Annotated in this window: 37 protein-coding genes and 1 tRNA gene; 16 read left to right on the top strand and 22 right to left on the bottom strand. The window is 62.1% G+C overall.

Going from position 1 to position 42,728, the window contains the following annotated elements; all coding sequences use genetic code 11:
* Nucleotides 1–27: 27 nt before the first annotated feature.
* Nucleotides 28–3,327, top strand: a complete 3,300-nt coding sequence (locus AC1DWF_RS10025; protein WP_476841644.1) for an Ig-like domain-containing protein — start codon at nucleotides 28–30, stop codon at nucleotides 3,325–3,327.
* A gap of 12 nt (nucleotides 3,328–3,339) precedes the next feature.
* On the opposite strand, the gene AC1DWF_RS10020 is transcribed toward AC1DWF_RS10025, so the two are convergent.
* Both AC1DWF_RS10020 and AC1DWF_RS10015 read right to left on the bottom strand, forming a co-directional pair.
* Nucleotides 3,340–3,909, bottom strand: coding sequence for an NADPH-dependent FMN reductase (locus AC1DWF_RS10020; protein WP_476787982.1), 570 nt, complete (start codon nucleotides 3,907–3,909; stop codon nucleotides 3,340–3,342).
* 55 nt (nucleotides 3,910–3,964) lie between these two features.
* Nucleotides 3,965–4,918 (bottom strand): ring-cleaving dioxygenase, encoded by a 954-nt coding sequence (locus tag AC1DWF_RS10015; protein WP_476782196.1) that lies wholly within the window; start codon nucleotides 4,916–4,918, stop codon nucleotides 3,965–3,967.
* A gap of 394 nt (nucleotides 4,919–5,312) precedes the next feature.
* On the opposite strand from AC1DWF_RS10015, the gene AC1DWF_RS10010 reads away from it, so the two are divergent.
* Nucleotides 5,313–6,644, top strand: coding sequence for a sensor histidine kinase (locus tag AC1DWF_RS10010; protein WP_476782197.1), 1,332 nt, complete (start codon nucleotides 5,313–5,315; stop codon nucleotides 6,642–6,644).
* 116 nt (nucleotides 6,645–6,760) lie between these two features.
* Here AC1DWF_RS10010 and AC1DWF_RS10005 read toward each other — a convergent pair.
* Nucleotides 6,761–6,836 (bottom strand) — tRNA-Ile (locus AC1DWF_RS10005).
* A gap of 134 nt (nucleotides 6,837–6,970) precedes the next feature.
* On the opposite strand from AC1DWF_RS10005, the gene AC1DWF_RS10000 reads away from it, so the two are divergent.
* Nucleotides 6,971–7,684 (top strand): SIMPL domain-containing protein, encoded by a 714-nt coding sequence (locus AC1DWF_RS10000; RefSeq protein WP_476782198.1) that lies wholly within the window; start codon nucleotides 6,971–6,973, stop codon nucleotides 7,682–7,684.
* Nucleotides 7,685–7,820: 136 nt separating this feature from the next.
* On the opposite strand, the gene AC1DWF_RS09995 is transcribed toward AC1DWF_RS10000, so the two are convergent.
* The gene (locus AC1DWF_RS09995) at nucleotides 7,821–8,237 is read right to left on the bottom strand and encodes a hypothetical protein (protein WP_476782199.1); all 417 of its coding nucleotides are present in this window, start codon (nucleotides 8,235–8,237) and stop codon (nucleotides 7,821–7,823) included.
* Nucleotides 8,238–8,470: 233 nt separating this feature from the next.
* Nucleotides 8,471–8,917 (bottom strand): YcgN family cysteine cluster protein, encoded by a 447-nt coding sequence (locus AC1DWF_RS09990; protein ID WP_476782211.1) that lies wholly within the window; start codon nucleotides 8,915–8,917, stop codon nucleotides 8,471–8,473.
* 203 nt (nucleotides 8,918–9,120) lie between these two features.
* Between AC1DWF_RS09990 and AC1DWF_RS09985 the strand changes: the two genes are divergently transcribed.
* The 5 genes from AC1DWF_RS09985 (at nucleotide 9,121) to AC1DWF_RS09965 (ending at nucleotide 13,765) form a co-directional block, all read left to right on the top strand.
* The gene (locus AC1DWF_RS09985) at nucleotides 9,121–11,304 is read left to right on the top strand and encodes an OmpA family protein (protein WP_476782200.1); all 2,184 of its coding nucleotides are present in this window, start codon (nucleotides 9,121–9,123) and stop codon (nucleotides 11,302–11,304) included.
* Nucleotides 11,305–11,629: 325 nt separating this feature from the next.
* On the top strand, nucleotides 11,630–12,166 hold the full coding sequence (locus tag AC1DWF_RS09980; RefSeq protein ID WP_476782201.1) for a TIGR00645 family protein: 537 nt from the start codon (nucleotides 11,630–11,632) through the stop codon (nucleotides 12,164–12,166).
* Nucleotides 12,167–12,298: 132 nt separating this feature from the next.
* The gene (locus AC1DWF_RS09975) at nucleotides 12,299–12,910 is read left to right on the top strand and encodes a LysE family translocator (RefSeq protein WP_476782202.1); all 612 of its coding nucleotides are present in this window, start codon (nucleotides 12,299–12,301) and stop codon (nucleotides 12,908–12,910) included.
* Between the two features lie 148 nt (nucleotides 12,911–13,058).
* Nucleotides 13,059–13,352: a GYD domain-containing protein gene (locus AC1DWF_RS09970; protein WP_476782203.1), complete on the top strand. Its 294-nt coding sequence runs from the start codon at nucleotides 13,059–13,061 to the stop codon at nucleotides 13,350–13,352.
* 122 nt (nucleotides 13,353–13,474) lie between these two features.
* Nucleotides 13,475–13,765: an HlyU family transcriptional regulator gene (locus AC1DWF_RS09965; protein ID WP_476789039.1), complete on the top strand. Its 291-nt coding sequence runs from the start codon at nucleotides 13,475–13,477 to the stop codon at nucleotides 13,763–13,765.
* A gap of 49 nt (nucleotides 13,766–13,814) precedes the next feature.
* Here the strand turns inward: AC1DWF_RS09965 and AC1DWF_RS09960 are convergent, their stop codons facing one another.
* The 5 genes from AC1DWF_RS09960 to AC1DWF_RS09940 form a co-directional block, all read right to left on the bottom strand.
* On the bottom strand, nucleotides 13,815–14,507 hold the full coding sequence (locus AC1DWF_RS09960) for a glutathione S-transferase family protein (RefSeq protein WP_476782205.1): 693 nt from the start codon (nucleotides 14,505–14,507) through the stop codon (nucleotides 13,815–13,817).
* A 17-nt stretch (nucleotides 14,508–14,524) separates the two neighbouring features.
* A complete protein-coding gene (locus AC1DWF_RS09955) occupies nucleotides 14,525–15,115 on the bottom strand; it encodes a VOC family protein (RefSeq protein ID WP_476782206.1) in 591 nt (196 codons plus the stop codon).
* 382 nt (nucleotides 15,116–15,497) lie between these two features.
* On the bottom strand, nucleotides 15,498–17,120 hold the full coding sequence (locus tag AC1DWF_RS09950) for an ABC-F family ATP-binding cassette domain-containing protein (protein ID WP_476841643.1): 1,623 nt from the start codon (nucleotides 17,118–17,120) through the stop codon (nucleotides 15,498–15,500).
* Nucleotides 17,121–17,292: 172 nt separating this feature from the next.
* On the bottom strand, nucleotides 17,293–19,779 hold the full coding sequence (locus AC1DWF_RS09945) for a PIG-L family deacetylase (protein WP_476782208.1): 2,487 nt from the start codon (nucleotides 19,777–19,779) through the stop codon (nucleotides 17,293–17,295).
* 325 nt (nucleotides 19,780–20,104) lie between these two features.
* Entirely contained in the window at nucleotides 20,105–20,713 is a 609-nt protein-coding gene (locus tag AC1DWF_RS09940) for a TetR/AcrR family transcriptional regulator (RefSeq protein ID WP_476782209.1), read from the bottom strand.
* A gap of 69 nt (nucleotides 20,714–20,782) precedes the next feature.
* Between AC1DWF_RS09940 and AC1DWF_RS09935 the strand changes: the two genes are divergently transcribed.
* Entirely contained in the window at nucleotides 20,783–21,208 is a 426-nt protein-coding gene (locus tag AC1DWF_RS09935; protein WP_476782210.1) for a VOC family protein, read from the top strand.
* Nucleotides 21,209–21,284: 76 nt separating this feature from the next.
* Here the strand turns inward: AC1DWF_RS09935 and AC1DWF_RS09930 are convergent, their stop codons facing one another.
* Nucleotides 21,285–21,740 carry a hypothetical protein gene (locus AC1DWF_RS09930; protein WP_476841642.1) on the bottom strand — a complete coding sequence of 152 codons (456 nt, stop codon included), beginning with the start codon at nucleotides 21,738–21,740 and terminating at the stop codon, nucleotides 21,285–21,287.
* A gap of 449 nt (nucleotides 21,741–22,189) precedes the next feature.
* On the opposite strand from AC1DWF_RS09930, the gene AC1DWF_RS09925 reads away from it, so the two are divergent.
* Both AC1DWF_RS09925 and AC1DWF_RS09920 read left to right on the top strand, forming a co-directional pair.
* Entirely contained in the window at nucleotides 22,190–24,352 is a 2,163-nt protein-coding gene (locus AC1DWF_RS09925; RefSeq protein ID WP_476784869.1) for a right-handed parallel beta-helix repeat-containing protein, read from the top strand.
* A 107-nt stretch (nucleotides 24,353–24,459) separates the two neighbouring features.
* Nucleotides 24,460–25,119, top strand: coding sequence for a methyltransferase family protein (locus AC1DWF_RS09920; RefSeq protein ID WP_476784868.1), 660 nt, complete (start codon nucleotides 24,460–24,462; stop codon nucleotides 25,117–25,119).
* A gap of 7 nt (nucleotides 25,120–25,126) precedes the next feature.
* Here AC1DWF_RS09920 and AC1DWF_RS09915 read toward each other — a convergent pair whose 3' ends face one another.
* The 3 genes from AC1DWF_RS09915 to dnaG all read right to left on the bottom strand — a co-directional run bounded on the left by AC1DWF_RS09915 (nucleotide 25,127) and on the right by dnaG (nucleotide 29,736).
* Nucleotides 25,127–25,384 carry a putative hemolysin gene (locus tag AC1DWF_RS09915; RefSeq protein ID WP_476784867.1) on the bottom strand — a complete coding sequence of 86 codons (258 nt, stop codon included), beginning with the start codon at nucleotides 25,382–25,384 and terminating at the stop codon, nucleotides 25,127–25,129.
* Nucleotides 25,385–25,440: 56 nt separating this feature from the next.
* Entirely contained in the window at nucleotides 25,441–27,468 is a 2,028-nt protein-coding gene (gene rpoD / locus AC1DWF_RS09910) for an RNA polymerase sigma factor RpoD (protein ID WP_476841641.1), read from the bottom strand.
* A gap of 324 nt (nucleotides 27,469–27,792) precedes the next feature.
* Entirely contained in the window at nucleotides 27,793–29,736 is a 1,944-nt protein-coding gene (dnaG, locus tag AC1DWF_RS09905) for a DNA primase (protein ID WP_476789037.1), read from the bottom strand.
* A gap of 333 nt (nucleotides 29,737–30,069) precedes the next feature.
* On the opposite strand from dnaG, the gene AC1DWF_RS09900 reads away from it, so the two are divergent.
* The 3 genes from AC1DWF_RS09900 to AC1DWF_RS09890 all read left to right on the top strand — a co-directional run bounded on the left by AC1DWF_RS09900 (nucleotide 30,070) and on the right by AC1DWF_RS09890 (nucleotide 33,978).
* Complete coding sequence (locus AC1DWF_RS09900; protein WP_476784147.1) at nucleotides 30,070–31,734, top strand: Na/Pi cotransporter family protein; 1,665 nt, start codon at nucleotides 30,070–30,072, stop codon at nucleotides 31,732–31,734.
* Between the two features lie 315 nt (nucleotides 31,735–32,049).
* Entirely contained in the window at nucleotides 32,050–33,213 is a 1,164-nt protein-coding gene (locus AC1DWF_RS09895) for a M20 aminoacylase family protein (protein WP_476784148.1), read from the top strand.
* 180 nt (nucleotides 33,214–33,393) lie between these two features.
* Nucleotides 33,394–33,978: a glyoxalase superfamily protein gene (locus AC1DWF_RS09890; RefSeq protein WP_476784149.1), complete on the top strand. Its 585-nt coding sequence runs from the start codon at nucleotides 33,394–33,396 to the stop codon at nucleotides 33,976–33,978.
* 71 nt (nucleotides 33,979–34,049) lie between these two features.
* On the opposite strand, the gene AC1DWF_RS09885 is transcribed toward AC1DWF_RS09890, so the two are convergent.
* On the bottom strand, nucleotides 34,050–34,499 hold the full coding sequence (locus tag AC1DWF_RS09885; RefSeq protein WP_476784150.1) for a GatB/YqeY domain-containing protein: 450 nt from the start codon (nucleotides 34,497–34,499) through the stop codon (nucleotides 34,050–34,052).
* Between the two features lie 289 nt (nucleotides 34,500–34,788).
* Here AC1DWF_RS09885 and carA point away from each other — a divergent pair, with 289 nt between their 5' ends.
* A complete protein-coding gene (carA, locus tag AC1DWF_RS09880) occupies nucleotides 34,789–35,991 on the top strand; it encodes a glutamine-hydrolyzing carbamoyl-phosphate synthase small subunit (protein ID WP_476784151.1) in 1,203 nt (400 codons plus the stop codon).
* 146 nt (nucleotides 35,992–36,137) lie between these two features.
* Here carA and AC1DWF_RS09875 read toward each other — a convergent pair whose 3' ends face one another.
* Nucleotides 36,138–36,737 carry a YdeI/OmpD-associated family protein gene (locus tag AC1DWF_RS09875; protein WP_476784152.1) on the bottom strand — a complete coding sequence of 200 codons (600 nt, stop codon included), beginning with the start codon at nucleotides 36,735–36,737 and terminating at the stop codon, nucleotides 36,138–36,140.
* A gap of 377 nt (nucleotides 36,738–37,114) precedes the next feature.
* On the opposite strand from AC1DWF_RS09875, the gene AC1DWF_RS09870 reads away from it, so the two are divergent.
* Nucleotides 37,115–37,399, top strand: a complete 285-nt coding sequence (locus tag AC1DWF_RS09870) for a hypothetical protein (RefSeq protein ID WP_476789036.1) — start codon at nucleotides 37,115–37,117, stop codon at nucleotides 37,397–37,399.
* A gap of 214 nt (nucleotides 37,400–37,613) precedes the next feature.
* On the opposite strand, the gene AC1DWF_RS09865 is transcribed toward AC1DWF_RS09870, so the two are convergent.
* The 6 genes from AC1DWF_RS09865 to AC1DWF_RS09840 form a co-directional block, all read right to left on the bottom strand.
* The gene (locus tag AC1DWF_RS09865) at nucleotides 37,614–38,036 is read right to left on the bottom strand and encodes a DUF1801 domain-containing protein (protein WP_476789035.1); all 423 of its coding nucleotides are present in this window, start codon (nucleotides 38,034–38,036) and stop codon (nucleotides 37,614–37,616) included.
* Nucleotides 38,033–38,884 carry an AraC family transcriptional regulator gene (locus tag AC1DWF_RS09860; protein WP_476784137.1) on the bottom strand — a complete coding sequence of 284 codons (852 nt, stop codon included), beginning with the start codon at nucleotides 38,882–38,884 and terminating at the stop codon, nucleotides 38,033–38,035. The genes AC1DWF_RS09865 and AC1DWF_RS09860 overlap by 4 nt, the downstream gene beginning before the upstream one ends.
* Before the next feature lie 305 nt (nucleotides 38,885–39,189).
* Nucleotides 39,190–40,107, bottom strand: a complete 918-nt coding sequence (locus AC1DWF_RS09855; RefSeq protein WP_476784136.1) for an aldo/keto reductase — start codon at nucleotides 40,105–40,107, stop codon at nucleotides 39,190–39,192.
* 11 nt (nucleotides 40,108–40,118) lie between these two features.
* On the bottom strand, nucleotides 40,119–41,027 hold the full coding sequence (ypfJ, locus tag AC1DWF_RS09850) for a KPN_02809 family neutral zinc metallopeptidase (RefSeq protein WP_476789034.1): 909 nt from the start codon (nucleotides 41,025–41,027) through the stop codon (nucleotides 40,119–40,121).
* Nucleotides 41,028–41,147: 120 nt separating this feature from the next.
* Nucleotides 41,148–41,336 (bottom strand): hypothetical protein, encoded by a 189-nt coding sequence (locus AC1DWF_RS09845; RefSeq protein ID WP_476784134.1) that lies wholly within the window; start codon nucleotides 41,334–41,336, stop codon nucleotides 41,148–41,150.
* Nucleotides 41,337–41,377: 41 nt separating this feature from the next.
* Nucleotides 41,378–42,592: a DUF418 domain-containing protein gene (locus AC1DWF_RS09840; RefSeq protein WP_476784133.1), complete on the bottom strand. Its 1,215-nt coding sequence runs from the start codon at nucleotides 42,590–42,592 to the stop codon at nucleotides 41,378–41,380.
* Between the last annotated feature and the right edge of the window lie 136 nt (nucleotides 42,593–42,728).

The raw sequence follows: 42,728 nt of genomic DNA, 5'->3' as shown, positions 1-42,728 counted from the left end.
TTGGAATGCGATTGGCGGGGGCCAAAAATGCAGCATCAGGCAAAGCAACGTGCGATTGCGACAACGGCGCTTGCACGATTCCGGACGTGGCTCGGCCTGGTATTGCTGCTTTGTATCGGCGCGCTTTGGCCGTCGGCGGCGTTAAGCGACCCCCTTACGGCGACCGTCGAAGTCCAAAAAGCTGTGATTGGCATTGGTCAGACATCTGATGTGACGATCAAATTCTCAGAGCCCGTAACCGGCATGAGCCTGGGCAAATTGGCCGTCACAGGTGGCACTGTGTCGAATCTGGACACTTCGAACAACGGCACCTTCACGGTCATGCTGACGCCCGCTGCAGGCACAACCGGCCCGTCCAATGCGGTTTACCTCGACATGGTGGGCATAAATGGCAACTCGCCCGGCAGCGCCGGCGCCGGAACCGTCACCTCCAACAAATTCGCTCTCGATGACCAGCGGCCGACCGCGACGATCGTCATGTCCGACCACAGCCTCGCAGATGGCGAAACATCGCTGGTGACGTTCACCTTTTCGGAGGCGGTGACGGGCTTCGACAACGGCGACGTGAGCGTGCAGAACGGCACCTTGTCGGCGGTGTCCAGTTCCGATGGCGGCATCACCTGGACGGGAACGTTTATCCCCACGGCCGACGAAAGCAAACTATCCAATGTGATCATCCTGAACAACGCCGGCGTGACCGACCTCGTTGGCAATGCTGGAACAGGCACGACCAGTTCGGCCAATTACGAGATCGATACCAGGCGTCCAACTGCGACAGTCGTCGTCACCCACTCAAGGATTGGCATTGGTCAAACAGCTGACGTGACCATCACTTTTTCTGAACCCGTTGTCGACTTTAACAACGCCAACGTGACCATCACCAACGGAACCCTGTGGGCGGTGTCCTCGTCAGGCGGCAACATAACATGGACGGCAAAATTTACGCCCACCAACAACATAACCGCCACGTCCGCGATCACCGTGGACATGACCGGAGTGCACGACGAGGCCGGAAATTCCGGCATCGGAACTGCCCGGGCAGTTTTCGAGATCGACACCATTCGGCCGACTGCAACGGTCGTTGTTACGAAAACGTCGCTCAGCGCCGGTGACACATCGCTGGTGACGATTACCTTCTCGGAGGCTGTAACCGACTTTACGAACGCCGACCTGACGACCGACAACGGCACCTTGTCGGCGGTGTCGTCCGCGGATGGCGGCATAACATGGACTACCACCCTGACGCCGGTATCCGGTATATCGCAAGCAAACAACCTGATCATTTTGGATATGACCGGCGTGTTGGACTTGGCCGGCAACGCAGGCCGCGGGATCGTCAGTTCGAACTATTATGCTGTCGGCGCCCCAACCATAACCCTGCCGGCCTCGCTTCCCGATGGCGCAGCTGGACAAGCCTATTCACAGACGCTGACCGTAACGGGTGGCACAGCTCCCTACACGTTCAGCGTCACCACTGGTTCCCTGCCCACTTGGCTGACCTTGGACGGGTCGACCGGCGCCCTATCGGGCACGCCGACAAGTACAGGCACTTTCGGTTTCACCGTAACGGTGAAAGACGGGCAGCAATTCACCGCGTCGCAAGCCTACTCCGTAACCGTGACGGCATCGACTGTTGTCGTTGATCCGGTCGCTCCCAATGCCGGCGGCACGGTCGGCTCGGCCTACAGCCAGACCTTCACATTCGCCGGCGGCACCGCACCCTACACCGGCTATTCGGCAACCGGATTGCCTTCGGGCTTGTCGATCACGGCCACCACGGCAGACTCCATGACGGTGAGCGGCACGCCAAGCACGGCCGGTAGTTTCTCCATCGCCGTTTCGGCCACCGACAGCACGGCTGGCAGCCCCACTACCGCAATCAAGACATATAGCTTGACCGTGGCCGCGCTGACCCCCGTTGCGGTTTCGCGGCGCATCAGCGTCGATGCCGGCAAGCAGGTCGTCGTCGATCTGACCGAAGGTGCGACCGGCGGTCCGTTCACAGCGGCAGCACTGGTCTCGGCTTCGCCTGTGACCGCTGGCCCGGCCTCGATCTCCGGCACCGAGCTCACTTTCGCCTCCGATGTCACGTTCGAAGGCACGGCAACGGTCGTCTTCACGTTGAGCAATGCCTTTGCCAGTTCCGCCCAGACCTCGATCTATTTCGATGTCAAAGGCCGTCCCGATCCATCCAAGGACAGCGAAGTCACCGGCCTACTGACCGCGCAAGCCGACAGCGCCAGGCGCTTTGCCGACACCCAGACGCAGAACTTCAATTCGCGGCTCGAACAATTGCACGATGAAGGCGACCGCCGCCGCAACTCCATGGCGGTCAGGTTGGGCTATGCCGGCAATGACCGAAAGGACGAGGCCGAGCAGCGGCTTGAGGACCTTCTGGGCAAAAATCCCGCGACCGAAGCCGGCGGCGGATTTGCGATGCACAATTACGCATCCGAAGACAACAAGGGCAGCCAACCCGCGCAGCCAGCGATCGATGTCGACCTCGGCAAGCTCGCCATATGGACGGGCGGTTACGTCAATTTCGGCAAGCGCGACGACGGCAAGCTGAGTCTGGACTACACCACGGTCGGCGTCAGCGGCGGCTTTGACTACCGCTTGTCGAAATCTCTGGTGGCGGGTTTTGGCTTCGGCTATGGCCGCGATGCAACCGACATCGGTTCGAACGGAACTGAAAGCCGCGCGCACGCCTATAGCGGCGCTGTCTATGCAAGCTATTCGCCGCTCAAGGCAACCTTCATCGATGCGCTCATTGGCGGCAGCTGGCTCGATTTCTCCAGCGCGCGATTTGAAACTCCGACCGGCAATTTCGCGGAAGGTGAACGCGACGGCCGCCAGATTTTCGGGTCCGTCACGGCCAGCTATGAAAAGCGCAGCGAAGATTGGCTCGTTTCGCCCTATGGCAGGCTGGATTTCTCAAGATCGTGGCTCGATGGCTTCACTGAAACGGGCAAGGACGCCTACCTCCTGAAATATGGCAGCCAGACCGTCGACACGCTTTCGGGCATTGCCGRGCTTCGGCTCGAATACGCTGTTGCAACCGGCTGGGGCGTTCTGAAACCCGGCGCGCGCGTCGAATATGTCCATGATTTCGAAGGTTCCAGCCAGGTCAGCCTCGGCTATGCCGACATCGATGTCCTGCGCTACGGCTACAGGACCGACAGCAGCGGCAGCGACTATGTCACGCTGGGGGCATCGCTCGATGCGTCGCTGAACAATCACTGGACGGCCAGGTTCGACTACCGCACGGCTGTCGGCGGTGTCGGCCAGAGCCACGCCTTTGGCCTCAAGGTCGGAAAGAACTTCTGAGAAAGACGGTCGCTATTTGGCCGCTTGCTTTGCCCGCTCGGCGAACTCGGCAAAGCCGTGGACGAACTGCTGCAGTTGCTGGCGCACGCCATCGTCGGTGATCGCACCAGTCGCGTCAAAGACGCTATGCGCACGGGCAACAAGCATGCGTCCGCCAAACCACGGATTGGTTCCCAGGGTACGCAGCACCGGAAGCCATGCGTTCTGGCTGAGCGTCGTGCCAAAACCTCCGCCCGAGGCGCCCGCCACCGCGACAGGCTTGCCACCGAACACCCGCTTGATGTCGCTCGCCGGGCGGCTCATCCAGTCGATGGCGTTCTTGAACACGCCGGGGATCGAGTTGTTGTATTCGGGCGTGAACAGCATCAGCCCGTCAGCGCCGGCGACCAGCTCCTTGAGCTCGGCGACCACATCTGGAATACCGTCCGCCGCCTCGACATCGGCGTCATAAAGCGGAATACCGCGGATCGAGGCGGCATGCAGTTCCACCCCTTCGGGCGTCATCGCTACCGCCGCCCGCAGCAAGGCGGCGTTGTAGGAGCCGTGTCTCAAGCTGCCCGATATGCCGATAAGTTTGGTCATGTCCTTCACTCCGAAATAGGCTGCCGGGAGGATCCCGCCTCCCGGCAGATACCGATCAGACAAGCGGCTTCAAGCCTGCTTCGATCGAGGCCCGCCTGGGCTCGAGGAAGGGCGGCAGCGCCAGCCGCTCGCCGAGCGTTTCCAGCGGCTCGTCGGCGGTGAAGCCAGGGCCGTCGGTGGCGATCTCAAACAGGATGCCGTTGGGCTCGCGGAAATAGAGCGAGCGGAAATAATAGCGCTCGACCTCGCCGCTCGACGGCAAGCGCACGCTTGCCAGCCGCTCGGTCCATTCATGCATGGACTCGATATCAGGCGTGCGGAAGGCGACATGGTGCACGGCACCGGCACCTTGCTGGGCCGCAGGCAGCTTCGGCTGCACGGCGACATGCAGTTCAGCCGCAGGACCACCCTCGCCCATGGCAAAGACATGGACATGCCCGTTGCCGTCGGCGGATGCGTGGTCGCGCACCTGGCGCATGTTCATCACCTTGGTCAGCACCAGTTCGGTCGACGCAAGATCGGGAACGCTGAGCGTGATCGGCCCAAGCCCCCTGATCTGGTGCTCGACGGGAACCGGGCTCTTGCTCCACGGATGCGCATCGCCCTTGCCGCCATCGTCGATCAGCCGGAAGCGCTGGCCTTCGGCGTCTTCGAATTCAAGCGCGCGATAGCCACCGATTTCGGCAATCTCGCCATGTGCCACACCCGAGTGCTGGAGATGCTCGCGCCACCATGTCAGGCTCTTTTCACCCGAAACGCGCAAGCCGGTGCGCGCTATGCTGTGGGTGCCGCGCCGTTCGCGGCCAACCGGCCAGTCGAAGAAGGTCAGGTCCGTGCCCGGCGTCGCTTCGCCGTCGGCATAAAACAGATGATACGCACTGGTGTCGTCCTGGTTGACCGTCTTCTTGACCAGCCTGAGCCCGAGCGTCTTGGTATAGAAGGCAAGATTTGCCGGAGCGTCCGCGGTGATGGCGGTCAGATGGTGGATGCCTGTCAATTGCAGTGTCATTTTTGCCTCCTGCATGTTTGATGTGATTTGCAGCAGTCATATCGTGTTGTTGTAGCGCCCTATAAGAGCGCTTTTCGAGACGCAGTGTTCTCGATGTCGGACATTGGCGAGGCATTTGCCCATTTCGAAGCGTCTTCAGCATAAGTCGCATTTCGCAGCCGAAGATATGTTGCGCCACTGCGTGGCGTCGTGCGCACTCGACCATAAGCGCAGGAATATGCGCACTAAGAGCAAGGCAGGTTAGTTGTTGCTGGACCTGCAATCCGCGTGATGCTCTATACCACGCCACGGCACGATCGTTTAAGAACGCTTGCGGCGAGGAATACGCCGAAGGAACGACTTGTGACGCATTCGCGTTTAATAGCCTATCGATGCCAATGGAGCGGCTGCGCTGATGACCGATCGCGAGAATTTGCTCGGCGCGCTGCAAGCTGCGGTCTACACGACCGATGTCGACGGACGCATCACCTATTTCAACGAGGCGGCGGCTGAGCTTTGGGGACACCGCCCCGAAATCGGAAAAGACGAGTGGTGCGGTTCGTGGCGGCTCAGGACCGCCGAAGGCGCCCCCCTCGCACATGGCGATTGCCCGATGGCGATAGCACTCAAGGAAGGTCGCGCGATCCGTGGCGCTGCCGCGATTGCCGAAAGGCCCGACGGCACGCTCGTCCCGTTCCTCGCATATCCTGCACCCTTGCGTGACAGTTCCGGCAAGATCACCGGTGCCATCAACCTGCTGATCGACACGTCGGCGCAAAAGCAAGCAGAAGAGAAAACCCACCTATTGGCATCGATCGTCGAATCCTCCGACGATGCCATCATCAGCAAGGACCTCGGCAGCATCATCCAGAGCTGGAACGCCGGCGCCACCAGGCTGTTTGGCTATTCGGCGGACGAGGTCCTCGGCAAGCACATCAAGCTCCTGATCCCGGCGGACAGGCAAGACGAAGAAGATCTCATCATCTCCAAGGTGAGAAGCGGCGAACGCGTCGAGCATTTCGACACCGTCAGAAGGCGCAAGGACGGTCGGCAAGTGGCGATTTCGCTCACTGTCTCGCCCGTGCGAAACGCCACCGGCAAGGTCATCGGCGCATCGAAAATCGCCAGGGACATCACCCAGCGCAAGGAGAGCGACAACCGTATTCGCATGCTGATGCGCGAGGTCAATCACCGGGTGAAGAACCAGTTCGCCGTGATCCTGTCGATGATCCGCGAGACCGGCAAAAACACCGCAACCGTGAGCGAATTCGAGCGCCAGATCCGCAACCGGATCATGGCGCTGTCGCGCTCCCAGGACTTGCTTGTCGACGGCGACTGGCGCGGTGCGAACCTTGGCGATCTTGTCGACGACCAGATCCGGCCTTTCGCAGCAGAGCATCGCGTCGAGATATCCGGGGAGCCGATCACACTGTCTCCCATCGCGGTCCAAAATCTCGGAATGGCCTTCCACGAGCTTGCCACCAATTCGGCCAAGCACGGAGCCCTCTCGTCCGACACCGGAACCGTCTCGGTCGGCTGGACGGCATCCGATCGCTTTCGCCTGACCTGGCAGGAATGCAACGGGCCAACGGTCGACCAGGCATCCAGAAGCGGATTCGGCAAGATCGTGCTCGAACGCGTCACACCTTTGGCGCTCAACGGTGTCGGCCGTCTCAGCTTTGAGCCGAACGGTGTCACCTGGACGCTCGACGCGCCGATCGAGTTGATCAGGAACGCCGAGCTTTAGCCAATACCTGTCGTGCAGGCTTGTTGAGATGGAGCGGCGCGCGCCCTTTTGGGGGGAACGTGCAGGCGGACGCAAATTTAAGCTCCACACGCACAAAGCGCATCATCAAATTCTTATGGTGGGCCCGGAGGGACTCGAACCCCCAACCAAGCGGTTATGAGCCGCCGGCTCTAACCATTGAGCTACGGGCCCCACGCGGGCTGGATAGTAAGTTTTTGGGCTTGGCACAAGCCATCTTCGCCCATCTATTGCGCGCTGCCGCAATCCACCCATAATCCGCCCCTATTCGACACTCTCGAAGGGCCCCGCTGAATGGAGAATATATTATGAATCGCAAATACATGGCGCTCGCACTTGCAGCAGCACTCGCGCTTCCCGCGGCTGCCGCCCGCGCCGACAATCAGCCCTCGCCGCGCATCATCGTGACCGGCGAAGGCGAAGCGTCGGTCGCGCCTGATCTTGCGCTTTTGTCGCTGTCAGTGATGCGCGAGGCCAAGACGGCGCGCGAGGCGCTCGACGCCAACAACGACGCCATGGCCGCCGTGATCGCCGCAATGAAGTCCGCCGGCATCGCCGAACGCGATCTGCAGACAGCAGGCATCCAGATCCAGCCGCGCTACAACTTCACCAACAAGCCGGACGGATCGCAGGAAGCCGAACTCGTCGCCTACCAGGTCACCAATACGCTTTCGGTGCGCATCCGCGACATCTCCAAGACCGGCGATGTCCTCGACAAGGCGGTGTCGCTCGGCGTCAACCAGGGTGGCGGCATCAGCTTCACCAACGAAAAGCCTCAGCCCATCATCACCGAGGCGCGCAAGCTGGCAGTGGCGGATGCCATCGCCAAGGCCAAGGTGCTGGCCGAGGCGGCCGGTGTCAATCTCGGTAAGGTGATCGAGATCGCCGACCAGTCCTTCGCTTCGCCGCCGATGCCGATGCAGGCCAAGTCGTTCGACCGTGCCGCAGGTTCGGTTCCCGTCGAAGCCGGCGAAAACGCCTACCGCGTCCAGGTCAACGTCACGTTCGAATTGAAAAACTGACCAGCAGACTGGAATTCTGCCGCGCGTTCATGCGCGGCAGAACTTCATGGCGATAGCAAACAATGAAAAACCCCGGAGGCCTGGCCTCCGGGGTTTTGTTTGGACCCGTTCCGATTCAATCGGAACGAAACAGGTGCTAGTAGCGCACAACCGGGCAATTCGGGGCGCGGGCGAAGCTGACAGCAATGCGCTCGCCATACTTGCGGCCGCTCACCGTGATGGTGCGGCGGTTGACGTCGACGATGCGGGCGCGGCGCACACCCATGCGATCGGCCTTGTCGAGCGCGCGGTCGGGCGTGCAGTTGCGGTTCCAGCGGCCATCATCAGGGCGTCCGCCCCAGCGGCCATCATTGCGGTCATCCCAGCGGCCGTTGTTGCGGTTGTCCCACCGGCCATTGTCACGGTTGCCATCCTGGACATAGACGCCGACACGCGGCTGGCCCTGGCCAAGGTTGAGGTAAAGGCCATCTGCCTGGGCCGAAGCGGGAATTGCCGCCAGCGTGCTGAAGCCGATAAGGGCTGAAAGGGCGGCAGTCTTGATCTTGTCGAACATGGTCTTCTCCTTGAACTCCGTGGCGTCAAGCCGTCTTTGCCTGAGCGATGACCGTAGAGTGCACCACCCAAGCTGAACCGATTTCGAACCGTGCATTCATATTCGGTTCATCTGGCAAATATTTGATTTTGCTGGATATTTCTTACAGAGCGTTACACGGCGTGAGTCGCTGTGCGGTCGCGAGATAGCCGACAGAAGGCGACGGCTATATGGCGATCGGATGGGATCTGCGCTTACGGCTCTTCTTCGAGCATGTGGTCGAAATAGTCTTCCGGCTCGGCCAGCTCGTCCTCCGAAGCCGTCAGCCGGCCGCGTACCGAGATGCCGGCGTCATGCACGGTGTCGGGACTGTCGGAGACGAGATGATGCCACCAATAGAGGTCGCGCCCCTCGCCGACGAGCCGGTAGGCGCAGGTGCTGGGCAGCCAGGTGATGGTGCGGACATTTTGCGGCGTAAGCCCAACGCAATCGGGCACGCGCGCGAGGCGATTGGCGTAGTCCGAGCAGCGGCAGGTCGCACCGTCGAACAGGCGGCAGCCGACGCTGGTCCAGTAGATTTCGCCGGTGTCTTCGTCTTCGAGCTTGGACAGGCAGCATTTACCGCAGCCATCGCATAGTGATTCCCACTGCGCGGGGCTCATCGCCTCCAGCGGCGTCGTTTTCCAGAAGGGCTCGTCCATGCTGTGGCATGTGGCGCGCATCGCCGTCCGCGTCAAGCCAATGCGAGCTTCGCATTCATCGCCAGTTCAGTGAAACCACGATATTGCCTTGTTGCAGTCGGGCAAATGCCCCGAAGCGATGCGACTGCCGGGCTGCGGAACCATTCTCAGGTTCCACATGTTTGGTCGGGGACGGGACTTTATTTTATGGAGAATTTCCAACGATGAAACGCCAACCACGGATTCTCGCAGGCACGGCAATCGGCCTGTTCATGGCATCCGCGCCGTTGAGCGCCATGCCGCTGCCGCATGGCGCGGCACATGGTGCAGGACCGGCACTGCCGCTGATCCGCGTGCAGGCCGAGTGCCAGGAAGGCGAATCGGCGGAAGCTTGCACCGCGCGCCAGGGCGGCGCCCAGCAGGAACAGGCGCCCGCGCCCGAACCGCAAGCAGAACCGGCACCCCAGCCAGAACCTCAACCTCAGCCAGAGCCGCAACCTCAGCCGGAGCCTCAGCCTCACCCAGAGCCTGCTCCCGCGCCGCAGCCTGAGCCAGCCCCGCAACCGCGAGCCGAGCAGCCGCAGGCCGAAGAGCCAGCACCGGAACCGCGCCGCAAGCAGAAGCCAGTGGAAGAAGTGGCACCTCAGCAAGAGGCCCCCCAGGCCGAGCCGGCACCGCAGCCCCAGGCGGAAGAGCCAGCACCCAAGCGCAAGAAGCGCGAGCCGGTCGCCGAGCAGCCGCAGGAACAGCCTGCCCCCGCCGCGCAGCCCCAAGAGCAACCCGCCCCTACCCCAGAGGTTGCACCGCAGCCGGAACCGCAGGCAGAACAGCCAGCGCCCAAGCGCAAGCCCAAGGAAAAGGCGCCTGCCGCAGAGGAGACGCAGCCAGCGCCTACGCCCGAAGTCGCTCCGCAGCCGCAAGCTCAACCCGAGCCGAAGCCGCAGGCCGAACAGCCTGCCGAACAGCCGGCGGAAAAGCCAGCTCAGCCCACTCCGGAACAGGTGCCGACGCCGGCCCCTGCTCCTGAAACCACCGCGCCTGCCGGCGAAAAGCCCGCCGAGCACAAGCCGGGGACAGAGCAACCCGCTGCTGGCGAACAACCGGCACAGCAGCCGGCGACTGGCGAGCAACCTGCGCAGCAACCAGCCACGGGTGAGCAACCCGCGACCGGCGAAAAGCCGGCGACTGGCGAGCAACCGGCACAAGGTGAAAAACCCGCCCAGGGCGAGGCTCCGGTCAACCCGAACGAGGCGCCGCTGCTCGACAGCCAGAAGGAAACCCCGCCTCCTGCCGAAGCGGCCAAGCCCCACAAACCGACGGAAGGTGAGCAGGCTGGCCAGCCTGCGCAGCCGCCAGCACCCGGCCAGGCTGGGGGGCAAACCGCTCAGCCGCAGCCGCTACCGGTCGATCCGGGGCCTCCGCCGGTCGACGACAAGGCGGCAACCGTGCAGGCCCAGCCCGTGACCGTCCAGCCGGTGACCGCCGAACGAGGCACACGCATCGAGCGCATGCCCGAGGTCGACCTGCGCCGCAGGCCGCGTCCTGAAGGCACCGAGGTGGTGCGCGAGATCGGCGACCGCGTCATCATCCAGATCAACAACCAGTTCATCGTCGAGAGCAACGACAGGCCGCGTATGACGCGCGACGCCCAGGACGTCTACTACGAGGATCTGCCGCGCGGTCGCACCCGCGAGGTGATCCTCCGTGACAATGGCAACCAGATCATCACCATTCGCAACCGCTATGGCGACATCGTCCAGCGTTCGCGCATCACGCCGGACGGGCGCGAATATGTGCTGAGCTATGTCGACGACCAGTATTACGAACAGATGGACGAGTGGCGTGATCCGGGCCTCGACCTGCCGCCGATGCAGCTGCATATCCCGCGCAACGAGTACATTCTCGACGCACAGTATGTCGAAGACCCCAACGCCTATTACGACTTCCTCGAGCGTCCGCCGGTCGAGCGCGTCAAGCGCCTCTACTCGATCGACGAGGTCAAGCGTTCGGCCCGCGTCCGCGACATCGCGCGTCGTGTCGACCTCGACACGCTCAACTTCGAGTTCGGCTCGGCCTCGATCAGCGAAGCCGAGGTCGCCAAGCTCGAAGGTGTCGCCAATGCCATGGAAAAGCTCCTCAACAAGAACCCGGCCGAGACCTTCCTCATCGAGGGTCACACCGATGCCGTCGGCTCCGACGTTGCCAATCTGGCGCTGTCTGACCGTCGCGCCGAGTCGGTTGCCGATGCGTTGACCAATGTCTTCGGCATTCCGCCGGAGAACCTGTCGACGCAAGGCTATGGCGAACGCTACCTCAAGGTGAAGACCGACAAGCGCGAACGCGAAAACCGCCGCGTCGCCATCCGTCGCATCACCCCTTTGGTGGCGCCGATCGCCAGCGCCAAATAGCGACTGGAAGCGATGAAACAGACCCGGCCCGCGCCATCAGCGGGTCGGGTTTTTCCATCGTCCTTCAGGCGCAAACGCGCCCCAACTGGGCTCGGGATCGCCGGTAACAATCACGCGATCACCCCGCTTTGGCCATTGAATCGCTGGATTTTGATGCCACTTTGTCGGTGACGTGGTTCCCTGCCCCGTCCCATCTCCGGCATTTGAGGAGATACAGGCCCGGCCGAATCCCCCCTCCAGCGGCCGGGCCTTGTTTTATCCAAAAACCTGTTGCATTCGTGCGGCTATAGCCTCAATTCCCAATCGCAAAAATTTCGGACGTCCCATGAAGCGCCTCGAACACGCTGTTGAATCCATCATCCTTGCCTCGCGCTGGTTGCTCGTGGTGTTTTACCTCGGCCTCGCCGTGGCGCTCGGCATCTACGCGCTGTCCTTCGTCAAGAAGCTCTATGAGTTCGTCATGAAGGTGATGGTGCTCGACGACACCGACACCATCCTCAAGGTGCTGGGGTTGATCGACGCCGCCCTTGTCGCCTCGCTGGTCGTGATGGTCATCATCTCCGGCTACGAAAATTTCGTCAGCCGCTTCGACAACCATGATGGCGAGGTCCACTGGCTCGGCACCATCGACATCAGCTCGCTCAAGATCAAGGTCGCTTCGACCATCGTTGCGATCTCGTCTATCCACCTGCTGCAGGTCTTCCTCAACCACCAGCAATATACCTCCAACCAGCTGATGTGGTTGACCCTGATCCACCTGACCTTCGTGCTTTCGGCGCTGCTGCTCGCTTACATCGACCGCCTCACAGGCCTGACCAAGAACGACAAGAAGTCTGTGAGCGAAGACGGCCCGAGCATCTGAGATCAGCCGCGGCTCGAAAAATCGGAACCGGTTTTCGAGCCGCGATCTCCCCCCGTATCCTCAAGGTTTTCGGGTGGCTTCCACCGAAGCTTGTCGTGCATTATGGTCGCCTCTTCTTGAGGGAGGACGCCCGTGTCGATCGAATTCCTGCTGACCACGCTTGTCATCGTTGCTTCGCCGGGAACCGGCGTCGTCTATACGCTCGCCGCAGGACTATCGCGTGGAGGACGGGCGAGCGTGCTTGCCGCCTTCGCCTGCACGCTTGGCATCGTTCCCCACCTGATCGCGGCACTGACCGGCCTTGCTGCACTGCTGCACACCAGCGCCTTGGCCTTTGAGATCGTCAAATATGCCGGCGTCGCCTATCTGCTCTACATGGCCTGGCAGAGCCTGCGCGAACACGGCGCGCTCAAGGTCGACGACAAGGCCGATCCGCGCACCGCACGCCAGGTGCTTGTCGACGGCGTGCTGATCAACGTGCTCAACCCCAAGCTGTCGATCTTCTTCGTTGCCTTCCTGCCGCAGTTCATCGCGCCCAACGAACCGCATGTGCTGACCCGCATGCTCGAACTCTCCGGCGTATTCATGCTGGCGACCTTCATCATCTTCGCCATCTATGGCCTGTGCGCCGCAGCCGTGCGCGACAAGGTGACGGGCAGCCCGCGTGTCATGACCTGGATGCGCCGCAGCTTTGCCGCGGCCTTCGTCATGCTCGGCGCCAAGCTTGCGCTGACCGAGCGCTAGCTTTCCCAAATACATCAGTGATCGCTCATCCTTGCCGGAAGGCCGGCAGGAGAGGATACTCCCTTGGTGGATGCATTTGAGGGCGATGACCCGGATGCCCGCCCCCGGCGAATGAGCCGTGCTCCGTGGCGCCGGAGGGAGGTGTGCCGTGACGACATACATCATGCTGATGAAATGGACCGACCAGGGCGTGCGCGAGGTGCGGTCGTCGCCCAAGCGGCTCGATGCGGCCAAGAAGCTACTCGGCGACATGGGCGGCTCGTTCAAGCAGTTCTACCTGACCATGGGCGAATTCGACATGGTGGCGGTAGCCGAAGCGCCTGATGACGCCGTTGCGGCGCGCTTTGCGCTGATCCTCGGCCAAGGCGGCAATGTACGCACGCGCACGCTGAAGGCCTTCCCGGAACTCGCCTACCGCGAAATCATCGCCTCGCTCGGATAAAGCGAGTTGCGAAGAAGTCAGGTGCACGCATCTCGCGTGCACTCAGGCTGCGTCGAATTCAAAACGCCTCGACTGCAACAAGGCAAGCGTCTAAGCTTCGGAAAAACAACGGGAAGAACCAGATGTCGTTTCTGAAGAGGCTTTTTGGCGGTGGCGGCGGTACTGCTGAGACGGCAGCGCCTACGGTTGCCAAGGAGATCGAATACAAGGGCTTTGCCATCAAGGCGATGCCCTACAAGGAAGGCGGCCAGTTCCAGACCTGCGGCGTGGTTTCCAAGGATGTCGGCGGTGTCGTCAAGGAACACAAATTCATCCGCGCCGACCGTTTCGCGGCACTCGACGACGCCGTCGAAGTGTCGCTGACCAAGGGCCGCCAGCTCGTCGATGAGCAGGGCGAGCGCATGTTCGGCTAAGGCGGATTGTTTCCGGATTAGTCGTCACACTGCCATTCCATCATGCCGATCAAGCGCTCTGCGACCTGACGTAGCCGATGTAGCCGCGCACGTCGTTGGCGGGTTCGGTGTAAGCGTCGCCCAGAGATTTCTCCATTGCCGCGACATAGGCCTTTGCCCAGCTTGGCAACGGATAGTCGATGACGGCGAGGAATTCCAAGGTCGCGGCAAGCCTGATGTCGGCGATGGACGGCCTGTCGCCGCCGATGAAGGGCTGGTCCCTGATATAGAAGGAGCGGAACACGTCGAGCGGCTCGGCGAGGGCTTCGACAGCCGCCTGGCGCGCCTTTTCCTTGGTCGGGGCATCGGCGTCGCTATGGCCGACTTCACCAGGATATTGCGGAAAGTTGAGTGCCGGGTAGGTGGCGCGCGCCAGATAGGGATAGAAGGTGCCGATGAGGTAGAACATGGCGCTGTCGATCATCGCACGCCGCTCGGGATCCCTGGGATAAAGGTTTTCCAGCCCATGCTTGTTAGAGAGATATTGCATGATGGCGCAGCTCTCCCACAACACGCCGTTGGGCAATTCGGAGGTTTCGATCATCGGCGTGAGATGGGCCGGGCATGCCGCGAGATATTCGGGCGTCCGGGTCTGGCCGAAGACGTCCTTTTCGGTGAAGCCGAGACCCGAGGCGCGCAGGAACACCCGCGCGCTCATGTTGTTGACGCTTGGCTTGATGACGTTGAGCTTGATGTCGGCCATATCAGCTTCTCCCGGCTTCAGTTGTTGCGATAAGGATCCTTGGGCTCCCGCCCGGCCGACAAGGTCAACCGGCTGCGCTCGGTGAGCGCCTCGATGGCGTCCGCCAGATGGATTTCGGCGATGTTGTAATCGCCGCGGGCGACCCTGACCTTGTGGGCCTCCATCAGCACGTCGGCATGGGTGTGGCCCGCCGGAGGGTCGAACCGGTAGGAGGCGAGCTCGATCAGAAGACCGAGCGGGTCTTCGAAATAGATCGAATCCATGAAGCCGCGATCCTTGACGCCGCTGTGCTTGATGGCGCGCTCGTCGAAGCGCGCGACGGCTTGCAGGAATGTCACCCGCGAGACCGCGAAGGCGATGTGATGCACGCAGCCAATGTCGGTCGGCGTCCGCTTCGGATCGGGTTTGCGGTTCTCGTCGGTGAAGATGGTGATGAGGCGGCCGTCGCCGGGATCGAAATAGAGGTGGCTTTCGCTCGCCTTGTCGAGATTGGGCTGCTCGAAGATGAAAGGCATGCCCAGCAGGCCTTCCCAGAAATCGATCGAGGTGTTCCGGTCAGCGCCGACAAGGGTGATGTGATGTACGCCTTGGGCCTGGAGCTTTCGCATTGCCATCCTCCGTTGGCATCAGTGCAGCACGAATGTCGTTACAGGGATCGAGGACATGGCGCTGGCCCGGCGTTGGCGTCGGTCTGCAGCAGGTGCAAACATCAGGCGAAGGCGCGCCGGCCGCCAGTCGCCGGCGAGATTCCGGCGACCAATGGCGACGCCGCTGGGCCTGGCAAGTGAAGCCGCACCTTGATTGGCGCCGTGCATTCGTCATCCTTGGCCGTGCCTGTCGTTGCCGGACGTTCATCGTCCGCGACGCGGCGGCATCGCACCTCGCAAATACTAGTTCAATTTCGAAACGCATGCCAGAAAACAGCCGAGCCTCGGCTGCAGGCGCAGCATTGGCGCCAATTCGGACAATCGGGTGTCTCGGCGTTCGAGCTTAGCTGCGGAGACCGGGGGCTTCCTGGCCGGTGCGCTCGACATATTCCGTATAGCCGCCGCCATAGGTGTGGATGCCGTCGGGCGTCAGTTCCAGCACGCGATTGGAAAGAGCCGCCAGGAAGTGGCGGTCGTGCGAAACAAACAGCATCGTGCCCTCATACTGCGACAGCGCCGTGATGAGCATCTCCTTGGTGGTGATGTCCAAATGGTTGGTTGGCTCGTCGAGCACCAGAAGGTTCGGCGGATCAAACAGCATGATCGCCATCACGAGCCGCGCCTTTTCGCCTCCCGACAGCACCCGGCATTTCTTTTCGACATCATCGCCGGAAAAGCCGAAGCAGCCGGCGAGCGCGCGCAGCGGCGCCTGGCCCGCCTGCGGGAACGTGTCTTCAAGCTGCTGGAACACTGTGCGGTCGCCATCGAGCAGGTCCATGGCATGCTGGGCGAAATAGCCCATCTTGACGCTCGGACCACGCGCGACCGTGCCGTCGTCGGGCTTGGAAGCGCCGGCCACCAGTTTCAGCAGCGTCGACTTGCCCGCGCCGTTGATGCCCATGATGCACCAGCGCTCCTTGCGGCGGACCTGGAAATCAAGGCCTTCATAGATGGTCTTGCTGCCATAGCTTTTGTGCACGTTCTTGAGCGTGACCACGTCCTCGCCCGAACGCGGTGCCGGCTGGAACTCGAATGACACCGTCTGGCGGCGCTTGGGCGGCTCGACCTTGTCGATCTTGTCGAGCTTCTTGACCCGGCTCTGCACCTGGGCTGCGTGCGAAGCGCGCGCCTTGAAACGYTCGATGAAGKCGATTTCCTTGGMSAGCATGGCCTGCTGGCGCTCGAACTGCGCCTGCTGCTGCTTGTCGGCCAGCAGGCGCTGCTGCTGGTAGAACTCGTAGTCGCCAGAATAGGCGGTCAGCGAACCACCGTCGATTTCCACGACCTTGTTGACGATACGGTTCATGAACTCGCGATCGTGCGAGGTCATCAAAAGCGCGCCGTCATAACCCTTGAGGAAGGCTTCGAGCCAGATCAGGCTTTCGAGATCAAGGTGGTTGCTCGGCTCGTCGAGCAAAAGAGCGTCGGGGCGCATGAGCAGGATCTTGGCGAGCGCGACGCGCATCTTCCAGCCGCCGGACAGAGCGCCGACATCGCCGTCCATCATCTCCTGCGAGAAGCCAAGGCCATCGAGCACTTCGCGCGCCCGGCCGTCGAGCGAGTAGCCGTCGAGTTCCTCGAAGCGCCCTTGCACCTCGCCATAACGCTCGATGACCTGGTCCATCTCGTCGGCGCGATCGGGGTCGACCATCGCGGCTTCCAATTCGCGCATCTCGGCGATCATCGAACCGATCGGGCCAGCGCCGTCCATGACTTCCGCCACAGGGCTGCGGCCAGCCATGTCACCGACATCCTGGCTGAAATAGCCAATGGTGACGCCGCGATCGACCGAGACCTGACCCTCGTCGGGCTGCTCCTGGCCAGTGATCATGCGGAAGAGCGTGGTCTTGCCGGCACCGTTTGGGCCGACGAGGCCGACCTTCTCGCCCCTCTGGAGCGCTGCGGAGGCCTCGATAAACACGATCTGCTTACCGTTCTGCTTGCCGATGTTTTCGAGACGAATCATGTTTTGTAGGACCCAGAGGATTTGTCGGGTCACTACGTCATCAGTTGCGCCCGTAAAAGAGTTCGCTCCTAAAGCATCCGGTGCCTTGGCGCGCAAGGGCTAGCGATGTCACAGGCGCCCAGACTTGGTGGTGGGAAGGCCCCGGCAGAGCGCCGGGGCCTTTGATCATCGTTTATGCCGGCTGCACCAGATTGGCGAGCAGGCGGAAGGCGCCGGGCACCAGCTTGTCGAGCTGATGGTGCAGCACCAGGCTTGTATGGGTGTGGCGGCCCTTGCCGATCTCGGCCGACAGCAGCGAACCGTTGAGCTTGTCTTCGCCCTTGTCGCTCATCGCCAGAAGCGGCTTGTAGGCCTTGTCCCATTCGGATGCGAAATAGAGCCCGCGTTCCTTGTCCCAGTTCGCCCAGTCTTCCGGCCCGATCTTGTTGGGCTTGTTCAACAACGGGTGTTTCGGTTCGAGGATATCGACCTCTGCATTGGCGTCGGTGACGCGGTAGCGGATCGAGGGCGAGCCGATCTTGAGGAACAGCGGCGGCACCTTCTCGGCATCCCAGCCATCGCTCGGGCGATGGTAGAGCGTCACCAGATGGCCGCCATCCTTGACCCATTTGTGCAGTTCGGGCACGGCCCGGGCAAGATCCTTGCGCTTGCCGAAGGCAAAAATGCCGACAACGATGGTCTTGAGATCGCGGTAGGTGCCCTGTTCGACGTCGGCGGGGCTAAGCTCCACGACATCGATGCCAAGCCGCTTCATCCACAGCCCGACCTTGTCGTTGCCGCCGCTGATGTAGCCGACCTTCAACCCGGTCAGCTCAGCACCTACGGTCTGCACCGGAACCGAGACCCTGGTCGGCACGACGGAGCGGCCGATATGCGGATAGGTGAAGGTGTTGATCGCATACGCGTCCGTGCCGAGCAGCTTGGGCTCGATGGCAAAGCGCGTTTCGACGGGCTTTGCAGGTGGCTGCAGGTCGAAGGTGCCCGAATTGTCCGACGCTTCGCCTGACGGGTTCAGCGCCCAGCCCTCGGGCAGGTCGATCTTGAGGTCGCCGACCTTGGCGTTAGTGACGGTCGCGGTCATGGCGACAGGCGCCAGATCGGCGGCCGTGTTGAACACCACCGCGTCGGGCTTCAGCTCCAGCGAGGCCGAGGGAAGAACCCTGAGCGCATCCTCCAGATCGACGTCGAGCACCGCCGACCGGTCACCGATCTTCACAGTCAGCCGCACGAAGGCGTCACCATTGCCGCCGAGCGGGTCGAACTGCTCGGTCAGCGGGTTGGTGAGCTCAGCATCGCTTGCCACCGAAAGCTGGTCGTTGCTGGCAGTCAGCCCCTTGCGCGCGATGATCTCGGCTGATTCCACCACCACGCTTTCAGGTGCCTCGACCAGCGTCTTGATGGTGATGGTATCGCCCGGCTTGAGGTCCCCACCTTCGGTGAAGGCACGGACATGCATGCCCGACGCGGTTGCCAGGACCAGATCGACCTCGCGCGCCTTGCGCTCGAGGCGGTGCGCGACAAGGGCGCGGAACTCTTGAGGCAATTGCTTGTGGGCTTCGTCGATGGCTTTGCCGATTTCGACAGCCTTGTTCACCACCACGACCGGGTCGCCATAATCGGCGATAGCCTCGTCGATCAGCCCCTGCGCGTTGCGCAGCGCATCCGCAACGGAGCCTGGCATGCCGTCCATAGCCGCCATGTCGCCGACAGTGGCAATCAGGCCATCGCGGATGTCGACCTCGCTTGTCGCCCGCTCGCCTTGGGCGACGCGCGCTAGATGCAGCTGCCATTCGGTCTGGGGTTCAGCGCGCCACTTGCCCATGCCCTGGGTCAGATGGCACGACCGCGACCACTCGCCCATCTGCGGGAAGGTGGCACCCGAGATCTTGTCGCGTTCAGGTGCCTTCACCGTCAGCGTGGTGGGCGGCGGCGGCGTTTCGTCGTCGTACACCCCGCCCCCGCCGCCATAAGCGGGCGAATAGATCTTTGGCACGTCCCAGGGGTCGAGGCCGGCGGCGATCTGCTCGGGATACTCCTTGGCGTCGCCGGAGATGTCCGCTGTGATGAAGGTCGCGACGACGGCTGCCCGGTGCTGGCCGTGCTGCCCTGGCACGTCGAGGAAGCAATTCATGACGATGTCGGGCTTGTACTGGCGGAATGCCCAGGTCATGCGCTCGACCACGCGGTCCCGGCCCCAGCGGTCAATGGTGTCGTTCGGATCCTTGGAGAAGCCGAAATCGTGCACCGAGTCGGAATGGCCGCGTCCGCCGAAGGCGAGCGAGGCGTCGAGCGAACGCGAAGCTTCCTGCATCTCGCGGGTGCGTAACACGCCAAGGACCGAGCCACGCTCGGCGCCAATGCTGTTCTGGCCGCCCTCGCCGCGGGTGATGCAATAAAGCACCGGGCGGATGCCATAGACATGGCGGAGTGCTGCCAGCAGCCCGCTCGGCTCGTCATCGGGATGTGCGCCGGTGGTCATGAAGGTCAGCGTCGAGGTCAGGCGTTCGAGACGGCGATGAAGCGTTACGATTGCCGGCTCAAGCTTCTGCCGAGCAATAAGCTCGAGGTCGGAAGCGGGCGCGGCGTGCGCTGCCGTACGCATGGCAAGCAAGGCGGGTGGCAGCGATGCGATGAACAATCGCCGGGTCATCGTCGTCATGAAGATCTCCTCTCGTGATCAGGCGGCGCCTTGGGTGGCAACTCCCCTCCCTTGGGCGCCTCCGCCAGCCTCAGGGGCCAGCCAAGCAGACTATGGCCAGCCAAATAAAATAACTCAAGTAAGTTTATGTATTTGAGCAAATGCTGTTTGAAGAGGAGAACCGAGCGCGAAGAACATGAAATCTGCGCCCATTTGCCTTGCTGAATCGTGGTTTCGCACTGGGCCGGCTTGCTGGGCGCTCATGCCAATGGCCGCATAGGCTTCCCGCCCTGGCCCGCCATCGGCAAGGAACTGGATCAAAGAGGTTTGTGCGAAGACACGTCGCCTACGCCTGCTTCGGCGACGCCTTCATCAGCCCGTCGATGACAGCGGCGATCACCGCGAGTTGGTCGTCGAACGAAGCGCCCGCGTCGATCGCCAGTGCGGCACGGTCGAATGTGGCGGCGAGCAATCCGGTGAGCGCATCGAGCGGCAGCTTGCGCATCGCGCCTGCCCGCATTGTCGCTGCCAGCCCTTCGCGCAAAGTGCGGTTGCCGTGGCGGTCGTCGATGGCGTCCATGCCGGTGCGGCCGAGCACCGCCGGGCCGTCGAGCAGCAACAGCCTTGTGCGTCCCGGCACCTGCATCGCCCGGAGATAGGCTTCGGTGCCCGCCAGAAGTGCTTCGCGCGCGCCAAGGGCCGTGGGCGCCGCGCGTTCGACCTCTTCGGCGACGGCGCTCGCCTCCTGTTCGGCAACTGCGGCGAACAGCGCCTGCTTGTCGCTGAAGTGGTGATAGAGCGCGCCGCGCGTGACGCCGGCCGCCGCCACGATCTCCGGTGTGCCCGTCTCGGCATAGGATTTTTCGGTGAACAGCCTGCGCGCGGCAGCGATCAGGTCGCCGCGCGTCGCCTCGGTGCGGTCGCGGTTGGAGCGGCGCTCTGTTTTCACTTGCATGCATGCAGCCTGTATGTTAATTCACATTTACATGCAGACTGTRTGTTGATTGAGGAGAGAAGGAAAGCCATGAAAACGACCAGCTACTATCCCGTGCTTATGACCGGCGATGTCGCCGGCACCGCCGCTTTCTACATCAAGCATTTCCGCTTCGCGTCGGAGTTTGACGCCGGCTGGTATGTCCACCTGCGGTCGACGGAAGACAGGCGCGTCGATCTCGCCATCGTCCAGGGCGACCACGAGACGATCCCCGAGGAGGGGCGTGGGCGGGTCGCCGGCCTGCTGATCAATTTCGAGGTCAAGGATGTCGATGCCGTGCATGAACGGCTCGTTGCCGAAGGGCTGCCGATCCTGCGCTCGCTTCGCGATGAAGACTTCGGGCAGCGCCACTTCATCACCAGGGATCCCAACGGCGTGCTGATCGACGTCATCACGCCAATCCCGCCGAGCCCCGAGTTCCTGGCGCTGTATGTGCCGGATACGGTTGACGCCTGACGCAAACGAAAACGGAGGCGCCATGAGGCGCCTCCGTTGAAAGTCTCGATCTTGGCTTCACAGCCGGCCCGCAGGCTTAGTCCTGAACATAACAACGCTTGCGGGTGCCGGGCGCCGGGTCGCCGAACGTATCGTTGTCGCAGTCGACGCCGTCGCGGAAGACACCTTCTTCATATTGTCCGATCGTCCCGTAGCGAACGCGCTTGCGGCCGTAGAAGTCACAGAACTGGTTCTCGTTTGCGCAAACAACCCACCTGTTGCGACGAGGTTCACCGTATTCGCCACCATTGTCGCGACCGCCTCTGCCGCGTTGCACGATGTAGCACTCCTTGCGCAGGCCCGGTGCCGGGTCGCCGAATACGCGATTTGAGCAGCGCACTGCCGGTTCATCGATAAAGCGCGATGTGGTCCTGCCTTGCGCGCCGTAGACGACTTCAGCCGGGAACGGCAGCCGACATGTGCCACCTTCCGATGCGCAGCGGACCAGGCGCTGCTGTTGAGCGGAGGCAGGGCTGGGGGTGAACGTCGACACGGTCGCAGCAAGACCAGCGACGCAAATGGATGCGAAAGCCGTCCGCATCGTAAGGGTGTGGGCGATTGACACTGGATATATGTCCTTGGTTCGTTGTGCTGATCGACGTTAAAAGCCGCGTCTTGAACGCATGATGAACGAGGCTTATTAGCGATTGGTCGTTTCCTTGGCTGCCCTTTTTTGCTTTGGGAAGCGCAGCGCCGCAATCAATGTTGGCCCTACCGATTGCCAAATTGCCCTACCAGGACGCCGCAGCCTCCGCATCTGCCGCCCATACCCCAGCGTCCGCAAGGGCTTGCGCAGCAAGAATGCAAGCTTTCGATCCATTAGAGATATCTTATTGAAATGTTAGAGGAAATTCCGTCCACAGCCGCATGACGTCAATAACTAGACTCTTTTAATCATGTATTGTACCTCGCGGTCGTTCAAACGGAATCGCAAGTACCATCATGAAATTCCCAAGCCTGTTTGCAGCGGCGCTGGTCTCCAGCACCGCTCTCTCCTCCTATGCGCTTGCGCAAGCCCAACAGCCCATCATCGAATTTGAAGGCAACCTCGCCTACGGCCAAGGTGATGGCGGGCTCGGCATCTTCATGCCCTTCCTGCTCGACAGCGGCGACGGCGTCTTCTTCGATGCCAGCGGCAGCTTTATCGAAGGCTCGGCGCGGCAGGCGTCGTTCGGCATGGGCTACCGCCACCGCTACGGCAATGACTGGCTGCTCGGCGCTTATGGCTATCTCGACATCTTCAACAGCGACCTCGGCAATAGCTTCCACCAGCTGTCCTTCGGCGCGGAAGTCATCGGCAACAGCTTCGAGGCGCGCACCAACGTCTACCTGCCGCTGACCGACGCCAAGCAGGTCGAAAACCTGAGCCGTGCCTTCATCTCCGGCAATGAGCTCAAGTTCCAGGGCGGGCGCGAAGTCGCGCGCGGCGGCGCGGACATCGAAGCAGGCGTGCGCGTTCCGATCTTCCCCGACGACATGAAAGCCCAGATGAAGGTTTTCGGCGGCAGCTACTGGTATGAGGGCGACGGCATCGACGACACATTGGGCGTCAAGGCACGCGCCGAACTCACCTTCGCCGGCCTGCCCGGCGTTTCCGGCTCGACGCTGTCGCTTGGCACCTCGGTTTCATACGACAACGAAGACCGCACGGAGTTTGGCTTCACCGCCCGCCTGCGTGTGCCCCTTGGCGGCAACAGCAACAGCAAGGCAGCCTTCGACCCGATGTTCCAGCGCGTCGAGCGGGCCGATTTCGTCCGCACCCATGCTGGTGCTACGGGCGCTGTCGAGGCGGCGGAATTCGTCTCGAATGGAAACGCTATCGGCAAAGTCGTCAGCATCTCGGCCGCCACAGGCGACGCCGCGGCTATCAACGAGGCGCTCACCACCGCCGGCACCAATGCGCTTGTGCTGGCAAATGGCGGCATCTCGCTCGGCCAGACATTGCTGCTCGGCGCCGATCAGCACATGCTCGGCGGCGGCGGTTCGATCGCTGTGCGCGGCGCCAACAGCCGGCTTGTGGCCGCTTTCCGCAATGACGGCCAAGCGACGACACTCAGGGGTCTCAATCCCACTGCGAACGTCGTAACCATGGGCACCGGCAGCGAGGTCGCCAACCTCGCCATTTCAGGCGGGCTCGCGGGCATTGCGAGCAATGGCACCTCGAACATATCGATCCGCAACGTGGACATTTCGAAGACCGCCGGCGACGGCATCCGCCTCGACAACGTGGCTGGCGCAACCATCGCAGGCGCTTCCATCCACGACCTCTACATCTGTGACAACAACACCGCTTGCGAATTCGCGGTGGGCAAGCCGAACCTGGCACCCTTTGCCGCGATCAGCGCGCTCGGCACCAGCGGGCTCACGGTGCAGGATACCGTGATCGACAGCGTCACCTACGGCATCTTCGCCGGCAGCCGTATCAATGACAAAGGCTGGCCACCTGTCATCACCAACGCGGCCAACGACATCACCATCGACAATGTCACCATCTCCAAGTCCCGACGCGAGGGCATCTTGCTCGTCGCAGCCAACGACGTTGAGATGAACAAGGTCACCATCGACAATTCCGCGCAGGGGCTCGACATGGATCTGGTGGTGCTTCAGGGCACCTCCGATGTGACCATCACCGACATGACGCTCAAGGGCGGGGTCAACGGGCTGATGCTCGTCACCTCCAGCACCTTGCCTGAGGAGGCCGTCACCACCAATGTACGTGTCGACGGGCTCAAGGTCGACGGCACGCGCAACGCCGGCATCTTCCTCAACCCGGTCGCCGGCATCAGCTTCAAGGATGTCACCATCACCAATGCTGGCACCTACGGTGCCTTCATCTATGGCAGCGAGTGGTCATTCCTGGGCGGTCCGGTGAAGGACATCGACTTCGGCAACATGCGGGTCATAGATGCCGCCAAGGCCGGGCTCTATTTCTCCGGCCCGGCCGAGAACATCCGCGGCGACGTCACCGTTGTCGGCACGCCACTCAATTGTCTCGCCGACCAGGGCAAGTGGTCAGCCACGTCGCTGACCCAGAGTGCCGGCTCGGTCCTGACGCTCAATGGCAACGAACTCGTCGCCAGCAAGCTGATGACCTCCTGCAAGTGATGATGACCGGCCCTCGCGACATCGTTCGCGAGGGCCACCCCATGGCAGAAAATCGCAGTTGCCTGCGCGCTCTGCTATAAGTGGCGGCGCCGGAAACGGAGGCCGCCGTGACGCTTGCCCCAAAACTTGTCCTGCTTGCCGTCGGAAGCACGCTGGTCAGCCTGGGGCTCGCGATTGTCGGCGCTGGTGGAATTAGTGCGTACTTTTCAAATCCGGCGCGCACCGCAGCCGTCATCATCACCATCGTTCTGTGGGTAGTCGCCCTTTTCAGCAACGCAAATCTCAGCCCCGGCGAACGGGAAGACCGCTCCGACCGCTGGGTGCTTGCGGCCTTCGGCGTAATCGCCCTGCTCAATGTTTTCCTGCCCGCCTACACCGACCGCCTCGACGTCTGGACCATCGGCGGCGACACCATCCGGTGGATCGGCGTCGCCCTGTTTGCCGCAGGCGGCATCCTGCGACTGTGGCCGGTCTTTGTGCTTGGCAATCGTTTCAGCGGGTTGGTCGCAATCCAGCCGGGCCACAGGCTGGTCACGTCAGGCATCTATTCCGTCATCCGCAATCCAAGCTACCTCGGCCTGCTGGTCAATTCGCTCGGCTGGGCGCTCGTCTTCCGCTCAGGCGTGGGCCTGGTGCTGACCGCGCTGACCCTCCTGCCCCTGCTCGCGCGCATCGCGTCGGAGGAACGCCTGTTGCGCGGACATTTCGGCGCCGAATACGACGCCTACGTCAGCCGTACCTGGCGCCTCGTACCCGGCCTCTTTTGAGCGGCGCTCACTCCTTCGGCGCAACGCATTGTTTGTCGCGAAACAGCGCCCATTCCTCGCAGATCCGTCCATCAGGCAGATGGCAGTAACCCAACGCGTTGCCGGCGCTGTCCTTGGTGATCTCGGAACGTCCGCCGATATTGCCGCAATGAACCGAAGCGGGGTTGGCCATGCCGATAGGGTTTTGCACCGGAGCAGCAGCAGCACCCATCATCACAAATGAAAGTGCGGCAAGGCCCGTCGCTGTTTTCACAAGCTGTCGCATCACACCCTCCAAAACAAAGAAACCCGGGTTTTGCCCGGGCTTCTTTTAATCCATCCTCAGCTGTCGAGGAAGCTTCTTAGCTTGCGSGAGCGGCTSGGRTGCTTGAGCTTGCGCAGCGCCTTGGCCTCGATCTGSCGRATRCGYTCGCGSGTSACSKWRAACTGCTGGCCGACCTCTTCSAGCGTRTGGTCGGTGTTCATGCCGATGCCGAARCGCATGCGCAGCACRCGYTCCTCGCGCGGSGTGAGCGAAGCCAGCACGCGCGTGGTCGTCTCGCGCAGATTGGCCTGGATCGCCGCGTCGATCGGCAGGATCGCCATCTTGTCTTCGATGAAGTCGCCGAGGTGCGAATCCTCCTCATCGCCGACAGGCGTTTCGAGCGAAATCGGCTCCTTGGCGATCTTCAGCACCTTGCGCACTTTTTCGAGCGGCATGGCGAGCTTTTCGGCCAGTTCTTCCGGCGTCGGCTCGCGGCCGATCTCGTGCAGCATCTGGCGCGATGTCCGGACGATCTTGTTGATCGTCTCGATCATGTGCACCGGAATGCGGATAGTGCGGGCCTGGTCGGCGATCGAACGCGTGATCGCCTGCCTGATCCACCAAGTCGCATAGGTCGAGAACTTGTAGCCGCGACGGTACTCGAACTTGTCGACRGCCTTCATCAGGCCRATATTGCCCTCCTGGATCAGRTCCAGGAACTGCAGGCCGCGGTTSGTGTAYTTCTTGGCGATSGAGATSACGAGACGGAGGTTGGCTTCCACCATCTCCTTCTTGGCCATCGCTGCTTCGCGCTCGCCCTTCTGCACCTGATTGACGATCTTGCGGAATTCCAGGATCGAGATCGCCGTTTCGGTGGCGAGGTTCTGGATTTCGGCGCGCAGGTCGCGGATGGCATCCTTCTCGTTCTTGGTGAACTCCTTCCAGCCACGGCTGGACAGGTTGGCGATCGAACGGGTCCAGTTCGGATCGAGTTCCGAACCCTGATACTCGCGCAGGAACTCCTCGCGGCGCACACCGTAGCTTTCGGCGAGACGCAGCAGCTTGCCTTCGTTCTGCACCAGGCGCTTGTTGATGTCGTAGAGCTGCTCGACAAGTGCCTCGATGCGGGCGTTGTTGAGCGACAGCGACTTCACCGCCTTGACGAGCTGGTCCTTCAGCTCCTTGAGGCGACGGTCCTGGCTCGGCGACAGCGTGCCGGCAGCAGCGAGACGGTTCTCGACCTGCTGGTCCTGCAGCTTGCGCAGCTTCTTGTAGGTGTCGGCGATGACGTCGAGGGTTTCCATGACCTGCGGACGCAGTTCCGCTTCCATGGCAGCCAGCGACAGGCTTGCCTCGTCATCTTCCTCGTCATCTTCTTCGCCGCGGGTGTCGGCGCCGACATTGGTGATGTCGTCTTCTTCATCACGGCCACCGCGACGCGACTTGTCGTCGGTCTTGGCCTTGGCGTCTTCGTCGACGCGCTCGACCACTGGCGCCTGCTTGGCCTCGGGGCCGGCATAGGTCGCTTCGAGATCGATGATCTCACGCAGCAGGATTTTTGCTTCGTTGAGTTCGTCGCGCCAGATGATGATGGCCTGGAAGGTCAGCGGGCTTTCGCAAAGACCAGCGATCATCGTCTCGCGGCCGGCCTCGATGCGCTTGGCGATGGCGATTTCGCCTTCGCGCGACAAAAGCTCCACCGAACCCATTTCGCGCAGATACATGCGCACGGGATCGTCGGTGCGGTCCGTCGGCTCTTTTTTGGTCGTGGTCGCAGCAACAGCCGTGCCAGTCTGCTCGGCCAGCTCGTTGGCGTCTTCTTCGGCGTCCGACTCGCTCTTTTCGCCTTCGGCTTCCTCGCCGGTCTCGTCGTCTTCGACCACGTTGATGCCCATATCGGAAAGCATCGACATGGTGTCTTCGATCTGTTCGGAGGTCACTTCCTCCGAGGGCAGCACCGAATTCAGCTCGTCCATAGTGACATAGCCGCGCTTCTTCGCGACTTTGATCATCTTCTTGACAGCGTCATCGGAAAGGTCGAGCAAAGGTCCGTCTGGGGCGCCTTCGCGTTCAGTCTCGACCTCTTCCTTTTCTTTTGTCGCCATTCTTCGCTTCTCCAGGCGGCCCGTCAGCCGCTTAAACTCTTAGACAGTGCAAATCAGATGCGCTCATCGAACCTGCGCCTGAACTGCCAGTAGCTGCACCTGTGTTAAGTCCAGATTAACCGTGATATCTGTGGCGGAATATCTTCCTGTCCAGTGACAAGCGCCCCAATCCGCATTTTCAGGCCATCGACACGACTGGCGGCCCGGCCGCCGGTTAACTTTTTCGAATCGACCTGATTCCGTCATTCCGTCGGAAGGTCAAGCGCCTCTCGCATGATTCGCACCAAAAAAGCGAATCAAATGCGGGATAATCGGTCCGCCGCGTCAGTTGCGACCGCTACGACCCGACGACACCCCGAAGCCTTCGATAAGCGCTTCGGTGGCCTGCACGTCATGAAACTGCGCCTGAACTTCCACCAGATGTCGGTAGTTTTCGTCGGTAGGATCGGTAGCCAGCGCGGCCTCGGCCTGTTTCAGCTCCTTATGTAAGGTGCGGGCGCTGCGGTGCAAGTGCAACGCCTGCGCGAAGGCGTCGCGGGCATCCTCGATCGCCGCATCCTCAAATGCCGTCCACTGCCGGGCGCGTCGCGCCAGCGCCACGGCACGTTCCCACATCTCGGCACAGGACGCGCGTTCGATCGCCGCCACCACCGCTTCGCGCGTATTGGCCTCGCCATGCGCCATGGCGTCGATCAGCACCGAATGCAGCTGCTTGAGATCGCCATGGCTGAGGTCGAGGCGTTCGACATGCTCGAAATTCTCGTCGATCAGCGAGGGGTGATTGACAAGCGCCACCACAAGGGCTGCCTCGCGCAACGGCATGATACCGCCGGCGCGCTTGACCATCGCCGAGCGCGCCAGGCTTTCGGACACGGCGAACCGGCCGGCCTTGGCGCCCGTGCCGCCCTTGTTCCATTGGCCGCGCTCGCCGCCCTTGTTGAACGACCCCTTGTTGCGGTCGCCCTGGCCCTGCTGGCGCCCGCGCTGGTTGCCGAAGAAATTCAGCACGCGTTCGCGCATCTCCTGCTGGTAGTGGTAGCGGACACTCTCGTCCTTGATCCTGCCGCTCAGCTCGCGCAGCGTCTTTTCAAGCTCCGCACGGCGCTCGGGCGTGTCGAACAGCCCGCCCGAGGTCTCGCGCATCCAGATCAGCTCGGACAAAGGCCGCGCGGCGGTAAGTACGGAACGAAACGCCTCCGGTCCTTCGGCCTTGACCAGATCGTCGGGGTCCTTGCCCTCCGGCAGCAGCGCAAAGCGCGCAGTGTGCCCAGGTGCCACCAGCGGCAGCACCATATCGGCGGCGCGGTAGGCGGCCTTCAGGCCGGCCTTGTCGCCGTCGAAGCACAAAACCGGTTCGCCCGACATGCGCCACAGCAGTTCGAGCTGGTTTTCGGTCAGCGCGGTGCCAAGCGGCGCCACGACATTGTCGAAACCGGCCTGGGCCAGCGCGATCACGTCCATGTAGCCTTCGACCGCGATCACCGCTCCGCCCTTTTGCAGCGCCTTGCGGGCGCGGGCGAAATTGTAAAGCACGTTACCCTTGTGGAAGAGCTCGGTCTCAGGCGAGTTGAGATACTTGGCCGAAACCTCGGCTGACATGGCGCGTCCGCCAAAAGCGATGATGCGGCCGCGTGAATCAGGGATTGGAAACATGATGCGGTCGCGGAAACGATCGTAGGAAACCGGCACGTCCTCAAAGACGGTCAGCCCGCAGGCCTCCATCTGCGCTTTTTCGATACCCTTGGAAGCCAAAAATTCCTTGAGCGCGTTGCGGCTGTCGGGCGCGAAGCCGAGCCGGAACTGCTGCTGCGTTGCCGGCGAAAGCCCACGGTCGCGCAGATAGGCACGTCCCCTCGCCCCGTCGGCCGATTGCAGCCGGTCCTCGAAAAACTTGGTCGCCAGCTCCATGACGTCGTGCAGCGAGGCGCGCTCGCGCTCGCGCCGTTCTTCCTGCGCGTCGCGCGCCGGCATCGGCACGCCAGCCATCTCGGCGACCCGCTCCACCGCCTCGGGGAAGGTCATGCCGTCGAGTTCGGTGAAGAAACGGAAATGATCGCCCGAAACCCCGCAGCCGAAGCAATGATAGCGGCCCTTGCGGTCCTCGCAGTGAAACGACGGCGACTTCTCGCCATGGAACGGGCAGCACGCCCAAAAATCACCACGCGGTGCGTTGGTCTTTTTGCGGTCCCACGTCACGCGCAGGCCGATAACGGCCGAAATCGGCACGCGGTCGCGTATCTCGCTCAAAAATCCGTCGGAAAAGCGCATTGGGCCCTGCTTGTTTCATCCTGATATAGGCGCTCTCCCCGCCCGACACTAATCCTATTCGCCGTCATGCCCGCTGTTCACAGCCCCTGGCCTGCATGAACATCCAGATTGCGCCGCCCCACAGTCGCTACGGAACCCCAGGCTCGCCGGGAGTATCTCTATATATGACAGATCGAGCATCTTGCGGCCCAATGCACACGTGTGCAATATGGACGAATAATATTATCCGGCTAATCTAATCGGCATGGCCATGACAGTGATTCGTTTACGCGCCCAGACCATCGCGGTCGCCTCCTCAACCGCCCTTCGGTGCAGCCCCCACAGGTGCAGCCAATGAGCGGTTCGGTCGTCCTGCTGCATCTTGCCGGCGCGGTCGCCCTGCTTTTGTTCGCCACTCGCATGGTGCGCACCGGCGTCGAGCGCGCCTATGGCGACGTCCTGCGTCACAAGCTGCGCAACACCATGCGCAATCCGATCCTCGCCGTGCTTGCCGGCACTGCCCTTGCCATCGCCTTCCAAAGTTCCACTGCCGTCACCTTGCTAGTCGGCTCTTTTGCCGGCGCCGGCATCGTCAGCGGCATTGCCGGCCAGCTCGCCGTGCGCGGCGCCGAAATCGGCTCGGCGCTGGTCATCAAGATCCTGACCTTCGACCTCACGCTTCTGGTGCCGCTCTGCCTCGTCGCCGGCACCACCATGTTCCTGGCCACCGACCGGCGTAGCTGGCAGCAGACCGGCCGCATCCTCGTTGGCATCGGCCTTCTGGTGCTGTCGCTCGAAATGGTCGGCCAGGCATCCGAGCCGCTGCGCGAAAGCAAACTTTTGCCGGTCATCGTCGACTATTTCGCCGGCGATCCCGTCACCGCCTATCTGCTCGCCGCTGTCGTCACCTGGCTGTTCCATTCCTCGATCGCCGCCGTGCTTTTGATCGTCGCCCTTGGGGGCCGCGGCTTCGTTCCGCCCGAACTCGGCATCGTTCTGGTGCTCGGCGTCAATCTCGGCAGCTCGATCATCGCGCCTTTGCTTACGCGCAACGCCGAGCCAGCCGTCCGCGTCGTGCCCATCGGCAACCTTCTGATGCGCGGCGCGGGCTCGCTTGTCATGCTGGTTGCCTTCTTGTGGATCAAGCCGTCTGTCGCCTTCCTCGGTTCGACCGTGCCGGACCAGATCATCAACGCCCATATATTGTTCAATTGCCTGATCCTGGTCGCCGGCATTCCGCTCGCCAAACTCGTCTACAGCGCCTCTGAAAAGATCGTGGCGCTCGGCGCCAAAGCCGACCCGGCCAAAGACATAGCGGTCGCCGAACTGAGCGCCCTCAACGAGGCCGCCCTCGACACACCATCACTAGCTCTCGCCAATGCCACCCGCGAAGTGGTCCGCGTTTGCGAAACCGTCGAGATCATGCTCCAGCGCATCATCGAGCTGTATGAGAAGGCCGATGACGACAAGATCAAGGCGCTGGCCTCGCTCGACGACCGCGTCGACCGCAAGCATGCGGCGATCAAGCTCTACCTCGCCAAGGCCACCATCCGGCCGATGACCGAGGACGAGGCGCTGCGTTGCCAGGAACTGCTTGGCGCCTGCGTCAAGCTCGAGCAGGTCGGCGACATCATCGTCCGCAACATGCTCGCCCATGTGCAGAAGAAACTCGATCGCGGCCTCGAATTCACACCCGAAGGCTGGCGCGAGCTTTCGAGCTTCCACGCCGCTGTCATGGCCAACGCGCGGCTTGCCTTCAACGTCCTGGTATCGCGCGATCCCAATACCGCACGACAGCTCGTGCTCGAAAAGGACCGGCTGCGCGACGTCGAGAAAGAAACCAGTCAGAGCCATTTCCTGCGCCTGCGCGACGGCACCATCAAGAGCGTCGAGACAAGCTCGATCCATCTCGACACCATCCGCGACCTCAAGCAGATCAACTCGCTGCTCGCCTCGATGGCCTATCCGGTGCTCGAAGAGCAGGGTCTGCTCAGCGGCACACGCCTCAAGGCGAGCTGAACAGAAGGCCGACGTCACCATCGTCATCCCGGAAAGCGCAGCGTAGCGAAGCTTATCCGGGAACCATTGACTGGAATATCGTCTGGCGCGGCCGGGTCCTCGCGTTGACGTACTCGTCTATGCCTCCACAAACTCAGGACCCGGCCGCGCTCATCAATAGGTCCCGGGTCTCGCTCCGTTCGCCCGGGATGACGACGGCGTGGGATCGTGGCTCAAGGCAACAATCGCTCAAGTGCTGTCTGGCCTCACCGACAAGCCTTGCCTGCCACCGCCAATCCGGGTGACGCTGCCCCTTTCAACGAAGGGGATATAGATATGGCCGCGCTCGACCACGAAGCCCTCATCGCCGAGATGACCGCATGGCGGCGCGATCTGCATGCCCATCCCGAATTCGGCTTTGAGGAAAAGCGCACGAGCGCGTTCGTGGCGGCACAGCTCAGGGCCTTCGGCCTCAATGAGGTCGTCGAAGGTGTCGGCGGAACCGGCGTTGTCGGAACGCTCAGGCGTGGCAGTGGCAACCGCGCCATAGCACTCCGGGCCGACATGGACGCGCTCCGCATCACGGAGCAAGCGAACCACGACCATCCCTCGCAGACACCCGGCGTCATGCATGCCTGCGGCCATGACGGCCACACGGCCATGCTGTTGGGCGCAGCCAAGATGCTCGCCAGCGAAGGCGGCTTCGACGGCACGGTGCGCTTCATCTTCCAGCCCGCCGAGGAGTGGGGCAAGGGTGCGCTCGCCATGCTCGACGACGGCCTGATGGCGCGCTTTCCCTTCGACGAAATTTACGGGCTGCACAACATGCCCGGCCTGCCTGTCGGCCATTTCGAAACCCGGCCCGGCCCGATCATGTCGGCCGAAGACAATTTCGAGATCGTGCTGCGCGGCCTTGGCGGTCATGCGGCCCGGCCGCATGGCGGGCGCGAGGTTCTGGTCGCCGCCTGTGCGCTGGTTACCAATCTCCAGACCATCGTGTCGCGCCGGTTGAGCCCGGCCGACATCTCGGTCGTTTCGGTCACCGAGCTTTTGACCGACGGCACCCGCAACGCCCTGCCCGGCTTCGCCCGCATCCTCGGGGACGCCAGAAGCTTCCGGCCCGAGGTGAGCGCCGAAATTGAAAGGCAGATGCGCATCATCGCCGAGGGCACGGCCCTGACGTTCAACTGCTCAGCCGAGGTGACCTACACCAGGGAGTTCGTGCCGCTGATCAATGACGCCGACGCAACACAGGCAGCGCTTGAGGCCGCAAGCACGGTTTTTGCCCCCGGCGCCGTCAACGGCAAAGGCGAGATCGTCTCCGCATCGGAGGACTTCGCCCGCTTCCTCGATCATGTGCCCGGCTGCTTTGCCTATATTGGCAACGGCGAAGGCTCGGCACCGCTCCACAACCCGACATTCGACTTCAACGACGCCGCCCTGATCCACGGCGCGCGCTTCCACGCCGCCATCGCGCGCCAGCGCCTGCCGGCCGAGTAATCTCAGGCGAAGGGGTTGCCCGAATCGGATTTTATTGGTGACCTCTGCAAAGGCCGTGCAGCCTGCCGCTCGCTCCTTCCGGATTGGTGAATGCACCTCAACCTTGGCTTGGCCCCCTTGGGTGACCGTCGGCAATGCGAGCACTGACGTTGTTTGTCACCCTTTCCATGGGAACATTCCATGCCATCACTTGATCACGTGAAATCCATAGCCAAGGAACTGCGCAGCAGCCTGGCCGCACAAAACATCCACCTCTCGCACAGCGCCTGCCTCGAAATCGTCGCACACCAGTTCGGCTTCGACGACTGGAACATGTTCAAGGCGCACTGTGACACCAAGGCCGACTTCCGCATCTCGATCATGGTCGAGCACGGCCGCGAAGAGGAAGCGGCCGCATTCTATCAGCGGGCCTTCGGCGCCGTTCGTGGCGGGGCCTACATGTTTGAGGGTGAGGCGATCTCGATAGACCTGCAAATCGGCGATACGGCAATGCAAGTCGGAGGGGCCAATCCCCGCAGGGAACTGGAGCCGCACCGAGGCGGCCCCTTTTTTCCCAAGGCCAAGGGCGCGGTCAGTACGGTCTTTGTGCTTGACGTCGCCAGCGCCGAGGCGGCCCTGCAAAGAGCAATCAACGCTGGAGCGACCCTGCGGGGAGAGCTAGGGGAAGCGACCGACGGCCGACGCGGCGCCACCGTGTTCGATCCGTTCGGGCACATCTGGGGCCTCCAGGACAAGACGCCCGTCAGGCTTAGTCGCGCCGCCTGAGATCCCAAGAAAAACGCCCCGACTGCATGGCAGTCGGGGCGTCGTTGTTCAAAACGCAATCAAGGGTGAAGCTACTGCAGCAGCTCCTTGACGATGCCGCTCGCCTTGCCGAAATCCATCTGGCCGGGATAGCGCTCCTTGAGCGCATTCATAATGCGGCCCATGTCGCGCAGGCCCTCAGCGCCGAGCTCGGCGATCACTTTTTGCGCTGCGTCGCGCACCGCTGCGTCTTCCATCTGCTTGGGCAGGAAGTCGGTGATGATGGTTATCTCATCGCGTTCCTGGGCGGCAAGCTCCAGCCTCGCGCCTTCCTCGAAGGCCTTGGCCGATTCTTGCCGCTGCTTGACCATCTTGGTCAGGATCTGCAGGATTTCATCATCCGACACCGGGTCCTTGCCGGAACCGCGATGGGCGATGTCGCGGTCCTGGATAGCGGCCTGGATCAGCCTGAGCGTCGATGTGCGGCGTTTGTCGCCGGCTTTCAATGCAGTCTTCAGCGCCTCGGCGAGTGTCTCGCGCATGGCCATTACTCCTGAACGTGTCGCAAACAATAACGCCGACCTGCCACAGTGGCAAACCGAATGACAATGGCCAACTTCCTGTTTTTGCTAGGAAAAATAATTAGCCGTGAATTCCGGTGCGGTCATTGACCACCCGCCGGCCTTCGCTTATTGTCCGCGCCTTGCAAGGACTAGTTTGTTTTGTGCACGGGGCTCGCCTGACGGCGGTCGTCCGTGCTTTTCGCTGCGCGATATGGCCCCTTGCGAGCCATTTTTCAAGTCGCCGCGCCCGTTACGCAGGAGCATCGCCATGGCCTCAGAGACCGCCCCCTGGGCAACCGAAGTGCCGACCGCCGTTCTGGTTCTGGCCGACGGCACGGTCATCACCGGCCGAGGCCTTGGCGCCACAGGGACTGCCGTCGCCGAAGTCTGCTTCAATACGGCACTGACCGGCTACCAGGAGGTTCTGACCGACCCATCCTACGCCAGCCAGATCGTCACCTTCACCTTCCCTCACATCGGCAACATCGGTACCAACGATGAAGACATCGAGGACCTGAACCCGGCGGCCCGCTTCGGCGCGGTCGGTGCGGTGTTCAAGGCCGATGTCACCAACCCATCGAGCTATCGTGCCGCCGGCCATCTCGACCAGTGGCTGAAGCGGCGCGGCATCGTTGCCATGTCGGGCGTCGACACCCGCGCGTTGACCGCACTGATCCGCGAAAAGGGCATGCCCAATGGCGTCATCGCGCACGCGCCGGACGGCAAGTTCGACCTCGACGATTTGAGGGCCCGGGCCCGCGCATGGTCAGGTCTCGTTGGCCTCGACCTCGCCAAGGAAGTCACCTCTGGCCAGTCCTCCAGCTGGAGCGAAACGCCCTGGGTCTGGAACGAAGGCTACGGCGAGCGCAATGAAGCCACCATGCATGTCGTTGCCATCGATTATGGCGTGAAGCGCAACATCCTGCGCCTGCTCGCCGGCCTCGGCGCCAAGGTCACGGTCGTTCCGGCCAAGACTTCGGCCGAAGACATCCTGGCAATGAAGCCGGACGGCATCTTCCTGTCCAACGGCCCAGGCGACCCGGCGGCGACAGGCGAATATTCGGTGCCGGTCATCAAGGACCTGCTCAAGACCGAATTGCCGGTCTTCGGCATCTGCCTCGGTCACCAGATGCTGGCCCTTGCCCTTGGCGGCAGGACCGAAAAGATGCACCAGGGCCATCACGGCGCCAACCATCCGGTCAAGGACCACACCACCGGCAAGGTCGAGATCGTGTCGATGAACCACGGCTTTGCGGTCGATGCCGAATCGCTGCCCGAAGGCGTCGAAGAAACCCACGTTTCGCTGTTCGATGGCTCGAATTGCGGAATTGCGCTCACCGGCCGCCCGGTGTTTTCGGTCCAGCACCATCCTGAGGCGTCGCCCGGCCCGCAGGATTCGCACTATCTCTTCCGCCGCTTCGTCAACCTGATCCGCGCCCGCCAGGGCGAGCCGGCACTGGCTGAGCGCTGAGCCGGACATTCAGAAAGAGGCCCTCGAAGGCATTCGTGAGATAAGGCTCCGCTATTGCGGGGCCTTATCTATTACGTGACCAAAAACCCAGATGTTGGCCTCAAGCTGCGCTGTCAGCTTGCCTCTGCGGCGACACGCTGCACCACCTATTTCTTGCCCTGAGGGTAGATCGTTTCGCCGCGCTTGAGCATCGCAACGAAGGTCTCGATCTTCTTCTTGCGCCCGGCTTCGGTCTTCATGTTGTGGGTGCGGAAGGCAAGTGCGAAACGATTCTGCGCGCTGAGTTTGCCCAACATCGCCCTCGCCTCGGGCTCGGCGTCGATCGCCGCCTGGAGGTCGTCGGGGATCTTCATGTCCTTGCCGCTCTTGTAGGCGCGCTGCCAGCGCCCATCAGCCTTGGCCGCCTCGACGTGGCTGAGGCCGTGCTCGGTCATTCGGCCTTCGGCGATCAGGCGGGCGACATTGTCGACATTGATCTGGCTCCAGGTGCCTTTCTTGCCGCGCGGCGAGTAGCGCTGCAAAAAGCTCTTGTCGTCGAGCCCCTTGCGCACGCCATCGATCCAGCCCCAGCACAGCACCATGTCGATAGCCTCTTTCGGCGTGATCGACTTGAGCCCCGTCCCCACCTTGTGGATCTTGATCCAGACCTCGTCTTGGCTGTCGTGGTGCTCGCCGAGCCAGTCGTAGAAACTCGCGGCATCGGCGAACTCGCGGACTTTGTCCGGATCGACATATACGGGCGCCATCAGATCACCAGCTCCACGTCAGCAACAAATCCGTCAGACAAGATGGCTCTCCTCTTTTCGATACCTACCGCCGCGAAGCCGGGTTTGCGAACACGGCAAGCAAGCTTTCATGGGTGGCCCAATCTGCATGCTCGCAGCGCCTCATGCCAGTCTATCTTGCGGTTCAGGCCAAGTGCAGCAGGCTTATTGTAGTGGCGCCTGCATCGTAACAACGCTCATCGAGTGAACCCCAAGTAGAGACAGTGGAGAAGCAAGGCGAAACTGACCACCAAATCCTCCATGCCTGACATACGGCTTCGACGTCATGCMTTCGTCTTTCCAGTTGGCATGCTTTCTGCTTTGCGACTGCTGCAGTGTTAGAGAAACGGTGGTGATCAATGGCATATGTGATAGATCTCAATACGCACGAACGGGTCGAACAACGCAAGGAAGGCCGTCGCCGCACGCTGAAAGGCGCCAAGTTGTCATTTTACGGCGGCTATTGCTCCTTTGAGGGCATTGTCCGCAACCAGTCCCAAAATGGCGCAAGATTGGACTTTGGCGACACGACAGGTGTGCCAGCCGAGTTCAGTCTGGCGATTACCGGCGAGGCAGCAAAGCGAACGGCACGCGTGTGCTGGTATTCGCCGACATCGGTAGGCGTGCGCTTTGTCGAACAATAGCGCGGACGTCTCCTGCCCGGMGCCCAGACAGGTCTAGGTCCTGTTGGCAAAAGAGCTTCTCAAATGCGGCTTGGTTTGTTTCATGGCTTCCATTTGCGGGAAGCTTTGTTGGCAAGCGGCGGTCCAAACGACAGTGAATAGGCGGTGTCAGCCCGCTTCTGCCAGCCGAACGGGACGCTGGGCAGCCTCGGCGAATGTCGAATTTTCGCTATGATCAGGAACCTGCGCCTTTTTGCCGATGATAGGTCAGCGCCGCGCGCAAGCAGAGCATCAGTGGCTCGCGCGGCAGAGCTCCCGTGGTGGACACGACGAGTGCGCGATTGCCCTCGAATGCGAAGGTATCGGCAAAATGGGTTCGGAACGTTTCGACAAGCGTTGTCTTGCAGTTGAACAGCACCGCGCATGCTTCGGGTGCGGACTTTATGGTGCCCAGCCTGATGGTTGTTCCGCTCTTGCTGGCCTCGGTCAGATAGGCCGCTTCGCCCCACTTGAGTGTTTCGGTCAGCGGGCCAATACCTTCGGTTTCCTTGGCTACCGCAAATACGATCTCGCGAATCTCCAACAGACGCGCCCGCACCGGCTCGGAGTAGCGCGATAGCGCTTCGGCAACGAGACGGGGGACAAGCGGGGTCTTCATGGCGCTACCTTGAGAGGCAGGTGAACATCGGTGCGCAGTTCGTTTTGCGGCACCTCACGTGGGTCGTTGAGATAGGCTTCGAAGATTGGAGCATCATCCGGCTCATAGCCGGAAGCGGGCAGCCACACGCCCAGAAACCAGCGATAGGCACCGCGCATATCGGCATAGGGACCTGTGTAGCTCAGTTTCGCATATAGCCCGCCGCGCAGAACCGTCTCCACCAGTGGTGCATCGATTGTGACGGAATTTGCCACCGGCAGGCAGGCACGCGAGCGCAATTCCTCCTCAGGCCCGAGATCGGGATCGTCGAAAAACACCCCGATCATGGCGGGCTGGACCGGCAGGGCATGACGGGCGACAAGCTCGGAAAAGAGCCTGCCCATGGCATGGTCGATTTCCATGTAGGAGCCCGTGTGTTCGACCCCGGCACATCGCCGCTCTGGCAAGGTCTCCACCGTCACGGGGAAGGCGCTCGCATCGCTGGCCGCATGGGCAGCCTTAAAGGCGGCGTGCGAGCCTTTTCCACGGTAGGCAGCGGGGCTCACGCCGAACGAGTCCTTGAAGGCCCGCCCGAACGTGTCGGCGGAGCTATAGCCGGCACGCGTGGCGACCGCTCCGATGTCTAGATCGGAGTTGGACAGCCGATCAGCCGCGCGCTGGAGCCTTAACCTGCGGAACGTTGCGGCAATCGTTTCTCCGCGCATGGCCGAGTAGATTCGGCTCCAGTGATAGGGAGAAAGACAAGCGACCTCCGCCAGTCGGTCAAAGGAGAGATCATCCTCCAGATGGGCATAGACGTAATCAAGCACCCGGTTAAGGCGGTCGTTGTAATTTTCCTGGCTGTGCATAGGAGCCCTCTGTCGTGCTTTGAAATCATAGAAAGTCTTGCACGACGTGGACAGGCAAATCCTGYGGAAGTGCGCATAGTGGGTCTCCACGCGCCATCCTGCGAATTGAAGCGCTATGCATCAGCGCTTGGCTATGCGGTTGTCGTCGCCGCCTCCTGCCTGGCCGCAACCGGCCTTTCGACCTTGAGCACGAACACCACAAGCGCCAGGAATACGCCGCCCACAGCGGAAGCATCGCTTATAGGACAAACATACAAAAAGAACAGTACAAGAACACGTCAAATCTGTTCATGCCGGCGAGGGCATCAGGCGACCGGATGCCCCTCGCTTGCCTCGAGGATCGCAAACCATTGCTGACGCTCGAGCACCACATCCAGCGCCTTGGCCAATTGCGCAAGCCGCGCCGGCTTCATCGTGCCGAGCACCGGCACCAGCCGCGCCGGATGGCGTAGCAGCCAGGCGATGGCAATTGTTGCGATATCATGGGCGCCGGTTTCGGCCGCGGCGACAGTAAGCGCCGCGCGCACCTTGTGCTCGTGCGCACCGTCGCCGGTGAACAGCGAGCCGCCGCCGAGCGGCGACCAGATCATCGGCGCGTAACGCAGCCTCTGCGCGTGGTCGAGCCGGCCATCCGTCAGTGCCGAGGTCTCCAGCACCGAATGCTCGATCTGGTTGGTGACGAGAGGAAATGGCAGCCTTGAAGCCAAAAGGTCGAATTGCTGCGGCGTGAAGTTGGACACGCCGACTGCGCGCACCTTGCCGGCCGACACCAGCCGCTCAAAGGCGGCCGCCGTCTCGTCGGCATCCATCAGTGGGTCCGGCCGGTGGATCAGCACAAGGTCGAGATAATCGGTGCCAAGGTTCTTGAGCGAGCGTTCGACGGATGAGGTGATGTGGGCGGCACCGGTGTCGTAATGTTTGAGCCGGTTCGCCGGGCGGTTGACCGACTTCAGCATGATGCCGCATTTGCTGATGAGCTCGATGCTGTCGCGCCTGCCCTTGAAGCGGGCAAGGCCGGCGCCAAAGGCTTCTTCGACCGCATAGTCGCCATAGATGTCGGCATGGTCGAAACTGGTCAGGCCAAGGTCGATCGCCGTATCGATGAGCCGCGCTACAGCCTCAGTGCTCGGGCTTTGACCGTCCAGCAGGCGCCAGGCGCCGAACACCAACCGCGAAAGCGATGGACCACCGGGCACAAGTTCAATGCGTCGGGCGGAAACCATGGAGATCGGCCTCAGATCGGGTTGTTGAACGTGTCGCAGTCCGACAGCTTGCCGCTCTTGAAGCCGGCGGCAAACCAGCGCTGGCGTTGTGCCGAGGTGCCGTGGTTGAAGCTTTCCGGCACGACGTAACCTTGCATGCGCTTTTGCAGCGTGTCGTCGCCGATCTGTCGGGCGGCGTTCAGCGCCTCTTCGATGTCGCCTTGCTCGAGCAGACCCTTCTGATCGGTATAGTAGCCCCAGATGCCGGCGAAGCAGTCGGCCTGAAGCTCGACGCGCACCGACATGGCGTTGGCGTCCGCCTCGCTCATGCTCTGCCGCATCTGGTTGAACTTGGGCAGGATGCCGGTCAGGTTCTGGACGTGGTGGCCGACCTCATGGGCGATGACATAGGCTTCGGCGAAATCACCGGAAGCCCCGAACTGCTTGGACAGCTGGTTGAAGAAGGCCGTGTCGAGATAGACCTTGCGGTCGCCGGGGCAATAAAACGGGCCCGACGCCGCCGAGGAATAGCCGCAAGCCGAATTGACCTGGCCGGAAAACAGCAGCAGCTTGGGTTCCTGGTATTTCAGCCCCTCGGCCTGGAAGATGCCATTCCAGGTGTCTTCGGTCTCGGCCAGCACCGTGGAGACGAACTGGGTCATCTCATCGTTTGCCGGCGCACCGCCCTGGGTTACCTGGCCGCCGCCGGTGCCTGAGCCACCGCCATCCGAAAGTATCTGCATAGGATCGATGCCGCAGGCACGCAGTGCGAAAAACAGCACCACAAGGATGATGATGCCCGAAAGTCCGCCGCCGCCCGTCGAGATGCGCGGTCCCATCGGCAGGCGTCCGCCACCGCCGAGCCCGCCGCCAAGGCCTCCGCCGCCATCGCCGCGCGCATCCTCGACATTGTCACTCTGGCGACGGCCTCTCCAGCGCATAGGCGTATCCTTGATGTTTCATGTCGCGGGGTCGGCTCCGCTCACTGAGACAATTAGCCCAACGCCAGCGGCAAGTCACAGGGTTTTTGGTTGTGCCATGCAGCTGAGTTCGCGGCCAATTCAGCTTTTCTGCTTGGCGCCCGCACTCTTGCCATCGGAGCTTTTGGAGCGCTCCTCGAAGCGCTTTTCGCCCTTCTTGAAGTCGTGGCCAGTCTTGGCCTCGACCTTGCGTTCTTCCTTGGCCGCCGCCTGCCTAAGGCCCTTGGCAGCTTCTTTTCCCTTTGGTGTCGGCGCTTGTGTGATGGCCATCGTTCATTCCTCCTGAGCGCCAGTCCATTCAGGCGCCAAGGCTAACGCGAGCCGACAGCACTTGTTCCCGGTTTGCGGAAGCTTGGCCAGCCAGCAATCGTCACCGCCCGCAACAGCCATTCCAGCGGGCCATAGGAGAAGCGCGCCATCCACCAGCGGCTGAGCACCAGCTGAACGCCGAAGATTCCCACGGCGAGAAGCAACCCACCAAGCGGCGACACCTGGCCCATCAGCCTGAAGCCGTAGGCATAAAACAAGGTGGCGCACACAAGTGATTGCAACAGGTAGTTGGAGAGCGCCATGCGCCCTGCCGGCGCCAGCACGTTGGGCAGACGCCGAAAGCGATGGAAGGCGAACATCGCCAGCGCGACATAAGCCCCTGTCAAAAGCGGCGCGGTCAACAGGCCGATCGCCAGGCCAGGCAAGTCCCACACAGTGCCGACCAGATAGATCGACGTCCAGCCGTACAACGCGGCCCCAGGCAGGCCGATGATCAGACCGGCAGAAAGCATGCGTCGCAGCAGCGGCAGGTAGTGGTCGAGCTGTACAAACATCTGCCGCTTGCCGGCAACGAGGCCGACGAGAAACATCGCCAGCGCGCACGGCCCTTGCATCAGGCCGATCACCACCCAGACATTGCCAAGTTCGCTCAGATGCTGGGCGATCACGGTGCTTGGCGCGCCGAGATAGGCCGCCAGCGCAGCTTTCCCTTCGGCCAGGCCGACAGCCGGGTCGAGCGCCACCGGGTCCAGCATCTGCAGCATTCCAACTGCGCCCCACGCCAGCGCGGTACCGATCACCAGCCATCGCGCCAGCCGCAGCGCCCTGGCCTCCTCGATGTTGCGCAGCCAAAGCAACACCACGCCAAGCACGGCATAAGTGGTCAGGATGTCGCCATGAAACAGCAGCACCGCATGCATGAAGCCGATGGCCCATAGCCCGGCCTGTCGCCGCAGCAGGCGCGGCACGAAAGCCTCGCCGGCGCGCTCCGCCGACTGCATCTGCAGGGTGAAGCTGTAGCCGAACAGGAACGAAAACAGCAGGTAGAACTTTGTCTCGAACAGGAAGGCGATGACGAACCGCACTGCAGAGTCGAGCGGTGTGGCAAAGACCGGTTCGCCAACGCCCAAGCCGTAGTAGGGCGAGGCAAAAGCGGTGATGTTGACGACGAGGATGCCGAACAGCGCGAAACCGCGCAGCGCGTCGACATAGGTGATCCGCTCTTGTTTGGAGGATTTCACGGTTATCGCACTCATGGCTTCGCGCTTTCGTTGGCGACATCCATACCCGGGCGCAAAAACCGCCCGAGCAGGATGCGCATCGTCTTGTGCTGGTCGGCTGGCTTGAATTCGGCGTCGACAGCCACGCGGCTGAAGATGCCGTCGATGAGGG

The sequence above is a fragment of the Aminobacter sp. P4_D5 genome (assembly GCF_056401815.1).
Note: the sequence above shows the minus strand (reverse complement) of the source record. Positions and strands in the feature narration are given on the sequence as shown.

Excerpts from the sequence above, each read along its gene's own strand:
- AC1DWF_RS10020 (WP_476787982.1), bottom strand. The coding sequence starts at position 3,909 with ATGACCAAACTTATCGGCATATCGGGCAGCTTGAGACACGGCTCCTAC.
- AC1DWF_RS10015 (WP_476782196.1), bottom strand. The coding sequence starts at position 4,918 with ATGACACTGCAATTGACAGGCATCCACCATCTGACCGCCATCACCGCG.
- AC1DWF_RS10010 (WP_476782197.1), top strand. The coding sequence starts at position 5,313 with ATGACCGATCGCGAGAATTTGCTCGGCGCGCTGCAAGCTGCGGTCTAC.
- AC1DWF_RS10000 (WP_476782198.1), top strand. The coding sequence starts at position 6,971 with ATGAATCGCAAATACATGGCGCTCGCACTTGCAGCAGCACTCGCGCTT.
- AC1DWF_RS09995 (WP_476782199.1), bottom strand. The coding sequence starts at position 8,237 with ATGTTCGACAAGATCAAGACTGCCGCCCTTTCAGCCCTTATCGGCTTC.
- AC1DWF_RS09990 (WP_476782211.1), bottom strand. The coding sequence starts at position 8,917 with ATGGACGAGCCCTTCTGGAAAACGACGCCGCTGGAGGCGATGAGCCCC.
- AC1DWF_RS09985 (WP_476782200.1), top strand. The coding sequence starts at position 9,121 with ATGAAACGCCAACCACGGATTCTCGCAGGCACGGCAATCGGCCTGTTC.
- AC1DWF_RS09980 (WP_476782201.1), top strand. The coding sequence starts at position 11,630 with ATGAAGCGCCTCGAACACGCTGTTGAATCCATCATCCTTGCCTCGCGC.
- AC1DWF_RS09965 (WP_476789039.1), top strand. The coding sequence starts at position 13,475 with ATGTCGTTTCTGAAGAGGCTTTTTGGCGGTGGCGGCGGTACTGCTGAG.
- AC1DWF_RS09960 (WP_476782205.1), bottom strand. The coding sequence starts at position 14,507 with ATGGCCGACATCAAGCTCAACGTCATCAAGCCAAGCGTCAACAACATG.
- AC1DWF_RS09955 (WP_476782206.1), bottom strand. The coding sequence starts at position 15,115 with ATGCGAAAGCTCCAGGCCCAAGGCGTACATCACATCACCCTTGTCGGC.
- AC1DWF_RS09945 (WP_476782208.1), bottom strand. The coding sequence starts at position 19,779 with ATGACGACGATGACCCGGCGATTGTTCATCGCATCGCTGCCACCCGCC.
- AC1DWF_RS09940 (WP_476782209.1), bottom strand. The coding sequence starts at position 20,713 with ATGCAAGTGAAAACAGAGCGCCGCTCCAACCGCGACCGCACCGAGGCG.
- AC1DWF_RS09935 (WP_476782210.1), top strand. The coding sequence starts at position 20,783 with ATGAAAACGACCAGCTACTATCCCGTGCTTATGACCGGCGATGTCGCC.
- AC1DWF_RS09925 (WP_476784869.1), top strand. The coding sequence starts at position 22,190 with ATGAAATTCCCAAGCCTGTTTGCAGCGGCGCTGGTCTCCAGCACCGCT.
- AC1DWF_RS09915 (WP_476784867.1), bottom strand. The coding sequence starts at position 25,384 with ATGCGACAGCTTGTGAAAACAGCGACGGGCCTTGCCGCACTTTCATTT.
- dnaG (WP_476789037.1), bottom strand. The coding sequence starts at position 29,736 with ATGCGCTTTTCCGACGGATTTTTGAGCGAGATACGCGACCGCGTGCCG.
- AC1DWF_RS09900 (WP_476784147.1), top strand. The coding sequence starts at position 30,070 with ATGAGCGGTTCGGTCGTCCTGCTGCATCTTGCCGGCGCGGTCGCCCTG.
- AC1DWF_RS09895 (WP_476784148.1), top strand. The coding sequence starts at position 32,050 with ATGGCCGCGCTCGACCACGAAGCCCTCATCGCCGAGATGACCGCATGG.
- AC1DWF_RS09890 (WP_476784149.1), top strand. The coding sequence starts at position 33,394 with ATGCCATCACTTGATCACGTGAAATCCATAGCCAAGGAACTGCGCAGC.
- AC1DWF_RS09885 (WP_476784150.1), bottom strand. The coding sequence starts at position 34,499 with ATGCGCGAGACACTCGCCGAGGCGCTGAAGACTGCATTGAAAGCCGGC.
- carA (WP_476784151.1), top strand. The coding sequence starts at position 34,789 with ATGGCCTCAGAGACCGCCCCCTGGGCAACCGAAGTGCCGACCGCCGTT.
- AC1DWF_RS09875 (WP_476784152.1), bottom strand. The coding sequence starts at position 36,737 with ATGGCGCCCGTATATGTCGATCCGGACAAAGTCCGCGAGTTCGCCGAT.
- AC1DWF_RS09870 (WP_476789036.1), top strand. The coding sequence starts at position 37,115 with ATGGCATATGTGATAGATCTCAATACGCACGAACGGGTCGAACAACGC.
- AC1DWF_RS09865 (WP_476789035.1), bottom strand. The coding sequence starts at position 38,036 with ATGAAGACCCCGCTTGTCCCCCGTCTCGTTGCCGAAGCGCTATCGCGC.
- AC1DWF_RS09860 (WP_476784137.1), bottom strand. The coding sequence starts at position 38,884 with ATGCACAGCCAGGAAAATTACAACGACCGCCTTAACCGGGTGCTTGAT.
- AC1DWF_RS09855 (WP_476784136.1), bottom strand. The coding sequence starts at position 40,107 with ATGGTTTCCGCCCGACGCATTGAACTTGTGCCCGGTGGTCCATCGCTT.
- ypfJ (WP_476789034.1), bottom strand. The coding sequence starts at position 41,027 with ATGCGCTGGAGAGGCCGTCGCCAGAGTGACAATGTCGAGGATGCGCGC.
- AC1DWF_RS09845 (WP_476784134.1), bottom strand. The coding sequence starts at position 41,336 with ATGGCCATCACACAAGCGCCGACACCAAAGGGAAAAGAAGCTGCCAAG.
- AC1DWF_RS09840 (WP_476784133.1), bottom strand. The coding sequence starts at position 42,592 with ATGAGTGCGATAACCGTGAAATCCTCCAAACAAGAGCGGATCACCTAT.